The 57,671-nt window shown below is 38.8% G+C and carries 58 protein-coding genes and 1 other RNA gene (2 of these 59 cut by a window edge); 37 read left to right on the top strand and 22 right to left on the bottom strand.

The genetic code is table 11. The features are described from left to right. On the top strand, positions 1-412 hold the 3' portion of the coding sequence (locus tag J2Z32_RS12895) for a beta-glucoside-specific PTS transporter subunit IIABC (RefSeq protein WP_210089572.1). 1,487 nt of this gene lie to the left of the window's left edge; 412 of the gene's 1,899 nt are visible here — the last part of the coding sequence; its start codon lies off the left edge, out of view; the stop codon is at positions 410-412. 161 nt (positions 413-573) lie between these two features. Here the strand turns inward: J2Z32_RS12895 and J2Z32_RS12890 are convergent, their stop codons facing one another. Next, positions 574-882 carry a hypothetical protein gene (locus J2Z32_RS12890; protein ID WP_210089571.1) on the bottom strand — a complete coding sequence of 103 codons (309 nt, stop codon included), beginning with the start codon at positions 880-882 and terminating at the stop codon, positions 574-576. A gap of 225 nt (positions 883-1,107) precedes the next feature. On the opposite strand from J2Z32_RS12890, the gene J2Z32_RS12885 reads away from it, so the two are divergent. The 7 genes from J2Z32_RS12885 to J2Z32_RS12855 all read left to right on the top strand — a co-directional run bounded on the left by J2Z32_RS12885 (position 1,108) and on the right by J2Z32_RS12855 (position 5,829). Continuing rightward, positions 1,108-1,395, top strand: coding sequence for a Dabb family protein (locus J2Z32_RS12885; protein WP_210089570.1), 288 nt, complete (start codon positions 1,108-1,110; stop codon positions 1,393-1,395). Positions 1,396-1,572: 177 nt separating this feature from the next. Then, a complete protein-coding gene (locus J2Z32_RS12880; RefSeq protein WP_210089569.1) occupies positions 1,573-2,022 on the top strand; it encodes a YtxH domain-containing protein in 450 nt (149 codons plus the stop codon). A 169-nt stretch (positions 2,023-2,191) separates the two neighbouring features. Beyond that, positions 2,192-3,007, top strand: coding sequence for a glutamate racemase (gene racE, locus J2Z32_RS12875; RefSeq protein ID WP_210089606.1), 816 nt, complete (start codon positions 2,192-2,194; stop codon positions 3,005-3,007). A gap of 245 nt (positions 3,008-3,252) precedes the next feature. After that, a complete protein-coding gene (locus J2Z32_RS12870) occupies positions 3,253-3,879 on the top strand; it encodes a TraX family protein (RefSeq protein WP_210089568.1) in 627 nt (208 codons plus the stop codon). A gap of 295 nt (positions 3,880-4,174) precedes the next feature. Further along, positions 4,175-5,137: a M14 family metallopeptidase gene (locus J2Z32_RS12865; RefSeq protein ID WP_245251429.1), complete on the top strand. Its 963-nt coding sequence runs from the start codon at positions 4,175-4,177 to the stop codon at positions 5,135-5,137. Between the two features lie 107 nt (positions 5,138-5,244). Further along, a complete protein-coding gene (locus J2Z32_RS12860) occupies positions 5,245-5,547 on the top strand; it encodes a HesB/IscA family protein (RefSeq protein WP_210089567.1) in 303 nt (100 codons plus the stop codon). 27 nt (positions 5,548-5,574) lie between these two features. After that, a complete protein-coding gene (locus J2Z32_RS12855; RefSeq protein WP_210089566.1) occupies positions 5,575-5,829 on the top strand; it encodes a YuzB family protein in 255 nt (84 codons plus the stop codon). 102 nt (positions 5,830-5,931) lie between these two features. Here the strand turns inward: J2Z32_RS12855 and J2Z32_RS12850 are convergent, their stop codons facing one another. After that, the gene (locus J2Z32_RS12850) at positions 5,932-7,077 is read right to left on the bottom strand and encodes a THUMP domain-containing class I SAM-dependent RNA methyltransferase (RefSeq protein ID WP_210089565.1); all 1,146 of its coding nucleotides are present in this window, start codon (positions 7,075-7,077) and stop codon (positions 5,932-5,934) included. A 103-nt stretch (positions 7,078-7,180) separates the two neighbouring features. On the opposite strand from J2Z32_RS12850, the gene J2Z32_RS12845 reads away from it, so the two are divergent. Further along, complete coding sequence (locus tag J2Z32_RS12845; protein ID WP_210089564.1) at positions 7,181-7,810, top strand: O-methyltransferase; 630 nt, start codon at positions 7,181-7,183, stop codon at positions 7,808-7,810. 151 nt (positions 7,811-7,961) lie between these two features. Here the strand turns inward: J2Z32_RS12845 and J2Z32_RS12840 are convergent, their stop codons facing one another. Next, positions 7,962-9,173 carry an MFS transporter gene (locus J2Z32_RS12840; RefSeq protein WP_210089563.1) on the bottom strand — a complete coding sequence of 404 codons (1,212 nt, stop codon included), beginning with the start codon at positions 9,171-9,173 and terminating at the stop codon, positions 7,962-7,964. 130 nt (positions 9,174-9,303) lie between these two features. Here J2Z32_RS12840 and hemE point away from each other — a divergent pair, with 130 nt between their 5' ends. From hemE to J2Z32_RS12800, 8 genes are all read left to right on the top strand, one after another. Then, positions 9,304-10,350, top strand: coding sequence for a uroporphyrinogen decarboxylase (hemE, locus tag J2Z32_RS12835; protein ID WP_210089604.1), 1,047 nt, complete (start codon positions 9,304-9,306; stop codon positions 10,348-10,350). A 95-nt stretch (positions 10,351-10,445) separates the two neighbouring features. Further along, complete coding sequence (hemH, locus tag J2Z32_RS12830; RefSeq protein WP_280921144.1) at positions 10,446-11,402, top strand: ferrochelatase; 957 nt, start codon at positions 10,446-10,448, stop codon at positions 11,400-11,402. 3 nt (positions 11,403-11,405) lie between these two features. After that, positions 11,406-12,827 carry a protoporphyrinogen oxidase gene (gene hemY, locus J2Z32_RS12825; protein ID WP_210089562.1) on the top strand — a complete coding sequence of 474 codons (1,422 nt, stop codon included), beginning with the start codon at positions 11,406-11,408 and terminating at the stop codon, positions 12,825-12,827. Positions 12,828-13,013: 186 nt separating this feature from the next. Next, positions 13,014-14,375, top strand: a complete 1,362-nt coding sequence (locus J2Z32_RS12820) for a CapA family protein (RefSeq protein WP_210089561.1) — start codon at positions 13,014-13,016, stop codon at positions 14,373-14,375. A 41-nt stretch (positions 14,376-14,416) separates the two neighbouring features. Continuing rightward, entirely contained in the window at positions 14,417-15,145 is a 729-nt protein-coding gene (locus J2Z32_RS12815) for a glycerophosphodiester phosphodiesterase (RefSeq protein ID WP_210089560.1), read from the top strand. 38 nt (positions 15,146-15,183) lie between these two features. After that, entirely contained in the window at positions 15,184-15,822 is a 639-nt protein-coding gene (locus tag J2Z32_RS12810; RefSeq protein ID WP_210089559.1) for a fumarylacetoacetate hydrolase family protein, read from the top strand. Next, entirely contained in the window at positions 15,819-16,646 is an 828-nt protein-coding gene (locus J2Z32_RS12805; protein WP_210089558.1) for a DUF92 domain-containing protein, read from the top strand. The genes J2Z32_RS12810 and J2Z32_RS12805 overlap by 4 nt, the downstream gene beginning before the upstream one ends. A 99-nt stretch (positions 16,647-16,745) precedes the next feature. Beyond that, positions 16,746-18,677, top strand: a complete 1,932-nt coding sequence (locus J2Z32_RS12800; RefSeq protein WP_210089557.1) for an ABC-F family ATP-binding cassette domain-containing protein — start codon at positions 16,746-16,748, stop codon at positions 18,675-18,677. A gap of 151 nt (positions 18,678-18,828) precedes the next feature. On the opposite strand, the gene J2Z32_RS12795 is transcribed toward J2Z32_RS12800, so the two are convergent. The 11 genes from J2Z32_RS12795 to J2Z32_RS12745 form a co-directional block, all read right to left on the bottom strand. Next, on the bottom strand, positions 18,829-21,291 hold the full coding sequence (locus J2Z32_RS12795; protein WP_210089556.1) for a PEP/pyruvate-binding domain-containing protein: 2,463 nt from the start codon (positions 21,289-21,291) through the stop codon (positions 18,829-18,831). Positions 21,292-21,320: 29 nt separating this feature from the next. Further along, positions 21,321-22,619: an MFS transporter gene (locus J2Z32_RS12790; protein ID WP_210089555.1), complete on the bottom strand. Its 1,299-nt coding sequence runs from the start codon at positions 22,617-22,619 to the stop codon at positions 21,321-21,323. 78 nt (positions 22,620-22,697) lie between these two features. Further along, complete coding sequence (locus J2Z32_RS12785; protein WP_210089554.1) at positions 22,698-23,273, bottom strand: TetR/AcrR family transcriptional regulator; 576 nt, start codon at positions 23,271-23,273, stop codon at positions 22,698-22,700. A 122-nt stretch (positions 23,274-23,395) separates the two neighbouring features. Then, entirely contained in the window at positions 23,396-24,787 is a 1,392-nt protein-coding gene (locus J2Z32_RS12780; RefSeq protein ID WP_210089553.1) for an aldehyde dehydrogenase, read from the bottom strand. 33 nt (positions 24,788-24,820) lie between these two features. After that, positions 24,821-25,123: an ArsR/SmtB family transcription factor gene (locus J2Z32_RS12775; RefSeq protein WP_210089552.1), complete on the bottom strand. Its 303-nt coding sequence runs from the start codon at positions 25,121-25,123 to the stop codon at positions 24,821-24,823. Positions 25,124-25,298: 175 nt separating this feature from the next. After that, positions 25,299-26,573, bottom strand: a complete 1,275-nt coding sequence (gene serS / locus J2Z32_RS12770) for a serine--tRNA ligase (protein ID WP_210089551.1) — start codon at positions 26,571-26,573, stop codon at positions 25,299-25,301. 412 nt (positions 26,574-26,985) lie between these two features. After that, on the bottom strand, positions 26,986-28,023 hold the full coding sequence (locus J2Z32_RS12765) for a M42 family metallopeptidase (protein WP_210089550.1): 1,038 nt from the start codon (positions 28,021-28,023) through the stop codon (positions 26,986-26,988). Between the two features lie 33 nt (positions 28,024-28,056). Next, complete coding sequence (locus J2Z32_RS12760; protein ID WP_210089549.1) at positions 28,057-28,386, bottom strand: LapA family protein; 330 nt, start codon at positions 28,384-28,386, stop codon at positions 28,057-28,059. Between the two features lie 87 nt (positions 28,387-28,473). Further along, positions 28,474-30,261 (bottom strand): oligoendopeptidase F, encoded by a 1,788-nt coding sequence (pepF, locus tag J2Z32_RS12755; protein WP_210089548.1) that lies wholly within the window; start codon positions 30,259-30,261, stop codon positions 28,474-28,476. A gap of 228 nt (positions 30,262-30,489) precedes the next feature. Next, positions 30,490-30,663 carry a hypothetical protein gene (locus J2Z32_RS12750; RefSeq protein ID WP_210089547.1) on the bottom strand — a complete coding sequence of 58 codons (174 nt, stop codon included), beginning with the start codon at positions 30,661-30,663 and terminating at the stop codon, positions 30,490-30,492. A 10-nt stretch (positions 30,664-30,673) separates the two neighbouring features. Further along, complete coding sequence (locus J2Z32_RS12745; RefSeq protein ID WP_210089546.1) at positions 30,674-30,907, bottom strand: hypothetical protein; 234 nt, start codon at positions 30,905-30,907, stop codon at positions 30,674-30,676. A 242-nt stretch (positions 30,908-31,149) separates the two neighbouring features. On the opposite strand from J2Z32_RS12745, the gene J2Z32_RS12740 reads away from it, so the two are divergent. From J2Z32_RS12740 to pfkA, 4 genes are all read left to right on the top strand, one after another. After that, on the top strand, positions 31,150-31,347 hold the full coding sequence (locus J2Z32_RS12740; protein WP_210089545.1) for a cold-shock protein: 198 nt from the start codon (positions 31,150-31,152) through the stop codon (positions 31,345-31,347). A 138-nt stretch (positions 31,348-31,485) separates the two neighbouring features. Further along, the gene (locus tag J2Z32_RS12735) at positions 31,486-32,559 is read left to right on the top strand and encodes a DNA glycosylase AlkZ-like family protein (protein WP_210089544.1); all 1,074 of its coding nucleotides are present in this window, start codon (positions 31,486-31,488) and stop codon (positions 32,557-32,559) included. 156 nt (positions 32,560-32,715) lie between these two features. Continuing rightward, the gene (locus J2Z32_RS12730) at positions 32,716-33,741 is read left to right on the top strand and encodes a tetraprenyl-beta-curcumene synthase family protein (RefSeq protein WP_210089602.1); all 1,026 of its coding nucleotides are present in this window, start codon (positions 32,716-32,718) and stop codon (positions 33,739-33,741) included. A 48-nt stretch (positions 33,742-33,789) separates the two neighbouring features. Next, positions 33,790-34,761, top strand: coding sequence for a 6-phosphofructokinase (gene pfkA / locus J2Z32_RS12725; protein ID WP_210089543.1), 972 nt, complete (start codon positions 33,790-33,792; stop codon positions 34,759-34,761). A gap of 145 nt (positions 34,762-34,906) precedes the next feature. On the opposite strand, the gene J2Z32_RS12720 is transcribed toward pfkA, so the two are convergent. From J2Z32_RS12720 to J2Z32_RS12710, 3 genes are all read right to left on the bottom strand, one after another. Continuing rightward, positions 34,907-36,268 (bottom strand): MATE family efflux transporter, encoded by a 1,362-nt coding sequence (locus tag J2Z32_RS12720; protein ID WP_210089542.1) that lies wholly within the window; start codon positions 36,266-36,268, stop codon positions 34,907-34,909. A gap of 92 nt (positions 36,269-36,360) precedes the next feature. After that, on the bottom strand, positions 36,361-36,555 hold the full coding sequence (locus J2Z32_RS12715) for a hypothetical protein (RefSeq protein ID WP_210089541.1): 195 nt from the start codon (positions 36,553-36,555) through the stop codon (positions 36,361-36,363). Positions 36,556-36,721: 166 nt separating this feature from the next. After that, positions 36,722-37,549 carry a YitT family protein gene (locus J2Z32_RS12710; RefSeq protein WP_210089540.1) on the bottom strand — a complete coding sequence of 276 codons (828 nt, stop codon included), beginning with the start codon at positions 37,547-37,549 and terminating at the stop codon, positions 36,722-36,724. 287 nt (positions 37,550-37,836) lie between these two features. Here J2Z32_RS12710 and cshA point away from each other — a divergent pair, with 287 nt between their 5' ends. From cshA to J2Z32_RS12690, 4 genes are all read left to right on the top strand, one after another. After that, a complete protein-coding gene (gene cshA / locus J2Z32_RS12705) occupies positions 37,837-39,450 on the top strand; it encodes a degradosome RNA helicase CshA (RefSeq protein WP_210089539.1) in 1,614 nt (537 codons plus the stop codon). 212 nt (positions 39,451-39,662) lie between these two features. Next, entirely contained in the window at positions 39,663-40,436 is a 774-nt protein-coding gene (locus tag J2Z32_RS12700) for a YesL family protein (protein WP_210089538.1), read from the top strand. A 35-nt stretch (positions 40,437-40,471) separates the two neighbouring features. Further along, positions 40,472-40,662: non-coding RNA, 6S RNA (gene ssrS, locus J2Z32_RS12695), on the top strand. A 177-nt stretch (positions 40,663-40,839) separates the two neighbouring features. Continuing rightward, positions 40,840-41,229 carry a DUF1499 domain-containing protein gene (locus J2Z32_RS12690; protein WP_210089537.1) on the top strand — a complete coding sequence of 130 codons (390 nt, stop codon included), beginning with the start codon at positions 40,840-40,842 and terminating at the stop codon, positions 41,227-41,229. A gap of 126 nt (positions 41,230-41,355) precedes the next feature. Here the strand turns inward: J2Z32_RS12690 and tpx are convergent, their stop codons facing one another. After that, complete coding sequence (tpx, locus tag J2Z32_RS12685) at positions 41,356-41,868, bottom strand: thiol peroxidase (protein WP_210089536.1); 513 nt, start codon at positions 41,866-41,868, stop codon at positions 41,356-41,358. Positions 41,869-41,974: 106 nt separating this feature from the next. Here tpx and J2Z32_RS12680 point away from each other — a divergent pair, with 106 nt between their 5' ends. After that, positions 41,975-42,592 (top strand): rhomboid family intramembrane serine protease, encoded by a 618-nt coding sequence (locus J2Z32_RS12680; RefSeq protein WP_210089535.1) that lies wholly within the window; start codon positions 41,975-41,977, stop codon positions 42,590-42,592. A 788-nt stretch (positions 42,593-43,380) separates the two neighbouring features. Further along, positions 43,381-43,914 (top strand): GNAT family N-acetyltransferase, encoded by a 534-nt coding sequence (locus tag J2Z32_RS12675; protein WP_210089534.1) that lies wholly within the window; start codon positions 43,381-43,383, stop codon positions 43,912-43,914. Between the two features lie 14 nt (positions 43,915-43,928). On the opposite strand, the gene J2Z32_RS12670 is transcribed toward J2Z32_RS12675, so the two are convergent. Beyond that, on the bottom strand, positions 43,929-45,020 hold the full coding sequence (locus tag J2Z32_RS12670; protein WP_210089601.1) for a GntR family transcriptional regulator: 1,092 nt from the start codon (positions 45,018-45,020) through the stop codon (positions 43,929-43,931). Positions 45,021-45,343: 323 nt separating this feature from the next. On the opposite strand from J2Z32_RS12670, the gene J2Z32_RS12665 reads away from it, so the two are divergent. The 3 genes from J2Z32_RS12665 to araA all read left to right on the top strand — a co-directional run bounded on the left by J2Z32_RS12665 (position 45,344) and on the right by araA (position 49,330). Continuing rightward, positions 45,344-46,960, top strand: coding sequence for a xylulokinase (locus J2Z32_RS12665; RefSeq protein WP_210089600.1), 1,617 nt, complete (start codon positions 45,344-45,346; stop codon positions 46,958-46,960). Between the two features lie 3 nt (positions 46,961-46,963). Continuing rightward, positions 46,964-47,659 (top strand): L-ribulose-5-phosphate 4-epimerase, encoded by a 696-nt coding sequence (locus tag J2Z32_RS12660; RefSeq protein WP_210089533.1) that lies wholly within the window; start codon positions 46,964-46,966, stop codon positions 47,657-47,659. A 249-nt stretch (positions 47,660-47,908) separates the two neighbouring features. Next, positions 47,909-49,330 (top strand): L-arabinose isomerase, encoded by a 1,422-nt coding sequence (gene araA / locus J2Z32_RS12655; RefSeq protein ID WP_210089532.1) that lies wholly within the window; start codon positions 47,909-47,911, stop codon positions 49,328-49,330. Positions 49,331-49,667: 337 nt separating this feature from the next. On the opposite strand, the gene J2Z32_RS12650 is transcribed toward araA, so the two are convergent. From J2Z32_RS12650 to J2Z32_RS12640, 3 genes are all read right to left on the bottom strand, one after another. Further along, positions 49,668-50,150 (bottom strand): GyrI-like domain-containing protein, encoded by a 483-nt coding sequence (locus J2Z32_RS12650; protein ID WP_210089599.1) that lies wholly within the window; start codon positions 50,148-50,150, stop codon positions 49,668-49,670. A 162-nt stretch (positions 50,151-50,312) separates the two neighbouring features. Further along, positions 50,313-50,993, bottom strand: coding sequence for a zinc metallopeptidase (locus J2Z32_RS12645; RefSeq protein ID WP_210089531.1), 681 nt, complete (start codon positions 50,991-50,993; stop codon positions 50,313-50,315). 248 nt (positions 50,994-51,241) lie between these two features. Continuing rightward, positions 51,242-51,676 (bottom strand): MerR family transcriptional regulator, encoded by a 435-nt coding sequence (locus tag J2Z32_RS12640; protein ID WP_210089530.1) that lies wholly within the window; start codon positions 51,674-51,676, stop codon positions 51,242-51,244. 496 nt (positions 51,677-52,172) lie between these two features. Between J2Z32_RS12640 and J2Z32_RS12635 the strand changes: the two genes are divergently transcribed. The 7 genes from J2Z32_RS12635 to J2Z32_RS12605 all read left to right on the top strand — a co-directional run. Then, complete coding sequence (locus tag J2Z32_RS12635) at positions 52,173-53,585, top strand: ammonium transporter (RefSeq protein WP_210089529.1); 1,413 nt, start codon at positions 52,173-52,175, stop codon at positions 53,583-53,585. 56 nt (positions 53,586-53,641) lie between these two features. Then, positions 53,642-54,706, top strand: a complete 1,065-nt coding sequence (locus J2Z32_RS12630) for a DUF294 nucleotidyltransferase-like domain-containing protein (RefSeq protein ID WP_210089528.1) — start codon at positions 53,642-53,644, stop codon at positions 54,704-54,706. Then, positions 54,703-55,434 carry an exonuclease domain-containing protein gene (locus J2Z32_RS12625; RefSeq protein ID WP_210089527.1) on the top strand — a complete coding sequence of 244 codons (732 nt, stop codon included), beginning with the start codon at positions 54,703-54,705 and terminating at the stop codon, positions 55,432-55,434. The genes J2Z32_RS12630 and J2Z32_RS12625 overlap by 4 nt, the downstream gene beginning before the upstream one ends. Before the next feature lie 202 nt (positions 55,435-55,636). Beyond that, the gene (locus J2Z32_RS12620) at positions 55,637-56,050 is read left to right on the top strand and encodes a hypothetical protein (RefSeq protein ID WP_210089526.1); all 414 of its coding nucleotides are present in this window, start codon (positions 55,637-55,639) and stop codon (positions 56,048-56,050) included. 216 nt (positions 56,051-56,266) lie between these two features. Continuing rightward, the gene (locus J2Z32_RS12615; protein WP_210089525.1) at positions 56,267-56,851 is read left to right on the top strand and encodes a hypothetical protein; all 585 of its coding nucleotides are present in this window, start codon (positions 56,267-56,269) and stop codon (positions 56,849-56,851) included. A gap of 19 nt (positions 56,852-56,870) precedes the next feature. Beyond that, a complete protein-coding gene (locus tag J2Z32_RS12610; RefSeq protein ID WP_210089524.1) occupies positions 56,871-57,266 on the top strand; it encodes a BlaI/MecI/CopY family transcriptional regulator in 396 nt (131 codons plus the stop codon). A gap of 4 nt (positions 57,267-57,270) precedes the next feature. Continuing rightward, positions 57,271-57,671 carry the beginning of a M56 family metallopeptidase gene (locus tag J2Z32_RS12605; protein WP_210089523.1) on the top strand. Its footprint extends 1,099 nt past the window's final position, so only the first 401 of its 1,500 coding nucleotides appear in the window; the start codon lies at positions 57,271-57,273; its stop codon lies off the right edge, out of view.

Genomic DNA, 57,671 nt, shown 5'->3' with positions numbered 1-57,671 from the left:
ATTAAGTGCAGTTCCCGATCCAGCATTTTCTGAGGAAATTATGGGGAAAGGTGTTGCGATTGAACCAAGCGAAGGTCGTGTTGTAGCCCCAGTAAATGGTACAGTGTTCTCCGTATCTAAAAGTGGTCATGCCATTGGTATCGTTAGTGATAAAGGTGCAGAAATGCTAATCCATATCGGTATCGATACAGTAAAATTAAAGGGACAACACTTTACTCCACATGTTAAAGCAGGGGCACAAGTTGTGGTTGGAGATTTACTTATGGAGTTTGATCATATCGCCATTAAACAGGCTGGTTATGAAATTATTACACCTGTCATCATTACAAATATTGATCAATATAGTGCGTTAGAGCAAAATCAGGTCATTGAAGTAAAACAAGGCGAACCTTTGTACAGCCTAAAAGCATAAGGCTTTAGTGGAATGATAACGTTCTAATCAGTCAGGTGGCTATGGAGAGATTTTGATCTGTAGCTATCTGACTTTGTGTTTTTAAAGTGCTAAGGCGTTATTTTTTTATAAAGTAAGAAGAAGCCCAGCAAAGAAATACGCTGGACCTTGTTTGCAAAAATTTATTGATGGAACGAGCAAATTTTAGTAAATGGGATAATAATACGTTGAGCTTTATCATCTGCAATTTCAAGTGAGCTGTTGTGGACTGCAATAAGTGTACCCTCAAATTTATATTCCTTCGTCTGAACTGTAATAAATTGATTTACCGCTCCTAGCAATTTTTGCCTAGTTTCATAGTCGGGGAAATGGGTGGAAGCTAGTTTTTTTTCAAGATGGTCAACACGTAATTTTAAAATTTCAAATGAGGTTTGAAGAATTCTAATTCGTATACGAATAGGTGAATTCAATAAAAAACGAAATAAACCCATTGTAAATCCCCCCTTTATTTAGTATTGTCCTAGAAAAAAAGGACTTAATATATTATATGTTGGTAGATTGATAGAAAATTGTATAAACATCATTATTTATAATTTAGGGCATCCTTACAGTGTAGTCCCTTCAATTGAGTTGCTGTTTGCTTCTAGTTCTTGCAATATGATAGTATTTGTGTATGGTGCTTGAGTATCATTTTAATAGGGAAGGGAGGACTTACATTGATAAAACACGTTGTGTTTTTTAAGCTAAAGGATGACTCAGCTGATAGTATTGAACGTACAGCAGCTGTTCTAAGAGGGCTTGAGGATAAAATTGAGCAACTGCGCAGCTTAGAGATTGGTCAAGATATACTTCGAACTGAGCGCTCTTATGATATTGCGCTTATTGCTGTTTTTGAATCTTTAGAAGATTTACAAGCCTACCAAGTGCACCCAGAGCATCAAAAGGTGATCACTTATATGAATGATGTACGTGAAAGCTCCATTGCGGTTGATTTTGAATTTTAATTTGCTGGACAGGGGCTTGTTGCTAGAGTAAAGCTACATAGGACTTTTCGCATATCTTATAGGAAAAAAATAGTTTATCTTTTATAGTGTCGAGACAAGCACGACTTGCTTATAATACATTAACGATATAGGCGTTAGCCCTGATAAGGGATAATGTCAACTAGGGAGAGATGAGACATGAGTCAAGAAAATCAAGAAGTTCAAGTAAACGCTGAAGTAGAACAAAAAACAAAAAGAAGTAAAGGCTGGGTTTGGGGAGCAGCAATAGGAACTGTTGTTGGCTCTGTAACGGCATTACTGCTAGCGCCTAAGGCTGGTAAAGAAGTTCGTAAGGATATTGCCGTTGGTGCACGTAAAGCAGGGGAAAAAACTACTGAGGTTGCACATAAGGTAGGAGAGCAAACGGTACAGATTGCAGGTAAAGTAAAAAATACGGCAGACGGTCTTGTGCAGGACTTCCAAAACTGGCGTTCTGGCAAAGAGGAAGAGGCACCTGTTGTTACTGTATCCTCAGACAGCACTGAAGCTGCCCAGCCAGTTATGTTAGGCATTGCAGATGAAGCTGCACCTACAATTGAAGATGTTGTTGTTGTGGAAAGTGTAGAAGAAACAAAAGAAGAAAAATAATAATGCTAAATAAATAATTTATATGGGGGAGACCTGAAATACGGGTCTTCTTCGTTATGTTTATAAAGAAGGGGTTACTATAGGTACATTTTAGCTTGTACACACATATAGTAACACAATGAATCATTTGCGCAGACTCGGATTCAACTTTATGTATAAAGGAAGCGGTATGTTCGTGGAGCAAGCAATTGCGGTATTAGACTCGGGGGTAGGGGGCCTTACAGTTGCCAAAGAGGTCATGAGACAGCTTCCTCGTGAAAAAATTATATATTTTGGTGATTCTGCTAGAGCACCTTATGGACCTCGCTCGTCACAAGAAGTAGCACTATTTACAGAGCAAATTGTTGATTATTTAGTCCAATACAATCCTAAAATGATCGTTATTGCTTGTAATACGGCTACGGCAGCAGCATTAAATATTATTAAGGCTAAGCTAGATGTACCTGTCATTGGCGTCATTCACCCCGGTGCCAGAGCTGCAATTAGCACAACGAAGACTGGCAAAATTGGTGTGATTGGTACGATTGGGACAATTATTAGTGATGCCTATTCTATAGCACTAAAGGAAATCAATCCAGCTATTGAAGTGTACAGCCAAGCTTGTCCAGCTTTTGTACCTTTAGTTGAAAAAGGTTTATCAGATTCCCGTCAGGCATTAAAAATTGTAGAGGAATCTTTAGTACAAATGCAGGGAAATCCGATTGATTGTTTAATTCTAGGATGTACACATTATCCCTTTTTAAAGTCAAAAATTAAACAAGTGATGGGGGCAAAGGTAACATTAATTAGCTCTGCGGATGAAACAGCGAGGGAGATTAGCGTGGTTCTCCATCAAAAAGGACAATTAGCATCAGGCGATCATATCCCAGTTCATCAGTTCTTTTGTAGTGGAGATGCAGAATTATTTAAGAAAATTGCTATCTCGTGGCTTGGTGATCAGATCAAAATTACGCCAGTTGTATGGCAAGTGCCGGAATGTTTATAGCTGTAATTAAATAAGGATCGTAACCTTTGAAGTATATCTTCAGAGGTTTTTTTCATTTATTATAAATAGTGAGCTTTTTTAGGCTCAACATAGTAATCAGTGCTTGACAATGTTTGGGGTGGGAGGCTACGTAGCAGAGAGTGGTTTCAACCGTTTGCCTATTGTCAAACACTGATTTTAAGGTTGAGCCCTTTTTTATAGATTAAGATTGTAGGATGAACTTTGTTTACTTTGGAGGTATATAAATGCAATGGATCGCGATGCTTACGATGTTAATTGATCATGTTGGCGCCATTTTTTTTCCTGGACAAGCGGGGTTAAGAATAATTGGTAGAATTGCTTTCCCTATTTACGCATATGCATTAGTTCAAGGCTATCAATACACCTCCTCTCGTCCCAAGTATATACTGAGATTGATTGGACTCGCGCTTGTTGCCCAGCTCCCATTTCAGCTTGCCTTAGGTATTAGAGGCTTAAATGTTATTGTGACATTGTGTTTGAGTTGTGTTTTGCTACACCTTTTGGATAAGTTTAAAAGCACCACGCTTGCTATGGGAGTCACTGTTGCTTTTGCTATCGTGATGGAATGGATACCGATGGATTATGGCGCCTACGGCTTATTTCTTGTACTTATATTTCGTTATTTAAAATCATGGGAGATGGTTTTGGCACATTTGGTACTGAATTTGATCTTTTGGTGGTCTCATGGCTGGTTTATTCAGCTAGCAAGCATCGCTCCAACGATCGTTATCGCCTATGGGTCGTTGCTGTGGCATAAGCTGGAACAAAGGACGACACCTCGCTGGTTATGGAGGGGGTTTTATCCTGCACATTTGTTGGTCTTGGCGATGATTTCATATTTCTTGCGGTAAGTAGGAACTAGAAAATAAGAACTTGACAACATAAGAGGGATAGTTGCTGCGTTCCAGCGAGTTCTTACGACCGTGTTAAAACCAAATTCCCTTGATTGGAATATTAATATTGGTGGAATTTGGTTTTAAAAGACGCTCTTCAGAATCTCTCTGTCTCTCCGCTCATGCGGGTGTTGTTGTCAATTACTTATTTTAATTAGAGCTACTTACTTAAGCAATTCATGAAATAATTCATTCATGCTTAAGAATGAGAAAAATATGTCAGGATAAAAAAGGGGGAAGGGAGAATAAGTAATTGAAATCTGCGAGGGCAGAGGCTGCGTTCCAGCGAGTTCTTACTATTCATGCTCAGGAAGGGGATAAATGTGTCATGAATAAAAATAGGGTAGTGGAAGTAAAGGATGGATATCGCTATCAGGATTTAATTACTCATATTGAGCAATTAACAAAGCTATATCCTTGTTTACACTTAACGTGGATTGGTCACAGTGTACTTGGAAAAAGAATTCCTGCATTACAATTAGGGACTGGAGCTGAGCAGGTACACATTAATAGTGCGGTGCATGCTAATGAGTGGATTACAACCCCGCTTTTGCTAAAATTTATGGAGGATCTAGCTAGAGCGTGGTGTGACGGAAAACCAGTGAGCCTAGCCTTACTTTCTCGAATTTCGATTTGTGCAGTTCCTATGGTGAATCCTGATGGTGTGGATTTGTCCCAAGATGGCTGGAATGAGGATACAACTGATTTGCCACTAACTAAATGGAACCAAGGAAAAAAAGACTTTTCGCATTGGAAAGCAAACATTCGTGGTGTTGATCTTAACGATCAGTTTCCTGCCTATTGGGATGAGGAGGTTGCCCGAAGAGGAGTTCATGCTCCTGCCTCTCAGGATTACGCTGGAAAACATGCACTTAGTGAGCCAGAGGCGGTTGCATTAGCCAGATTAACGATAGAAAAGAACTTTGCTAGGGTATTATCAATGCACACACAGGGCAAAGAGCTTTATTGGAACTATAGAGGCTTAGAGCCAGCCTATAGTAGTGAGTTTGCAGAGCGAATGGCTGAAGCTGGGGGCTATAAGGCAGTTGCTTTAGCAGGAAGTGACGCAGGTTATAAGGACTGGTTTATTGCTAAATTTAAACGTCCAGGCTTTACGCTTGAAGCAGGAGAAGGCGTTAACCCCTTACCATTGACACAATTTGATCACATTTATGAAGAAATTGAACCTATTTTGCTGACATTTGTACAGGGCTAGTTGTGGCAAACATGGGTCAAAGGTTGGATAAGTATTGCAGGATAGGACACGTTTCTTTACAATAGTAATGATAGCTAGCCCAACTTTTGTGATAGGAGAGAAACGTGATGAGTATAAAAATTACCCGCAATGCGGCAAAGGTTATAAAAAAAGAATTAGATAAGGAAGAAAATAAAGGTCTAGTGCTTAAAGTGTTTATCACTCATGCTCATGGGGATCATGCCCATTATGGTATGGACCTAGTGAAGCCAACTGATAAGGATCATGTCGTTTCAACAGATAAAGAGATTGATGTTATTTATGATCCAACACAAGATTTGCTTGAAGGTGTAAAAATAGACTATTTGTATTTCCCAGAAGAGGGTTTTGTGATTACGAATCCTTCTAAAGGAAACCATGGCGATCATTAAAGCCTTGGCAAAAAGAAGGGATTAATAATGGCAAACGATATACGTATATGTGATAAATGCAATTTTATCCGTTTAAAAACGATGGTTCCTAAGCTGCAAAAAATGGCGCCTGATGCTGAGATTAAAATCGGATGCAAATCCTATTGTGGACCTTGTGGAAAACGCGCTTTTGTATATATAAATGGAAGATATGTTAGTGCACCTACAGAGGACGAAGTTATTGAGAAGGCAGCGCCATTTGTGAAGAAACCAAAACCTTTTAACCCTTTAAAGGATGAATAAAAAGGTAACATATAGAAGATGAACTATAAACAGAGGTATCCCCATATTGGCCATAGAAATGGTTGTAGTGGGATACCTTTTATTTTGGTGTAAAGTTCTTATTTAATGACGTGGGGGCAGTGGACCTAAAAATTGTAGGTACTGACACTCGATACGACCATTAAACAATTTACGTCTTTTGTCTGCCTTGCGATTAAAAATCTTTTCAAAATGCTCTGTAGGTGTAATCGCAAAGAAAGACCAAGTTGGTAATTCAGCAGTTAATCTGCCTAATTGTGTAATGAGCTTGCGTACCTCCCGATCATCACCAATACGTTCTCCATATGGAGGGTTGGTAATAAAGCAGCCATAGTCCCCTTCAGGTTGGACTTGGATGGCTGGAATGTTCAAGAATTTGATTTCCTTACCGAATCCAGCACTTTTTGCAGAAGCTTGAGCGATTTCAATCGCTGCTGGATCAATATCGCTGCCTGTAATGTTAAGTGGAATATCATCTTTAACAAGATCAAACGCTTCTTCGCGTGCTTGCTGCCATAGCTGTTCAGGAATGACAGACCATTGCTCAGCATTAAAGGTACGACGCAAGCCAGGAGCGATATTCCATGCAATCATGGCAGCTTCGATTGGGAGTGTCCCTGATCCACAGCATGGATCATAAAAAGGACGTGCAGGGTTTTGATTCCAACGGCTTAGCATAATAAGTGCCGCCGCCATCGTTTCTTTTAATGGTGCCTCTAAAGCATGTTTACGGTAACCACGCTTATGTAGAGAAGGACCTGTTGTGTCCAGCGTAATGAGTGCCTGATCCTTGAGTAAATTCACCTCAATGACATATCTTGAGCCAGTTTCGTCAAACCAATCGACATGGTGTGCAAGCTTTAGCTTCTCAACTACGGCTTTCTTTACGATCCCTTGACAAGCAGGAACACTGCTTAGCTGAGATTTAAGAGAACGGCCTTCTACTGGGAATTCTCCATCCTCAGGAATCCATTCCTCCCATGCAATCGCTTTGGTTCCTTCAAACAATTCATCAAAGGTTAAAGCCTGAAATTGGGCCATTTTAATCAAAATACGATCAGAGGTGCGTAGCCATAAATTACAACGACAAATGTCAATTAAGTCACCTGTAAAGTTTACGCGTCCATTTTCTACAGCAGTATCGTGATACCCTAAATCCTTTAGTTCACGTGCGACTACAGCTTCAAGTCCCATCGGACAAGTAGCAATTAAATTGTATTTTCCAGACATAATGATAGAATCAACTCCGTTTAACTTGTGGGAAAGACATAAAAACCATACAATTCAGTATAGGACAATGTTCACGTATATACAATCGAGAGGAGCAATATTTATGAAAACGCCAGAACAATATGGCGATGAATTATATAAAAAGGATGAGATGCTGGAGCAGGTGAGAGCCTCCATTGTTGAGCAAGGCATTAATGATGTATCGATCACAGCAAGCTATGGTCGATTGCTTACGATGCTTGTTCGAGCTAACTCTGCATCAGCCATTCTTGAAATTGGTGCGTTAGGTGGCTACAGTGGGATCTGCCTCGCTCGAGGACTTAAAACAGAAGGACAAATCGTGTCCCTAGAAATAAGTGCTGACAATGCTAAGCTTGCTCATAGCAACATGATTAAGGCGGGTTATGGAGACATTGTTACGTATCATATTGGCCCTGCTTTAGATAGCTTGGAGAAGTTAGCCCAACAAGGGAAAAAGTTTGACTTTTTCTTTATTGATGCAGATAAGCTCAACTACCCTAACTATTTGGAGTATGCAATCTCACTGGCTAACCCTGGTGCAATAATTGCAGGAGATAATACTTTACTACGTGGCAGAACCTTAAATGAGGATAAAAATGGTCCTGCTGTACTTGCCATGCGCAAGTTTAATGAAATGATCGCGCAAGATGAGCGGCTGATGAGTGCCTTCTTGCCAGCGTATGATGGGTTAGCCTTAGCTTTAGTTAAGTAGGATGAGGATGAGGGCGTATCGTTAACAAAAAAATCGTAAATTAAGGAATTGCAAAAAATTTTATTTACGAGATATAACTTGTTAACGATACCCCTTATAAGGAAGAGGGGATTAAAAAGAAAAGCAAAGCCTAATACACAGCCCTATCTTCCTAATGCATAGCCGCCTCATTATGCTTGCCGTAGAGCTTCATACGCGCCCATAACGTATTTCCAAGCAATAATATGCCTGAGATAATAAATATCCCTTCAATGCCAATGTATACCGCCAGAAAACCACCTACAAGTGAACCTAACATATTTCCTAGTGCCAACGTGCTGGCGTTAAAGCCAAATGCACGACTTTCCATGCCATCTGGGGTGTAATGCCGAATGAGTGCATTCACACTTGGCAACAAACCACCCATGAAAATTCCCATAATGAGTCTAATTAACAGCAGCTGCCACACGGTGTTCACAAATGCTTGAGGAATTAACGAGGCGGCGGCTCCAATCAAACATATAGTTAGAATGCGATGCGCACCAAGCTTATCGCTTACCTTACCAAGGAACGGAGAGGCAATCATGTTGGAAAGACCTGTAACAGCGACAGTAAAACCTGCCCATAAAGCCGCATTTTGATCAAGCCCATGAAGTTTTTCAACATATAAGGGGAGAATGGACATTGGACTAACCATAGCAAATTGAAGTAAAAAAGTGATCGTAAACAATACAATAAGTTGGGGTGTCTTATTAAGTTCACGAAAACCTGCAATCACACTGACCTGTGGTGTATGACTAGCTTCCTCACGATCAAAATTTTCTTTAACGAAAAATAAGGCGAGCAATGAAGCGATTAGGATTAACGCACCTGTAATATAAAATATAGGACGATAACCGATATAGCCGGCAAGTAATCCCCCAATAAGTGGACCAAGAATTGTACCCGCAACCGAACCAGACTGCACCGTTCCCATAGCAAAGCCCATACGATCTTCAGGTGCAGAGCTGGAAATTAGAGACACTGCCGCAGGATTAAAACCCGATATGACGCCATTTAAGAGTCTTAGCCCAAGTAAATGCCATGGTGCTGTAGCAAGACCCATTAATGAGGTGACAATTGCCATACCAAAGCCAGAGCGTAACAACATTACTTTGCGCCCATATTTATCTGATAGCTTGCCCCACAGTGGTTGGAAAATAAACGAGGTCGCAAAATTCGCCGCAAATATCGCACCTGCCCATCTTGTAATATCTTTTTCATTAAAAACGTTCAGGTCTTTAGCTAAATAGAGCGATAAAAAGGGGATAATCATCGTAATACCTGCATTAACGAGGAAAAGTCCAAGCCATATAATGGCCAAATTCAATTTCCATGTTTTCAAAATAATTCACTTCCTAGGTGTCATAGTTTTGTCATGTTCTCATTGTCAATGATGGTTGTTACTGTCTTTCAAAAAGGGCATAATATAAATTAGGCGAAATTATGAATATTGGAGGCCTTTTAGCATGTCAATGTCAACTCATAATCATTTTATTGCAGCATGTCATAAAGAGCAGGTTGATCAGATTCCAGTCTGGTATATGCGTCAGGCAGGCAGATACGATCCTGATTATCGTAAAATAAAAGAAAAGTACACATTACTTGAAATATGTAAACAGCCTGAGCTTGCGGCGGAAGTAACGATGATGCCTGTTAAAAAGCTTGGTGTAGATGCGGCAATTCTTTATTCAGATATTATGAATCCTGTTGCTTCTATCGGAATTGACTTCGATATTGTAAAGGACGTTGGTCCTGTTATACATAATCCGATACGCTCTAAGCAGGACGTTGATGCCTTAAAGCCAATTCAGGTGGAGAAGGATTTAGGACATATTTTAGAAACAATATCTATATTGGATCGTGAGCTTGATGTGCCTTTAATTACATTTGCTGGTGCACCGTTTACGATTGCAAGTTATTTAATTGAAGGACGTCCTTCTAAAAATTATATCCGAACAAAAACGATGATGTACAGTCAGCCACAAGTGTGGCATGCCTTAATGGACAAGCTTGGAAGTATGGTTGCCGAATATATGAAAGCCCAAGTTCGTAGTGGTGGTAAAGCGTTACAGCTATTTGATAGTTGGGTAGGTGCCTTATCGCCTCATGATTTTGAACTTTTTGTGTTACCAACAATCACTTCTATTTTTGCCGAACTTTCTGAGCTTGATGTACCTAAAATTTATTTTCCAGGAGTTAGCTCTGGTGAGCTACTACCCTCTTTAAGTCACTTGCAGGCAGATGTGATTGGACTTGATTGGCGAGTATCAATTTCTGAGGGGCGCCTTCGTACAGGCGGAGCGTTTGCAATGCAGGGGAATTTGGATCCGTATGTGCTAACTGCACCTATGGATGTAATAAAAGATTACGCAAAGCGTATTATTGATGATGGTATTAAGGAGCCTGGCTTTATTTTTAACTTAGGACATGGTTTGTTCCCAGAAGCGTCTTTGGATAAGTTAAGAGAGCTTACTGAGTTTGTTCATTCTTACTCTAGCAAAGTGTTAAAGGGGATATGATCCCAATCATAACGAAACAAATTAAGATATAACCTATCTGGTTGACGATGTATTTTTGTTGATTCATGAATAAAATGAAGCTTGGAGGAATGAATTTGAGTACAAAAAATAGCGAAAAAATAGGCGTTTTAGTGATGTCCTATGGGACTCCTGTTAGTATGGATGAGATTGAATCATATTACACACATATCCGCCGAGGGAATCCACCTACCCCAGAGCAGCTGCAAGATTTAACTGATCGATATAAGGCGATTGTAGGTGGTGTTTTCCCGCTAAGAAAAAATACTGATGATCAAGTCCAGGCATTACAGGATGCTTTAAATCAAAAAATGAGTGAAGCAGATATTTCATTTAAATGCTTTCAAGGTCTGAAGCATGCACCACCATTTATTGAAGATGGCATCAGTAACATGCATGCAGAGGGAATTACTCAAGCCGTTGGTATCGTATTAGCTCCGCATTACTCCATCATGAGTGTTGGAAGTTATATTAAGCGTGCTGAGGCACGGGCCAAAGAACTAGGCATCACGATGAGCTTCGTCCATAGCTATCATTTACATCCAAGCCTAATTGAGGCACTTGCTATACGTGTGGAAAGTAAGCTTGCTTTATTTGCAGAAGCAGGAGCATTACGGGATGATGTGAAGGTGCTGTTTGGTGCACATAGCTTGCCTGCAAGAATACTGGAAATGGGTGATCCGTACCAAGATCAGTTGCTTGAAACGTCAAAAGCTGTTGCTGAAAAGGTAGGTATTCATAATTGGCAATTTACTTGGCAAAGTGCAGGGCGTACAGCAGAGCCATGGTTAGGTCCTGATATCCTTGAGACACTTCAAGAATTAAGTACTGAGCAGGTTGAAGATGTGCTTGTTGCTCCAGTTGGTTTTGTTTCTGATCATTTAGAAGTACTTTATGACTTAGATATTGAAGCGAAAACTGTGGCTAAGGAGCTAGATATGCGTCTGATGCGAATTGATTCGCTTAATACAGACCCTTTATATATGGAGGCATTAAGCGATACCATAATAAAGATATGGGAGAAGGAATTATAAATAATGGGTACTGATAATGAGAGTCGCAATATAGTTATTATTGGTGGGGGATTAACAGGTCTTAGTACGGCATTTTATATTAAAAAAAGTTATCAAAATAAAGGGATTGTACCAAACATTACAATCGTGGAGGCATCTAATCGTTTAGGTGGCAAAATTGAGAGCTTACATAAGGATGGTTTTGTGATTGAAAAAGGTCCCGATTCCTTTCTTGCTCGAAAAACGGCAATGATTGAGCTAGCGAAGGAGCTAGAAATTGATCATGAGCTCGTTTCGATGAATCCAAATGCCAAAAAGACCTATATTGTTAAAGATAAAAAGCTTCACCCGATGCCAGCAGGACTTATTTTAGGCATTCCAACGCAGTTATCTGCTTTTTTAAGCACAGGGCTTATTTCTTGGCCAGGAAAGCTTAGAGCTTTGATGGATTTTGTCCTTCCACGTAAAAAGGGTACAGAAGACGAATCTTTAGGTGCTTTTATTTCTAGAAGACTAGGACCAGAAGTGTTGCAAAATTTAACAGAGCCATTATTAGCGGGCATTTATGCTGGAGATACCCACCATCTAAGCTTAAAGGCAACCTTTCCGCAATTTGGTGTTATGGAGCAGCAACATGGTAGCTTGATTAAGGGAATGTCTTCGGGGAAAAAGACCCCAACCCCTATGGAGACACATACGGGTACAAAACGGAGCATGTTTTTAACCTTCCGTCAAGGATTGCAAAGTCTCATTCATGCGCTCATTCATGATCTTGCGGATACAACTGTGAAGTTAGAAACCAAAGCAACAACGATCCATGAGTTAGAATCTGGATATCAGGTGGAAACCGATCAGGGTGAAATGTTACCTGCAGATGATGTTGTCATTACTACACCAGCGTTTGCGGCATCTTCTTTATTAAATCCATACATCGATGTTACAGTGCTAGATCAAATTAATTATGTTTCCGTGGCGAATGTTGTGTTAGCTTTTGATAAAAGTGATCTTCAAGGCTTATTTGATGGATCAGGTTTTCTTGTTCCACGAAAGGAAGGACTTGATATTACAGCTTGTACTTGGACAGGGGTAAAATGGCTGCATACTTCACCTGAGGATAAGATGTTATTGCGCTGTTATATTGGCCGATCCGGTCAGGAGCAAAATGTATTTTTGCCAGATGAGGAGTTAATTGCGCTTGTTCGTCGAGATTTAAAAGGTTTAATGAATATTACAGCAGAGCCACTATTCACTGAAATTACAAGATTACCAGAGTCTATGCCACAATACCCTGTAGGCCATGTGGAGAAAACAGCTCAGCTTAGAACACAATTGTCAGCACGATTGCCACATGTACACATTACTGGCGCTGCGTTTGACGGCGTGGGCTTACCCGACTGTATCCGCCAAGGAAAAGAACTGGCAGAGCAGATGGCTAATCAGCTATAAGCATAAGTAGAGTGAGTAGAGAATAGGTCATAGGCTGTTAGAACTAGAGAGGCAATTGGTAATGAACAATTATGTTCATTATTGATTGCCTTTATGCGTGAGAGTTCTACTTATGATCAAGAATTTGATATAATATAGACTCAGTCTTAAAACATGAAGTAATTTTAGGGTTAAAGGGGTAATCTGATGCAGACATCAAGAGCAGAACGAAATAAAAAGAAAAAGAAGATGGATAACTCTCTGCAAAATAAAATATGGGTCACACTTAATCTTTCTTTGATTACAGCAATTATGTTTCTTGTGACTTATTTTCTAGCTGGCGGAGAAATATTTGGGAAAACTAGAGCGGACTTTATCAATGGTACGAATTCTCAAAAAATAGAGCAACCACAAGCCAATGTACCTTCAAATACTTCCCAAAACAAATCATCAGGCAATAGTGATCTTAACTCAAACAATAAGACAGAAGAGACAGCTGTACCTGAACAAGAGGAAAAGAAGGAGGATCAGCTTTTATTTCATTTTGCTGGGGATACGATGTTTTCTGGACGTGTCGCTGAAAAGTTAAAAATTGAAGGCAACGATTTTCCTTTTCAGCATGTTAGCAGCCTTTTTCAAAATGACGATCTTAGCGTGTTAAATTTAGAATCACCAATTACAACAAGAGGGACAAATGCAGAAGATAAGCAATATGTTTTTGAATCCTCTCCAGACATTACACCTTATATGGCTAAAGCAGGCATTGATGTCGTGAATCTTGCTAATAATCATATATTAGATAAAGGGAAGGATGGCTTGCTAGACACCTTTTCACATCTGGATGACAACAAAATTTCTTATATTGGTGCGGGAAAAAATAAAAAAAGTGCGTATACACCGATTTATGTTGAACGTAAGGGAGTCAAAATTGCTTTGCTGGGCTTTAGTCGTGTGTTGCCTAAGATGGAATGGGCGGCAGGCACGTTTAGTGCTGGTGTAGCTGAAATGTACAATCCGAAGCTAGCCCTTGAAGCAGTGGAAGAAGCGCGCAAGGAAGCGAATCTTGTTATTGTGGTTGCCCACTGGGGACGTGAGCGTGTAACGAAGCTTGAAGATCATCAAAAGGATCTTGCTCATGCTTTAGTGGATGCGGGCGCTGACCTTGTTGTTGGCAGTCATCCGCACGTGTTACAAGGGATTGAGCAATATAAGGGGAAATGGATTGCATATAGCTTAGGTAACTTTATATTTACGAAAAGCAAGACCGTGGAGACGTGGGAAACTGCTGTGCTACAAGTAAAGGCAAATAAGGACGCAATTGTTTCAACGAAGCTGATTCCTTATGTAACGGGAATTGGGCAACCTATTCCAATGGAAGCAGAACAAGCGCAAAAGATGTTTAAACGAGTAGAGGGCCTATCACCGGGCGTTACTATTAATAATGATGGTGATGTGCAATCCACCTCTGGAGGAAACAATCAAGCTGATAGCAATACGAATAATGATAATACAACTAACACGATTGATAACTTTGACATCACACCAGATGACTCTACAGATTCAGATTGATTGGAAATAGATAAAACCATTCATTTTGGAGGTGTTTGCTAATGAACAACCTGTGTGTGGCACATCGAGGTTATTCAAGCTTAGCTCCTGAAAATACAGCGGCGGCGATTTCACTAGCCATGTCATTTCCTTATGTACAATGGGTTGAGGTAGATGTACAATGCAGTATTGATGGTGTACCTTTTCTCATTCATGATTATACCCTTGGACGCACTACTAATGGGCGTGGAGAGGTAAAGGACAAGACATGGGCAGAATTACAGCAACTAGATGCAGGGAGCTGGAAGGGAAAAGCCTATCAAAATGAACGGTTGATTTCTCTTGATCAATTTTTGGACTTAATCTGTGGACGACTACAAGCAAATATTGAAATTAAGACGCATAATAACTTATATCCTGGAATTGAAGTCAAAGTGATCGACGCTATAAAAAAGAGACAGATGGAGCACGATGTAGTATTAACTTCATTTGATGCAGACAGCTTGTCTAGAGTAAAAGAAATTGATCCCTATATGCCAACGGGATTAATTATAGATAGTAATCCTAACGATTTGTTGTTACGACTACAGCTTTTAAAATGTTCGTTTTTGTCTATTAACTATCGCCATGTTGACGTAGCCCTTATTGAAAGTATGAGAAGTGCAGGCATAACTATAATGGCATGGACGATTGATGATAAAAAAAGCATGATACAGATGAAGGATTTAAGTCCCGATATTATGATTTGTACAAATGAGGTAGCACTATGGGGAGAGGTTTTTCAAAACTAATATTGATTACTTAAACTTTAAATGGGAAGTGACGACAATTGAGTTCAACAATTGCAAATGTATATTGTGTTGGAAGAAATTATGCACTACATGCACAGGAATTAGGAAATGACATCCCTCAGGAGCCGATGATTTTCTTAAAGCCGTCCCATGCGATTGCCTCAATGAAGGGGAATGTGGTGCAGCTCCCTCATGGCGTAGGTGACATTCATTATGAGGCAGAGTTAGTAATAAAAATTGCTCGTCCTTATGAAAAAGGGATGACGGTCAATGAGCTTGTTGATGTAATGGCGTTAGGAATTGACTTTACCTTACGTGACGTACAATCTGGGCTGAAGCAAAAGGGACATCCTTGGTTAAAAGCTAAAGGATTCCTACAGGCAGCACCAATGACTCATTACATTGCTTTTGATGGTGTGGAAGATGTGAAGAAGCAGGATTTTAAGCTACAAAAAAATGGAATACTTGTGCAGCAAGGAAATATTTCAAATATGATTTTTTCTTTACAGGACATTGTTGATTATATTGGTACAAATTACGGCTTAGGTGTCGGCGATCACATTTTTACAGGTACACCAGCAGGCGTAGGTGCGGTTCAACATGGTGACCATTTAGAATTAATATACGGTGATAACTCCTTAGGAGATTGCCATATTTCAATTGAGCAAAAGTTATGATCCTTAAGTTTGTTGTTGGTGCACTTGGGGCTATTTTTATTTCAGTTTTGGCATTTTGGAAAGGATCCTTATCCTTTTCAGGTATGCTTGCTGCGATAGTGATGGGCACTATTTATTATGGAGCTGGTAACAGCTTTTGGTTTGGGCTTTTGTTGTTATTTTTTATTACGTCGAGTCTTTTCTCTAAATTTAGAGGTGAACGTAAAGAAGAATTAGAAAAGTCCTATGCCAAGAGTAGCCAAAGAGATGCCATTCAGGTATTTGCCAATGGTGGTTTAGGGATGGTAGCTTGTCTAGCCTATGCCATTTACCCTCTTGATTTCTTTATTTTGTTTTTTGTGGGGAGCATGGCTGCGGTTACCGCAGATACTTGGGCAACGGAGTGGGGAGGACTAAGCCGCTCACAGCCGATCTCCATTGTAACGTTCCGTAAAGTACCTGCAGGTACTTCTGGAGGGGTTTCTCGATTAGGAACGTTAGCAACGTTTGTTGCTGCTACGATGATTGGTATAGCTGGTTACTTGCTGTTGTTATGGACAAACATGAATTTATCTAGTTTATCAGAGCTATCTGTGCTGCAATGGCTGTTGATCGTTGTTATTTCAGGTGTTATTGGTGCTTTTGTGGATTCATGGTTAGGTGGAACGGTTCAATTCATGCAACAATGTACTGTTTGTCATAAGGAAGTAGAGGTAGAAGTCCACTGTGATACTGCAACGGTACATCTGCGGGGTTGGCGGTGGCTTAACAATGATGTCGTTAATTTAATAAGTGCAGCAATCGCCGGTGTAGTTGCTTGGGTACTGTACTATATCGTAAGCTAGTTACTACTAGCTAATACATTGAATCGCTTTAAGCTTGCATATTGGTTGATCCAAAATTTAAGAAGAGTCTAAGTCTGTTGTACAGAGTAGGAGATTAATGTGAATATATTAACAATTGAGCAGGTTAGCAAAAGTTATGGGGAAAAGGTGTTATTTGGAGATGTTTCCTTTGGAATGGATGAAAACGATAAAATAGGTGTCATTGGGGTAAATGGTACAGGTAAATCGACTTTTTTACGTGTTATCGCAGGTTTAGATGAACCTGATTCGGGTACTATTTCCATTAATAACGATGTGCGTATTAATTTCCTTCGGCAAAACCCAGACTTTGATCCTGAATCTACAGTATTGAAGGCTGTTTTTGAAGGTGGAGATCATTCGTTGCAGGTTGTGGCATCCTATATGGAGACGATGGAGAAGCTTAAGCTTAATCCCGATGATGCACAGCTACAAAAGGATATGACAACCTATAGCACACAAATGGATGCTTTACAGGCTTGGGGATTAGAAAGTGAAGCTAAAAGTATTTTGTCCAAGCTAGGTATCCAAGATTTCACGCAAAAGATGGGGAGCTTGTCAGGTGGACAGCGAAAAAGAATAGCCCTTGCTTCTGCACTTATTTTACCGTCGGAATTGCTCATTTTAGATGAGCCTACCAACCATATTGATAATGCCTCGGTTTCGTGGCTTGAGAACGTATTGTCGCGTCGTAAGGGCGCCTTGCTTTTAATTACGCATGATCGTTATTTTTTAGATCGTGTATGTAACGTCATGTTAGAAATGGATCAAGGCAGACTATTCCGTTATGAAGCAAATTATAGCCGTTTTTTAGAGCTGAAAAGTGAACGAGAGGAACGGGAGGCTTCTTCTGAGCAGAAGCGTAAAAATCTATTTCGTACTGAGCTTGCTTGGATTCGTCGAGGTGCTAAAGCTAGAACCACCAAGCAAAAGGCGAGAATTGATCGTTTTGAGAAATTAAAAAATGAAAAACATGAGTTTAAGACAGATCAGTTAGATATTTCTGTTGCTTCTACAAGACTTGGCAAACAAATTATCGAGATTCATGACTTACATAAGGAAATCGCAGGTAAAATCCTTATAAATGGATTAACGTATATTGCTGTTCCAGGGGATCGAGTTGGCATCGTTGGACCAAATGGTAGTGGCAAATCTACGTTGTTAAATATGATTGCAGAACGTATTAAACCTGATGCAGGTGAAATTATTACAGGTAGCACTGTGAAGCTAGGTTATTTCACACAAGAGCATCAAGAGATGGATGGAAAGCAACGTGTGATTGAATACATTAAGGATGAAGCTGAGGTAGTGACCACTGCAGATGGCTCTAAAATTACGGCTGCACAAATGCTGGAGCGCTTCTTGTTTTCACCCACAATGCAATGGACCCCGATTGAGAAGCTGTCAGGTGGGGAGAGACGAAGATTATATTTATTACGTGTGTTAATGTCTTCGCCTAACGTATTGTTGCTTGATGAGCCAACAAATGACCTTGATATTGGGACGCTTACTGTATTAGAGTCCTATTTGGATGAATTTCCTGGTGTAGTGTTTGTTGTGTCTCATGATCGTTATTTCTTAGATCGTACCGTAGATAAAATTATGGCGTTTGAGGGTAAAGGTAACATTGCGGTGCATGTCGGGGACTATTCTGATTATGAAGAACGTATACAATCGTCTGTAAAGGAAAAGGAAGCTACACAAAAAGCGGAAGCATCCACCAAGACACCAAAAGCAGATACTTCCCCATCTAGTGGCACATCAACAGTAAAATTAAAATTTAGCTTTAATGAGCAACGTGAATATGAGCTTATCGATGAGCAGATTGAGCAAGCTGAGCAAAAGATCGCGCTTATTGGGCAAAATATGGAGCTTGCCGCAAGTGATGCGATGGAGTTGTCTCGCCTGATGGGAGAGCTATCCCAAGCAGAAGCAGAGCTAGAGCATCTGATGGAGCGTTGGACTTATTTAAATGAGTTGGCAGAGCAAATTGAGCAACAGAAAAAGCAATAGCTTAGCTACAAATAGTTGATTAATTTAAAGGTTGAGTATTGTGAAATTTTCAAAAAAGATGACAAACAGGTGTCATCTTTTTTGTTGCATAATTACAAGCTCATTAAAGAAGCGGCACAATTAATACTTAATTTTAATTTAATAGATACCTTTATATTTTATGAACCTTGCCTGTATCACCATCAACGATTATTTTATCACCATCCTGCAATAATTCGGTTGCATTTCCACAACCTAAAACCGCCGGAATATTGTATTCCCTTGCTACAATGGCACTATGGGATAATGGGCCTCCTGTATCGGATACAACAGCTCCTGCCAAAACAAATAAGGGAGTCCATGATGGATCAGTATAACGACAGACTAGAATATCTCCCTGCTGCATTTTATCAAATTGTTGTATCGATAAAATTTTCTTCACTTGTCCTTGTGTAATTCCTCGATTACCAGATATGCCTGTCAATGTATTTTCATCCTCAAGCTTTCTGCAATAAGATAGGCTGTTCCACAATGTTTCATTTTGAGGGCGGTTTGTTTTTCTGAGCTGGATGGTTTGTTTAATTTTATGAACGTAATTATTGTTCTGACTGTTATTAATGTTGTTACTTTTGTTTTCATTGTGAATGTTGCTAGGCAATGCATATACCTCCGCCAACGTTAAAAACAATATATGGTTAGGTTGTTCAAAAATATGAGGAAGTAAGGTGGTTAGTCGGAAAACCATTTTACGTGCTAGTCCATAACACATTTCGATTAAATAAAGACTTTGTTCTCGATGAATATGGTATGCTCTTATGGTTTCTATTTTTTTTAATAGCTTAGCGGATTTTTTTGTAGAATAGCGTTTTTCAATCATTGATACAATTTCGTTGTACTTGTTGTTGCTTGATACATATTTGTCAGACTGCATAACAATTTTTGTTAATGAGAAAAGGGAGGTTATATCCTCGTTCCATGACACCGAGCTAAAGGCATAATAACTACCATTTGATTTCCATCCGAATTCATGAAGAAATTGCTGTAGTTGTACCCAGAATGAAGGATAACTGATTTGGATTGCTGTTATATGTTCATTTTCTATTACTTCCTGATTGGTTATGAAAGCCTCTAATTCAGCGTTATCTTGAATGTAACTAGTAAGCTTACTTAAAGCCGCATTCATTTCCCATGTTTTATATTGTAAATTACTTAATAGATCATATTCATTTAGGTTTTTGTCTATTTTATGTAACGTTCTCTGTAGTAGCTTAGAAACAACAACAGAAGGGAAGATGTTGTAACGAAACCGTATATAAGCTATTTTCTCTGATAACATCATAATGTGCTGTAGTTGCTCCACCAATGCTGTGATCGATAGTTGAGTAATGTCAGTGGAGGCTATGCTTTCTAATTCGTTTGTGATATTTTGGAATTCGTTATTTGTAATCGAGGAATTAATATTGTAATTGATAAAGCTATGAAGCAAAAAAGGTATTTTAACAATTTTAAATCTCAGATGTACCCTATCAGTGGAAAATGAAATAATACCTTCGTCATTCATTCTTAATCCACCATCAATTGAAATTCCTAGATCTTGCAAAACTTTAGATTTTGCTTTATCAACAATATCGCAAGGCTCTACATCTAGAGGATAAAGTGGAGTAGGGAAATGCTCAATCCAATTGTTTAATACTGCCATTTGTGATTTAGTTAGTATAGAGGGTTGTGGTTTGGTTGAATTTAAGGTTGTAATTGGACGTGATTGCAATATATATAATGTGTCTTTACAAATGGCCCATTCAATATCCTGAGGAAATCCATAATATTTTTCTATTTTTAAGCCCAACTCAAAAAGTTCATTTGCTTGCTTTTGTGTGAGACAAAATTGTTTTTTTTGCTCTGTTGTTGTAGTAATCTCCTGAATGCCTGACTTGCCATAAACGATCAAAAGCTCTTTCTTACCTAATGTTTTACTACTTAGGCGATGCTTACGTTTATTATAAATATAAATATCTGGCGTTACTTTTCCTGAAACTATTGCTTCACCAAGTCCCCAAGCTGCATTAAGCATCATTTGATCCCTATTTTGATTGATAGGATCAGCAGTAAATAGAACACCAGAGACTTCACTTTCAACCATTTCTTGAATAACTACTGCTAACAAAACATTTGCTGTATCAAAATTAGTTTGTTTTCGGTATGAAACAGCACGGATTGAATAGAGGGAAGCAAAGCATTTTTTAATCGCGATAAAAAGTTCTGTTTCACCAAGTACATTAAGGTAAGTTTCTTGTTGACCGGCAAAGCTGGCTTCAGGTAAATCCTCAGCAGTGGCAGAGGAACGCACGGCAACTCTTTTTTTTTGTCCAAGTGAGGCATAACATTGAGCAATTTCTTGTTCAAGCTCAGGTGGTAACTGTCCAGATATTATCTTTGCTTGAAGCTCATCGCCTCTTAACTTTAGATGGTCAAGGCTGTTATGTTTCATAAATAGATCAAATGCATTTACTGTTAGGCAAAAGCCATTTGGAACTGGGAAACTCGCCTTTAGCATTTCACCAAGGTTAGCTCCTTTACCTCCAACGCTAGAAATATCCCCCTTACTAATGTCCTGAAGCATTTTGATATATTTCATAATTTAACCTCCTACTAAGATAGATTTATTTATGATTCCGATTTTAGTGCAGTCTGCTTAAAGCGAAGGACGAGAGCAGATGTAATGATGCCTCCCAAGGAGAGGACAATCATGCCAACAATGAAATATCCTAGAGAATAATTTAGTGAATATTGAAATGAAATAGTTCCGATGCTCCCACCAAAATTGCGAATTAAATGAGCGGTGCTATTAACGCCAGCTGCATCTTCCTGTGTACAGAATGCGATATAGCCTAACAAAACTGACATTAAAATGCCAGAGCCAAGGCCTAATAATAAGACAGCTAATGAGAAAATAATGCCTATAAAGGAGCATCCTGCAAAGCAGATTAACCAGCTAATTAATATGACAATACGGTTAGGAGTCTTAATTAAACCACCTAATCCGCTCCCAACTCCCATGAAAACAACAAATATTTCCAGATAATTGCCAGAGCTATTTGCATTTAAGTTCAAAGAAAACTGCATAAAGCTAGGCAGATAGACAAGACACACATTATAAAATGCGCCTAATAAAAATGCTTGAAGGCATAAGTTTTTTAATAAAGAATCAGTCATAAACTGTTTCGGAAGTAGTGTGACGTTCATTTTTTTTGGTTTCCTTAATAAAAAGAGAAGAGAGAGAATCCCAAAGGTAAGCCATAAAAATCGTTGATGGTAAGCTTGCTCAATACCTACAGCAGTCAAGAGTACTGCAATGATCATTATCAAATGCTGTCTAATTGGGAAGGGAATTGAGGGTAGGTTAGTAATGTGTTTTGGAAGATTTCTAAATACAAATAAGAAGCTAAGTAATTGGATGGGAATTAGAAAATAAAAAATAGCTTGCCACGAGAAAGCTTGGGGTAAATAGCCTCCGGCTAAGCTGCCTAATCCACTAAATATGATTTGTACAATAGCAAAGGACGCAAAAATAGAGGTATATTTATCCTTTTCAAAATATTCATTGATGATTCCGTAAGTCGCAGGAACTACAGCTCCAGCGCCTATACCCATAATGATTCTTGCGATGACAAGCTGGAGCATGGACGTACTGAACAGGGCAACTAGTGTACCTATACCGAATAACAGAGATCCGATGCTAAAGTTTTTTAAGTACCCAAATTTATGACACAATCCACTAGAAAGGATAATAACAGAGGAGGACGCTAATATATAGCTACCATGAATCCATGAATAAAAATCAATGGATCGAAATGTGGTGCTGATGACAGGTAATGCACTGCTAAAATACGTTTGCAAGATGGTTGAAACTCCCATGCATAACAGTAAGCCAATAATAATTTGATATTTTCTGGAACTATTCAACGCAAAACACCTCTTTCCAGAACAGTATATCACTATCTGTGAAAAAGTTAAATATTTTTCATAGCATAATTAAAAAAATTATAAATATTCTAAAAGCATCTTTTCAACCAATGCATACCAATAATCAAAACCTACACCAATTTTATCTTTATGTGCACATAATACGGCTAACATCGCGACTGCGGATGCTAATTGTTCATCAGTTGAGGAGAGAGAGGTACCTTGTTTTGTCCATATGGTACGTAATTGCTGGATGAAATCTAAATTGTCCTCAGCAGTTACAGGATCATCATTCCAAACCAGCGTTTCTAATAAGCCTGTGTGTGAGTCAGTATAAAACTTGTTTGAAGCTAGTTTCCTTAAAATTACATTAGCCAGATCTGTAAAAAAAATCTTTGGAGATTGTTGCTCAGTTTCGATTATCATTATAATTTTTTGACGAATTCGATTTTTTTCATCACGTAAAATTTCTTCATATAGCGATTCTTTATCCTTATAAAATGTATAAAAACCACCCAATGAAATGCCAACTTGCTTCGTTAATTGTTGTATTCTAAAATTTTTAAAGCCTTGTTCTCGGAACATCTGCATGGCTATTGTCTTTATTTTTTGTTTTAGCTCTTTACGCTCATTTTCGGTATATGGACGGCCCAAAAAATCAACTCCCGCTTAATTATAGCTATAACATCATCTTGAGCTATGATACCTTTTGAATACTAGCACGTCAACTTTATATTTACAACACTAGTTCACGATCGGGTTCCTTCTGTGCAAAGTTATTTTAAAAGTTTTTTTATTAGTTTAAGCTTATTTCCGTAAGGCGGAAAAGTAACTCTAATGTCAAAACGTGTGCTTTTTTTCAAAATACTTTTGGAGTGTGTAAAAAGTTCAAAACTATATTTCCCATGATAAGCGCCCATACCTGAATGCCCAACACCACCAAAAGGCATATGATGATTTGCAATATGTGAAATCGTGTCATTGACACAGCCACCGCCAAAGGAAACTTGGTTTAGTACTTGTTTCTCTATGTTTTTATCCTCCGTAAATAAATATAAGGATAGTGGTTTAGGATGCTCCCGAATCATTTGAATTGCATCACTCATTTTGTCATATGGCATAATGGGAAGTAGGGGTCCAAACAATTCATCTTGCATAGCTTTGTTCTCCCAGGAAGAAGCTTTTATTAAGGTGGGTTCTATAAACAAAGAATCCTTCTGAGAATGTCCACCGTATAAAATATGATCTTGCTCCTGCTCAATAATCGAAACTAATCGATTAAACTGACGCTCATTCACAATTTTTCCATAATCTTTACTGTCCGCCGCAGAGTTATTATAAAATTGATTAATCACAACTTTTATTTTTTTAACAAGTTCATCATATATGCTACTGTCTACTAATATATAGTCGGGTGCGATGCAGGTTTGTCCCGCATTAAGAAATTTTCCCCAGACGATACGTTTTGCAGCCAAATCAAGATTGGCAGAGGAGTCGACAATGGCGGGGCTTTTTCCGCCTAATTCTAAAGTGACAGGAACCAAGTTTTTTGCGGCGGCTTCCATTACAATTTTCCCTACTGGAACGCTCCCTGTAAAAAAGATATAGTCAACGGGCGCATGGATGAGTAAAGAAGTTTCATCTCGCCCACCTTGAATTACGCAAATATATTCTTTTGGAAAGGTTTCTAGTATAAGTTGTTCAATAACGGCAGATACATGTGGTGTGTTTTCAGAAGGCTTCAGAATGACACAATTTCCGCCAGCGATAGCCCCAAGTAGAGGTTCAATTAACAACTGGAGGGGGTAGTTAAACGCCCCTATGATTAGAACTGTTCCATAAGGCTCCTTAATAATAAAGCTTTTAGATGGTTGAAGATGGAGGGGGGTTTTTACTTTTTGTGGTTTTGCCCACTTTTTAAGGTTTTTTATTAAAAAGCGAATACTGTGATAAACAAATCCAATTTCTGTGACATAAGCTTCAAATTCGCTTTTTCCTAAATCCTGATATAATGCATTCATGATTTTATTTTCGTAACGATGAAGCACATCATTGAGCTTTTTTAGCTGTTCTATCCGAAATGAGACACTTTGGGTAGATCCTGTATAATAGTAATCTTTTTGTAGCTTTAAAAGACGATTTAGGTTTTGTTCATTTAACTGTTCCATTTTTTCTCCTTTCGTGAACGGGTGGATTTAGACTTAAATACAGTCACGCTCCAGAAGTTCTGTCAGTTGTTTAAGTAACTCTACAGCAGGTTTTAAGGACAAGGAATAGAATCGCTCTGTTCCACGTTTCTCCATATGAACCAAGTCTTGCTCCCGTAAAAGCTTGAGATGATGGGAAACGGCGGGTCTGGATAATACGGACTGTTCTGTAATCTCGCCCACGGTTAAAGCGTCATGCTTGCTAAGTAGTAATAAAATATCTTGACGATGTGTATCTGCCAAAACTTGAAAAACTGGAATACACTTACGGAAATGTTCTAACGCTTCTTTAGCCATAACAACCTACCCTTCTAAATGTTTAAACATTTAAACGTATTGATATTATAGTAAATTATCTCTTGCTCATAGTCAATACTTAAGAGTTGAATTAAGCATTTTTGAAAAATTATCTGACCATAAAGAAAAAAGCCTGCACAGTAGTAGTGCAAGCTAATGGTGAAAGCTAATAGTACTATTTGATATACTCTAATCCCTGTAAATAGGGTCTTAACGCTTTAGGAATATAAATGGATCCGTCCTGCTGTTGGTGATTTTCTAGCAAAGGGATTAAAATTCTTGGTGTTGCTACAGCGGTATTGTTTAACGTATGACAGTATTTAGGTTTACCATCTGTATCTAAATAGGCGATATTTGCTCTACGAGCTTGAAATTGTAGCAAGTTGGATGAAGAGTGGGTTTCGCCATAAGCTTGACGGCTTGGCATCCAGGTTTCAATGTCATATTGCTTATATGTTTTTTGCGACATATCTCCACTACAAACGGCCATCACGCGATAAGGTAGCTCTAACAACTGTAATAGCTCCTCAGCATTCTCGGTAATTTCCTCATGTAACTGCTGAGATAACGTTATATCATCCTCACAAATAACAACCTGCTCCACCTTATTAAATTGATGTACACGATATAGCCCACTCGTATCTCTGCCTGCTGAGCCCACTTCACTACGGAAGCAGGTAGAAACTGCAGCGACCTTGATTGGTTGTGTTACATCTAGCTTTTTACCACTAAAGTAGCTAATTAAGGGGACTTCTGATGTCCCGACTAACCAATAATCTTCACCCTCCAAGTGATAGGATTGATCTTGTCCTAAAGGGAAAAATCCAGTATTCACCATCGCTTCAGTTTTGACCATCAGTGGGACTTCCATAAATTCAAAGCCTTTATTCATAAGCAGATCAATCGCTAACTGTTGGACAGCACGATGTAATCTAAAGCCCATTCCCGTTAAATAATATTGCCGACTGCCGCTTGTTTTGGTCCCACTTTGGATGTCAATCATTTGGTGTATTTCGCCAAGCTCAACATGGTCTCTAGCTGGAAAATCGAAAGCAGTAGGTTCTAAGTAATGTCGAAGCTCCACGTTATCCTTATCTGATTCTCCATTTGGGGAGTCTACTGAAATGATATTAGGGACTAGCAGCATTAAAGCTTCATATTGCTGGTTTGCTTCTTGCCAACGGACTTGTGCGTGCTCCAATGCTTGCTTGTTTTGCTTCATCGTGTGTTTAAGCTGCTCCGCTTGGTGATTGTCTCCACCTTGAATGGCTTGATGAATTTCATTCGTGAGCCTATTACGTGTTGCTCTTAGCTGCTCTAGCTGTTGTAAATGAGCAATTCGGTGTTGATTTGTCTTGATTAATTCTTTTACAGATAGCATAATTCCTTTTGCGTTAGCACTATGTTGTACTTCCTCCGCATGTGCTTCAATCCATTTGATGTCTAACATGTAGCAACACTCCTCAAGTTAATTTGGTCCTAAAAAAACACAAAAAACGCCCTCGTCTTTATGGGACGAGGAGCGCTTAACTCGCGGTGCCACCCAATTTGGTCTATTTTAGATTTAAAATAAACCCGCTTTGGTCTGCGATAACGGGCAGTACCGGTTAACTTGGAGGAAACTTATACAAAAGGTGTAACTAAGCCTTCCCTTAACGAAAACGCCTCAGAGTTGGATGCTCTTCAGTGGCATAATGAAGATATGTTTAAATTATTATTTGCTATAATATCAGAACTAATTCAAATATGCAATATTGACTATAATTATGATTCAATTTTAAAATTAGTACTTGGCACTAACAAACACTAGCGTAGGGCTTCCATAAGTGCCAAGCACTCATTTGGTTTTGAGTCGTAATTACCTAGCCTTCAACATAAGCAGCAAGCAATTTAGTTGTGTTAAAAATCGCTTCCTTATGTGTACGCTCCATTGCATGTGAAGCATGGACGCCTGGGCCAATGAGAGCAGCACGGATGTTGTGACCGCCATGTAATGCAGCTGTTGCATCTGAGCTGTATCTTGGATAAATATCGACGACATAAGGGATTTCAAGCTGTTTTGCTAGCTCGATTAGCTTGCTAGTCATCTCATAATCGTAAGGACCACCAGAATCCTTGGCACAAATTGAAACATCAGTTTCCTTACAACTTAAATTGTCACCAATCGCGCCCATATCTACTGCAATCATTTCATGTATGCCTTCGGGAATCCATGCTGTACCATGACCAACCTCTTCATAATTAGAGATAAGGAAGAGAAGATCATGCTGAGGAACCCATCCCTCACGTTTGCTCGCTTCAAGTAAACCAAACAATGCAGCTACGCTTGCTTTATCGTCTAAATGACGAGATTTAACATAACCGCTTGATGTAAATACAGGTCTAGCTTCAAAGCTGATGTAATCACCTACACTAATTCCAAGTGAAATTACATCCTCCTTGTTATGAACCAACTCATCGATCCGAATCTCCAGATTTTCTTCATCACGTTTGTATTCACGTGCATCAGTATAGACGTGAACAGAAGGATGCTTAGACAAGATGGTTCCTGTATATACACGGCCATCACGGGTATGGATTTGGCAATATTCATTTTCAATGCTATTCATCATAAAGCCACCCACAGAGGTTAACGATAATGTGCCATGTGGTGTAATCGCTCTAACCATTGCGCCTAATGTATCAACATGAGCACTAAGTGCAATTTTGCGTGAGGAACTTTTCCCTTTTAAGCTAAGGATAGCGCCACCCTTTTCATTTTGAGAAAAAGATATACCAAGCTGATCTGCTTCCGCCTTAATTTTTTTCATAATATCATGGGTAAATCCGCTTGGGCTTGGAGTATCTAGTAGTACCTTTAAAAAATCAAGAATATATTGCTCATTGATTGTTATAGCCATAATAAGAACAAACCTCCTAAGATAAAAAAAGAATTATTGAACAGGCTGATCGTCTTTTGGTTCTTGTTCAGTAGGGGGAGTTTCCTCTTGCACTGGTAATGTATACCCAGTTACCTCTTGAATATGTACTAATTGACTTTTCAGCGATTTTACTTCTTTTTGCAAACGATAACCCCAATAAATACCAAAAGAACCAACAATAATACCGCCTAATAAAGTACAACCCAAAATAAGCAAAATAAGAGGGAGGGATACGGTTCCAAAAAATAAATTTACGTTAACAGGATTCACGTTCATCACAGCAAAAATAGCTGTAATTAGCGCAAAGATAAGCGCAAAAATCAAAGACCATTGAATTTTCATAAATGTCACCGCCTATTGGTGTATGTGTAAAGGATAACCGCTGATCAGTACATGATGAACATGTTAGATCAGCGGTTGGTTGTTTCATTACTTGCTTAATTGCTCCATTTGATCTAGCAACTCTTCAAACACACTCATTGCTTCACGAATTGGCTCAGGAGAGGACATGTCTACGCCTGCTTTTTTCAAAATGTTGATAGAGAAGTCACTGCCACCACTCTTTAGGAAGCCTAAATAACGATCAACAGCTGGTGTGCCTTCTTCTAAGATTTGCTTCGAGAAGCTAGTTGCTGCTGAGAAGCCAGTTGCATATTTGTATACGTAAAAGCTGGTGTAGAAATGAGGGATACGTGCCCATTCCATTTCGATGTCCTGATCTACAACCATGTCTGAACCATAGTACTTCACATTAAGGTCATAGTAGATTGAAGATAATGCTTGTGGTGTTAAGGATTCACCCGATTCTGCACGCTCATGAATCAGCTTTTCAAATTCTGCAAACATCGTTTGACGGAAAATCGTAGTCCGGAATTGATCAGCATAATACGTTAACAAATACATTTTTTGCTTCGGATCCGTTGATTTTTTGAGCAAATAATCCATGAGCAAGGCTTCATTGGTTGTCGAAGCTACTTCCGCTAAGAAAATCGTATATTGTGCATCACGATACTTTAAATTTTCATCAGAGAAATAGGAGTGAAGCGCATGACCCATTTCGTGGGCAAGTGTAAACATGCTATTTAAGTTATTCTTGTGATTAAGCAAAACATAAGGGTGTGTGCCATACGCGCCCCAGCTATAAGCCCCAGTACGTTTCCCTTCATTTTCATATACGTCAATCCAGCGCTTATTAAATCCATCACGAAGCACCTTCAAATAGTTTTCACCTAATGGCTTTAAGCCTTCTTCAATCATGCCTTTAGCTTCTTCATAAGTAATATCCCATTTATATTCCTCAACTAATGGCGCAAACAAGTCATACATGTGCAATTCATCCACACCAAGTAGCTTCTTGCGCAATTTCATGTAACGGTGCATCAATGGCAGGCTTTCATGAATCGTGTCAATGAGGTTGGTATATACCTCTTTAGAAATATTGTCACCGTAAAGGGACATTTCTAAGACAGAAGGGTACTTGCGTACTTTAGAATAAAACATATTTTTATTTACATTTGCACTTAACGTTGCTGCAATTGTATTTTTTTGCTTCGCATACGTTGCATATACAGCTTTAAACGCGCGCTCACGTACTTCACGATGAGGGCTCTCTAAAAATTGAATGTAGCTACCATGAGTCAATTCAACCTCTTTGCCATTTTCATCTTTGATTTTAGGGAATTTGAGATCCGCATTGTTAATCATGCCAAAAATGCTTTGAGGTGCTTGAGATAAGTTGCCAACCTGTGCAAGCAAGGCTTCTTCTGTTTTGGTTAAGATGTGAGCCTTTTCACGTTTAATTTCTTCTAATGTAAATTTATAATCTGCTAACTCTGGATTTTGAATAAAGGCGTCTAGCTCATTTTCGGGCAAGGATAAAATTTCTGGTGTAATAAAGGATAATGCTTCGCTAATTTCCACGCTTAATTTTTTCGCTTTTTCTACGAGTGCCTGATATGTAGGGTTGGTTGTGTCCTCGTCATGATGAAGGTGAGCATACACATATAAGCGCTCAATTTGTAGTGATAACTCATCCTCTAATTCAAATACTGCTTTTAAATTTCCAGCATTGTTTAGTTTTCCCTCATACTTAGAAGCATCAGAGTAAGCTTTTTTTAATTCGTTGTAGCTTTGATCCCAAGCTTGTTGATTTTCAAATAGATCCTCTAGTTTCCATGTGTTCTCTTGTTTAACCTCAGAACGTTTTAAAGTACTCATTGTCGTCCTCCTTTGTTTAGGTAGCTTATTTTGAGACATTGTAGCGCTAGATGTCATTGCTGTAGGTAGACTAGGCATCGAAGATGTTAGCACACTGCAACTAAGCATTAAAGCTATAATAGCTACGTTATTCATTACTAGGAGCTCCTTTTAGCTAAATTAGCCCTAGTTTGTCCTTTTATTGTACATAATATTTCTGTAGAGGTAAAAGTTTCTTCTCGTTTTGTTTTACAAGGTGAATAGTGTATATATAACCATAATAAATGCAGCGGCAATCATAAATACTGCCGCAGTTGCTAGTCCTCTTTTAAATTTAGGGTGAACGCTATTTTTAGTCATCAGCAATATAGCCCCTAATGCAAAAGAGGAAATTGTAAATATTACAAGATTAGAGCTGTCCATATTTCACCTCTTAAATATTTTTAAAGGCTTCCATAATTTCTTCCCATTCTGCTTCACGTTCTATGTAATGTTCTTTAGGGAAACGATTTTTAGCCCATTCCATCATGGCAGGGCGGCTTAGGAAATTGTGGGTTTCCTCGCCCCATTGTTCAGAAATTTCTCTTAATACGATGTATCTGCCCTGAACCTCTACTGTCATCATATTCCACTTATCTTTTTTATATATTTGATGTTTTTTCATCATCGCGTACGCCAACCTTCTTCATTATATTGTGTTGTCTTTTTTAAGAGTACAATCTTAAGAAATGATACCTTAGCCATGACGGGAAAGCAAATAAAACCTTAGGTTTGTCCATTAAAAGTTCAGGTCTATGGAACTGATTAAAAATAAAAAGAGAGAAAAATGTCACATTGCATTGTCCAAAGTCATAGAGTATAATATGGTTATTCACCAATGATGGTGATTATTTTTAGGAGGTTGTTCATTTGAAAGGTACAGTTAAATGGTTTAACGCAGAAAAAGGTTACGGTTTTATTCAAGTTGAAGGCGGCGAAGATGTATTTGTACACTTCTCAGCTATTCAAGACGAAGGCTTCAAGACATTAGACGAAGGTCAAGCCGTAGAATTCGAAATTACTGAAGGTAACCGTGGTCAACAAGCTGCTAACGTAATCAAATTATAAGATTATTTCCTGACTAAGGATGACTTATAAAATTTGGTTCTAAGCATGATATGAAAGACACAGCCAGGAGGCTGTGTCTTTTTTTGAGATATATGTGATTTTGTTATCATAACACGCCGTAGAAGAAGGGGATAAGGAATGAACTGGACAATCGATCAGGTTATAAGACTAAGAATGGCTCGCCAAGGACTGTTACACCCTTTAACAGAGGTTACTAACGAGGAAGCTTATCTCTCTATGTTTAAATCACTTCAGCCTGTTGCACCCGTTTTTTTTGGCCGACCTGGTGAGCCACCTTCCCTCGTGCATCGTACAGTTTTTAATGATTCCAATATCGCTTTCTATTTGCGTGAGAAGCATGTGATTGTAAAGTCAAGATTTCAAGATGGACGAGTGGCCTACGTAACGGAGGATGATTTACAGTTGTATGCCACTGCATTTCGAAAAGTGCCAGCACAGATGAGTCAGGTTCACGAGCAAGTGTATAAAGCTGTTAAACAGTCTGGAGGCTTGACTAAGGATCAGTTAAAGGAAATATTACCTTATACGGCAAAAGAAATTGGTGCAGCACTACAGACTTTACAACAAGCCTTTTTACTTGTGGAAGAACAGGTTGACAGTGAATGGGAAACGGGATGGCTTGATTTCACTGAGCAATGGTTTGAAATTCCAACAGATGAGATAAGTCGTCTTAAAGCGATCGAAGAGGTTTTACTCCGCTTTGTTGAAGTGATGGTTTTTACGGATATGGAGCAATTTAAAAGCTGGAGTGGGTTTACAGCTAAAACGATAAAGATAGTCGTTGACAGTGCACTTCAGACGGGAAAGCTTATGGCAACCGAGGTAGAGGGAATAGGAGAAGGGTGGATGTGCGCCACGGATTTTGAACGATCTAGTAAGGACATTGCGCAATCGCCACTTCACAGTGTAATTATGCTGGACAAGTCTGACTTTTTAGTTCGAGCTCATTTATCACAATTAAAGAAACGGTATAGCGGGAAAGAAGTATTACAATATTTATTGATTGATGGGCAGTTTCAAGGCGCTGCGTTAGGACATTGGCGGATTGGACCTCATGATGTAGAAGATATTATCGTTGATCTTCCTCTGGAGGAAGCAGCGTCCCGAAAAAATGAAATTATCAATGCAGTTACATATGGATACCCTCCTGAATTTAGCAAAATTAAAGCGTATAATGGAGTTGTGATTTAGTTTATTTGTGCAAAAAGTTAGATCATATTATAATATAAGCGCTGATGTCTGTTTATGGACATTTAGATTATATTGTTAACTACACCTTGGAGGCGTGCCCTAGTGTTTGAATTTGAGCAAAGCCACAATAAAATACCTCGTGAACCTTTTCGGCTGATGAGTCGGGTGTACAAGTTTATTTTACCGGATGTTCGCAAGGAACTAGATTACTGGAAGCATAATGCTGCACAAATTCCTGATCCCGAATTAAGAAAGCAAGCGTTAGCTAGCATTGCTACTAAGGAGTTTCATTGCCAAGGAGGCAGTGTGTATGCAGCCGCAAATTTGGCGAAACGTCATGTTTTGATTCCTTTAATCGTTGCTTTTCAAAGCATTAGTGATTACTTAGACAATTTATGTGATCGCAGTACTTCAATGGACCCTGATGATTTTCGATTATTACATCAAAGTATGCTAGATGCGGTAGACCCTAACAGAGAGCCACAAGATTATTATGCTTTACGTGAGGAAAAAGAAGATGGGGCTTATTTGCTATCTTTAGTTGAAGCTTGTCGGCTAAAAATTGCTGAGCTACCTAGCTATGAGACAGTTAAGCCTTATATTGTTGAATTAGTATCGCTATATAGCGATCTTCAAGTGTATAAGCACATTCATCCTAATGAACGTGAAGCTGCTCTGTTGAAATGGTGGGAAGATAATAAATACCGTACACCTCATTTACAATGGAATGAGTTTGCAGCAGCGACAGGTTCGACATTAGGTGTCTTTATGTTGTTTTTAGCTGCGAGCAGTAAGACATTACTTGACACAGACGCTAAAAAAATATTTGATAGTTATTTTCCTCATGTATGTGGATTACATATTATGCTTGATTATTTAATTGATCAAGAGGAAGATGAGATTGGCGGCGACCTCAATTTTTGTAGTTATTACGATTCACGAGAATTGATGATACAACGAATTACGATGATCATTGAAAACGCTAGACGTGATGTTGTTGCTTTACCAGCCTCGTCATTTCATGTCATGATTATAGAGGGCCTTGTTGCTCTATATCTATCAGATCCAAAGGTAAGTCAACAAAAAGAAATACGCGACGCCTCAAGAAAGTTAATGAGAAAAAGTCCGCTTATGCGTTTGTTTTTTTTCGTTAACAGTCGTTGGATTCGCAAACATATATAAATGCTATAGGTTTTAAAGGTTACAGCTTAAATTTTAGGAGGAATTCATATGTCACAAATTAAAAAAATCGCAGTACTTACAAGCGGTGGAGATTCTCAAGGGATGAACGCAGCTGTACGTGCTGTAGTGCGTAGCGGATTATATTATGGCTTAGAAGTTTTTGGTATTCAACGTGGATATCAAGGCTTGCTTAATGAAGATATTTTCTCTATGGACATTCGTAGCGTGGGTGACATTATCCAACGTGGAGGTACAATTCTTCAATCTGCGCGTTGCCTTGAATTCAAAACACCAGAAGGACAAGCTAAAGGTGCACAAATTTTACGTGATCGTGGGATTGACGGTTTAGTTGTTATTGGTGGGGACGGTTCATATCATGGTGCAGAAAAGCTAAGTAAGCTAGGAATTAAAACGATGGGTCTTCCAGGTACAATTGATAATGATATTTCATGTACAGATTATACAATTGGTTTCGATACTGCGGTTAGCATCGTAGTAGATGCAGTCAATAAGCTACGTGATACAATGTCATCACATGAGCGTGCTTCTGTAGTTGAAGTTATGGGTCGTCATGCAGGAGATATTGCTTTACATGCTGGACTTGCTTCTGGCGCTGAAACGATTCTTGTACCTGAGATGCCTTATGATTTAAATGAGGTAGCTGATCGGATGAGACAAAACTTTGATAAAGGTAAACGACATAGCATTGTTATTGTTGCAGAAGGTGTATGCTCAGGGGAAGAGGTGGTTAAGGCGATTAAATCCCGTCAACCATCCTTGGAGCCGCGTGCGACTGTATTAGGACATATTCAACGTGGTGGATCACCAACTCCATTTGATCGTAACTTAGCAAGCCGTCTAGGAGATTTTGCTGTACGTAGCTTAATTGCAGGCGAGTCTAATAAAGCTTGTGGTATGATTGGCGGACAAATGATTTTGACGGATATCGAAAAAGTGGTATCTACGAAAAAAGAATTTGATGTAGAGCTATACGAATTGGCTTCACGTCTTTCTCAATAATGATTCATTTCTAAGCGTATTACTAGATTAAAAATAAAACAGGCAGTCACTTTTGAACTGAATCCCATTTGTTGTTAGTGTATAACAATTAGGGTATGCAGTACTGTGAATGCCTGTTTTTTGTTGATTTTTATTTTGTTAAAAGTTAAGAAGGAGCATTCTCTGTTTCGGTTCTACGTTGAATTTTCTTCAAACGATATAATAGGAAAACTGCGGCGATTGCTAGACCTGTAATGAGGCCAATCCAGTAACCGTAAGGGCCATTTGACGTATAGTTTGCTAATACATAACCTAGAGGTAATCCAATAATCCAATACGCTACTAATGTAATCCAAAACGTGCTGTTGACATCTTGATAACCACGCAGCACACCTTGTGTTGGGGTTGCGATGGCATCTGAAATTTGAAAAAAGATCGCATAAATTAAAAAGTGTTGAATGAGGTCGATCACATCAAGCTCTGTGGAATAGATCGAAGCAACCTCATAATTAAAAGTAAGTAAAATAAGTGCAGCGACGAGTGAGAATCCAATAGCTGTAAATATACCTAATTTAGCATATTGCTTCGCATCTTTATGACGTGATGCGCCTACCTCATATCCAACCAAAATCGTTAAGCTGAGACAAATACTTAGCGGGAACATATATAATGTACCAGAAAAATTGTTGGCGGCTTGATTGGCTGCGATCGTTGCAGTATCAAATTGACTCATAAGTAACGTGATCGCGGCAAAGATTGCTGTTTCAAAAAAGATGGCAAAGCCCATAGGCACGCCTATTTTCATAATTTCTTTACATTTTGTCAGTGACAGCTTATAAAATTTATGAAATACACCGTAGCTTGAGCAAGCAGGATGCTTATGGACGATAACAATTGCAATGATGAAAATACACCAGTAGGTAAATGCGGTTGCTACGCCAGATCCAATCCCACCTAACCTAGGGAAACCTAAATGTCCAAAAATCAAGACGTAACCTGCGCCAACATTTAGTGGTAAAGTTAATAAAGTGATCGCCATAGAAATCTTCGTTTGCCCAAGTGCATCAATAAAGGAGCGGAGTACAGTGTAACCAAACAAAGGAAATATACCAAAAGCAAGTGCAGTTAAAAAATAATAAGCGATATGATGTACCTTTGGATCTAATCCCATATAATTTAGGATGGGACTTACTGTAAATATTCCAACGAGTAATACGCTTAAGCTTACTCCAACCGCTAACCATAAAGCCTGAAAAACAGAATAACCAACTTTTTCCCTTTGCTTCGCGCCAATATAACCTGCAACGATTGGGGTAATTCCCATTAAAATTCCACTGATGCCAGTTTGTATTGGTAACCACAAGCTAGATCCAATTGCCGCCCCAGCCATATCCTCTTTACTGACATGACCTGACATACTGGTATCAATAAAAGCCATTAACGAAAGCGCTGTTTGTGTAATAAAGATCGGAATCATAATATGTAGAAATTGTATGTACTTTTGCTTTAACGTATAAGTTTGCCTCATTGTAAAACGCTCCATTTCTTATCCATATAAACAGCCGCCCCCTTCAAGAAATAAAGGAAGCGGCTTTAAAGCAAAAACATTTGTTCTTCGTATTAATGTAAAAAGCTACTGCTTTGATGTCTGCAAATACTAAAATGAATAATTTCAAGTGCGTCATCTGGTTCTAAAATCGTAAGACCATCACGCAAGATGATTTTGGAGTTTAGCTCATCTTCGTTCAAGAAGGGTAACATATCAGGGAACCATTTCATGACAATTTGGTGCAGTTTAACAGTCTCTACCTCCATATAAACCACCCTTTCCACCTTAGAATCATTCACATCTAGAATCATTCTTGCAGAGAGATAGCTGATGAGTAGGGTAAAGCATAAATTGCATAAGGCTATTATAACATATGAAATGTAAATTGAAATGGTTGTTTCACTGATTTATACAATGTAAAAAATGTATTATTTATCCTTTTCGGAAAGAACCCATAATTCCCACGGTTTCCACAATGTTAACAAAAGCCTTTGGATCACTTTTAGTGATGATTTCTTTTAACTCTGCTAATTCATATCGGGTCGTTACTGTCATAAGCATATCCTTTTCCTTATGGGAAAAAGCACCCTCTGTTTTAATTAGAGTAACACCACGTGGAATTTTTAACAGGTGTGATAACATTTCCTCAGTCTGGTCTGTCACAATAAACACCGTGATTTTAATATGACTGATGTGGATGAGATCGATGACCTTTCCCGTTAAATAAATGGATACCATAGAGGCTAATGCTGTATTCCAGTTTCCTTCAAGATACCCCGCTGCCAAAATGACAGACGCATTTAATGCAACCAGCACATTGCCTATTGGGAAATCACGATATCTTGTAATAATGGAGCCAATAATATCGAAGCCCCCTGTAGATCCACCCACTCGAAATGAAATTCCTGCCCCAAGTCCTACCAGGACTCCACCAAATACAGCTGACAAAAAGGTATCGTTCGTTAATAAGTTGTCAGGAGTAGGAATGATCGCAATGAACCAAGTTACGGTCGCGACAGATAAAATGGTTAGTCCAATAAATCTTTTGCCAAGAAAAATAATACCTGCAATCAACAACGGAACATTATATAGCAAATATAATAAGCTTAAATCAATGGGAGTAAAATAATTGGTTAACATCGATAAACCGGAAACCCCACCACTAAGCAAATGATGCGGAACTAAAAATAAGTTAAAGCCTGCAGCTATAAATGCTGCCCCTAAAATTATCGTAATGATTTTCCTAATTTCTTTGATCAATTGTGATTCACCTCACAGAAAAATTTAAAAGTAGACGCTTATGTTTGCTGGTGTTCCTTGATTGTTATGTGCTATAATGTTTTAGATATTCTTGAGTACGTGAAATTTTGACAAAATATAGTACCGCTAATTACAGCGGAATGAAATATTGGAATTTGATAAAGGAAATCAAATGCCCTATGTAAACTTTATAGGCTATTTGGATAGTCTATAAACATTCCAAGCGCTACTTAAGAATACATTCAAGAAAGTGGAATGTCCACTACGATAGAAGGAGTATGAAAAATTTGAACACATTTGCAGAATTCGGCCTAGAGCCAAAGGTGCTACAAGCAGTTACAGAGCTAGGATTTGAGGAGGCAACTCCAATCCAGGCGAAATCAATCCCGTTTGCGATGAAGGGACATGATTTGATCGGACAAGCTCAGACTGGTACAGGTAAAACTGCAGCATTTGGTCTACCTCTGATTAACAAAATTGCAAAAGAGGAAGATAAGATTGTTGCTTTAATTATGACACCAACACGTGAGCTAGCGATTCAGGTCGCTGAAGAGATTGGAAAGCTTTCTCGCTTCAAAGGAATTCGTTCGCTTCCGATTTATGGTGGACAAGATATCGTCCGTCAGATTCGTGCTTTGAAGAAGAAACCTCAGATCATTATCGGTACACCAGGACGCTTGCTTGACCATATTAATCGTAAAACGATTAAACTAGAAGATGTACAAACTGTTGTCTTAGATGAAGCAGATGAAATGTTGGATATGGGCTTCATGGAAGATATTCAGTCCATCTTGAAGCAAGTTCCTGAAGAACGTCAAACGATGTTATTCTCCGCAACGATGCCAGCAAACATTCGAAAATTGGCAGACCAATTTTTGAAAAACCCAGAGCATGTCTCCGTTATTCCTAAACAAGTCAGTGCACCACTGATTGACCAGGCATACATTGAAGTACATGAACGTCAAAAATTTGATGCGTTATCTCGTTTGCTTGATATGGAATCACCAGATCTAGCGATTGTTTTTGGTCGCACAAAACGTCGTGTGGATGAGCTAGCAGAGGCATTACAAAAACGTGGTTACTCCGCAGATGGCTTGCATGGTGACTTGTCTCAAAATCAACGTGATAACGTAATGCGTAAATTCCGTGATGGCAGCATTGATGTTTTGGTAGCTACAGACGTGGCTGCGCGTGGTCTAGACGTATCAGGTGTAACGCATGTTGTTAACTTTGACTTGCCACAAGATCCTGAGAGTTATGTACACCGTATCGGCCGTACAGGTCGTGCAGGTAAAGAAGGAGCAGCTTGGTCCTTTGTTACTCCAAGAGAAATTGATCATTTACACTTTATCGAAAGAATTACCCGTCACAAAATTACGCGTAAACCACTTCCTAGTATTGCGGAAGCGATTGAAGGGAAGCAACGTATTACGGCAGAACGTATTCTTGAGCTTGTTGAAGTTGGTGAGCTTGGTGAATACAAAGGTATGGCGATTCAGCTCCTTGAGCAATATGATTCTGTTAATTTACTTGCAGCTGCATTTAAGCTAATTACAGGTGATAAAAACGAAAAGGCAAATATCGAGCTAACACCAGAAGAGCCAATTCGTGTGAAACGTCGTAACCCAGATATCCGCTCCAGCGGACGTAAGCCAAGTGGCTATGGTAATAACCGTGGAGGTAGCTACCGTCGTGACAATCGTGAAGGTGGAAGCCGTGGTGGTTATGGTAGTGGTAAAGGCGGATACAATCGCGATAATCGTGAAGGCGGACGTGATAACCGTGATAATCGTGAGGGTGGACGTGAATATCGCTCATCTGATCGTAAGCCTCGTACAAGCGGAAATAGTAATGGTGGAGAACGTAGACCACAAAAACGTTCAGAAAATACACCTAAGTAATTGTGCATAGAAGCTTAAACTTACATTGTAAGCTTGAGCTTTAAATAACGATAGAAAGAAGACGCAAGTAGAGGTGCTTGTGTCTTCTTTCTTATGATTTAATTAGCATCATTTTAGTAAAAAAATGACTAAAATAGTTGGTGGATGATTGTTGATTCATGTATAGTAGTATAGTAGAGATATATAAATATCTGTGAGGGGAGAAATTGTACTTGGAACCTAAAGGAATGATGGGTGGATTTTATAAAATCACCGAATGGATTATGAGAATATCGGGCAGTAACCTACTTTGGCTTATTTGTTCATCTCCGTTTTTATTTTTCCCGATAACATGGTTGTTTGCTCCAACTGCGGATAAAGAGATTTTAGGCAGCCAAACTTTATTTTTTATGGCAATTTTGGCACCGTTTACACTATTCCCAGCTACCGCTGCTTTGTTTTCAGTTACTCGGAAATGGGTGATGGGTGAAGGGGATGTTGGTGTTACCAAAACTTATTTTAAAGGGTACAAGGAAAACTATAAGCAAAGCTTTTTAGGCGGTATTTTTTATACATTGCTAATCGTAATCATGATTATTGATTATCGTGTATATATGAATCAATTTAAAAATTTACAGCTTCTTGGTATGATTATGCTCGTTTTTTTAATTGTATTATTTGTGTCCTTATTTAACTTTTTTGGTTTGGTAGCGCATTACCATTTAAAAGTATCTATTTTACTTAAAAATTCAATTTTGTTAACGATTATTAATCCATTTCGCGTACTTTCCACGGTGTTATGTACAGTGCTGTTAGGTTTTCTAACCTATCGCTTTCCATGGTTGATTTTGTTTGGATTTGTAAGCTTAACCGCATTTGTTGCTTTTTATAATTTTTATCTTGGCCATAACAAGCTACAAGAAAAGGTCCAAAAAATGCGTGAAGCTGAGGAAGAAAAAGCAGAGACTAATGAAACAGAAAATTCGGATATTGAAGAAAACAAGTAAGTTTACATTTAGTTAACAAAGTTCTATAATAGATTTACGTCCTGCGATGTACGTTTCGGTTTTATGTTATTTTGAACCAATGACTTTATCTCGGGAGACTTATATTGCAATAAATGACGAAAGGCCCTATCTATATGATGAGGGGACTTCGAAGCTTGTTGCCGCGGTCACCCACCTGCTATGCAGGTTCGAGATAATATAACTGGACGGCATAGGCGGGTCCTATTATGTAATTAAAAGCAACACTTTGTGGGCTCAAGTGATGGGCGTATGGGGTGTTGTTTTTTATATTTTAAATGGTAACTAGTGTTTTGCTTTTGTTTGTTTGAAGATAATGGTAGACTATATAATTATAAAATATATTCTTCAAATTAGTGTAAGGTGACGAAGGAGGAAGAACGGGTTGTCATTTAAGAGAGTATTAACTGGCATTATTCGGAGTCAGGAGGGAACAAGCGACCGCGCTAAGGTTCCAGAATTAAAAACAAGATATTATCAAATGAGTAGAGATCGAATGTGGGAGGAAGTTACTTCTGTTTTGAAAAAAATCCCAGGCTATAAGGTTACACATGAGGTTGAGTCTGTGGGGGAAATTATTTTAGAGAAAAAAACGAAGTTAGGAAGAACGATGGATGTTACCGTATCTATCATTTCGACAGGTCCAACACGCACTGCCATTGATATTTATTCAGCAACCCGAGGTTCTTTTGGTGATATGGGTTCAAATTACCGCGTTATTTTACACTTATTTAGAGTTTTAGATAAGAAGTTTTCATCCTACAAAGTGTCTTAAGTGATCATTGTTATAAACAAAGCGAGTAGGGATTTGTTCTCTACTCGCTTTCGTCTTTGATCTTAAATTTAAATTTCTTTAATGATTATTTAGGGCTGCTTGGTTTTGGTTTTTGAGTAATTAAGTTTAAGCTAACAGCTTTTTAACCACATGAATTGGCTCATCATAATTAGGATGGTCAGCCATTTCCTTTAAGTATTCTACATATTGAATTTTGTTATGTTGGTCGATAACAAAAACAGCTCTATGGTCTAACTTGAATTCATCAATTAGTACACCATAGGCTTTGCCAAATTCATTATCTTTATAATCAGAAAGTGTGATCACAGATTCAATACCTGCTGCGCCACACCAACGAGCTTGAGCGAATGGCAAGTCAACACTAACGGTTAGGATAACAACTTCCTCACCAAGATCAGCTGCTGCTTGATTGAAACGACGTGTTTGAGCATCGCATACGCCTGTATCGAGAGAAGGCACGACACTGATTAATTTGATTTTTCCTTCATAGTCTTTCAGGGAAACTTCAGTTACGAGGTCTTTGTTAAGCTTGAAATCTGGTGCTGTATCCCCAACCTTTAATTCTGGTCCAATAAGTGTAATCGGATTTCCCTTAAATGTTGCTCGAGCTTGTGTCATTTTTATTCTCCTCCTAAGCGTTGTATAATAAATTTGATACAATTTTAATTATAAGCTTTTTAAAATGGACTTGTCCAATGATTGACTTACAGAAAGGATAGATTACATGATTTTTATTCGGTACGAAAATTGGAAAAGCTATATCAAATATTACCCAATTACATGTATATTGTTACTTGCCAATGTGTTGGCGTTTATTTTTTTGACGATGAAAGGTGGATCAACTGATCCATACGTATTGCTGCAATATGGTGCGCTGACGAATATTCCCCCAGCAGATCAGGAATGGTGGCGTTTGATCTCAGCAATATTTTTGCACCAAGGATTTCAGCATTTATTTTCAAATAGCTTTTCGATCTTAGTTTTTGCCCCACCATTAGAGCGATTAATGGGAAGCTTTAGATATTTGTTGCTTTATTTAGGTAGTGGTGTGGTGGGGAATATAATCACCTTAATGTATTATCAAACATTAGACAGAGCTGCGTTGTCTACTGGGGCTTCAGGCGCAGTATTTGGGGTTTATGGCGCGTTTTTATTTATCGCCTTATTCCAGGGGATGAAAATGGATGAAACCTCACGCAAGACATTATACAGCCTTTTGATCTTTGGTATTGTTTTTTCATTTATTATGCCAAATGTAAACTGGATGGCGCATTTAGGTGGGTTGGCTGGTGGATTCCTTATTTATGGATTGTTTAGTAAGCGAATTGCTGGGAGGTTTTAAATTAGTAGCTGACAATGAAGGGTGGAAGCTGCGAGACAGAGGGTTCTTTCGATCGTTGTTAAAACCAGCTTCCTTTTAGTATAAGGTAGAAGTTAGAAGCTGGTTTTAAAGACGAACGTTTCACTTCTCCAGAATCCCTCTGTCCCTCCGCTAATGTGGGTTGGTTGTCAACTACTAATTTAAGGGATGAAACATATAAAATAAAAAAACGTACACATGTAGAGCTAGCCTCATCTCCTTATATGGTGTACGTTTTTTTTATGTGCAAAATACAATTCGATTGATGTAGTAGTTGGCAATAGGGGGTGGAAGCTACGAGATAGAGGGTTCTTTCGATCGTTGTTAGAACCAGCTTCTTTTGATTGTAAGTTAGGGGTAAGAGGCTGGTTTTAAATACGAACGTTCCACTTCTCCAGAATCCCTCTGTTCCTTCGCTAGTGTGGGCTGATTGTCAACTACTAATTTAAGGGATGAAACATATAAAATAAAAAAAACGTACACCATGTAGAGCTAGCCTCATCACCTTATATGGTGTACGTTTTTTTTATGTGCAAAATACATTCGATTGATGTAGTAGTTGGCAATAGGGGGTGGAAGCTACGAGATAGAGGGTTCTTTCGATCGTTGTTAAAACCAGCTTCTTTTAATTGTAAGTTAGGGGTAAGAAGCTGGTTTTAAAGACGAACGTTTCACTTCTCCAGAATCCCTCTGTCTCTTCGCTAATGTGGGTTGGTTGTCAACTACTAATTTAAGGGATGAAACATATTTATCTATCATGGAGGTAACTGATGTCCAAAGTAATGTATAGGAAGTTAATGGTTGAAGATTGTGAACTAATAAATGATATGAATCCATCGCAATTTATAAAAAGAGCATGGAGAGAAGTAGATGGAAAACGCAAGTTAGTGGACATAAATTATCAAGATTCTGATTGGGCTAATGGTTACAAACACCATTTTAATAATTTGAAAGCAACTGTTTTGAGTGATGGCGAAGCTATAGGCGCTTTTGATGAAAGCAACAAATTAATAGGATTCGCAACAATAAACCGTGAGTTCTTTGGTGAAAAGTATAACTACGTTTTATTAGACCAGTTATTTATATCATTAGAGCATAGAAATAAAGGAATAGGAAAAAAATTGTTCTTAAAAATTGCAGAAGTAGCCAGAGAATGGAAAGCAGATAAAATATATATTTGTGCTGGTTCTGCTGAAGAAACAATTGCATTTTATTTTGCGATTGGTTGTAAAGAGGCGATAGAAATAAAAAAAGAACTATATGAGAGTGACCCAAGAGATTTTCAATTGGAGTTTTCCTTATAATTCTTTAAATACTACTACTCAACTTCAATTTCCTTTACCGTTTCCCCTGCAATGAGCATAGGCTGATAATAGGTTTGATTAGGCAAGTCTTTTTTGCCTTGAAGGCTTTTAATAATCCAGTCTGCGGCATCACGACCCATCTGCTCCTGCGGATGGGTTAAGGTCGTTAGCTTGGTGCTTGCATTTTTAGCAATGTAGGAATTGTCTTGACCGATAATGGACAGCTCATCTGGAATGGAAATGTTGAGGCTCCTACATACATTTACGACTTCTAACCCCACCTCATCGTTATAGCAGACAAGAGCAGTTAGCTCATCACGCTGATCACTTAAGAAGATTTCTAAATTTTTAGACAAATCCAGCTTAGAGGCAGTGTCAAAAGAAAGCACATGCTCTGGTAGAAAACGTAATTTTGCCTCGCCAAGCGCTTTAATGTAACCCTTCATACGATATTTACCTTGCATATCATCCATTTTAGCAATAATTCCGATTTGAGTATGACCTTTTCGAATCAGCTCTTTGGTGGCTAAATAACTAGACTGCACATCATCTAGGCAAAAGAAAGGAACATCTAGCTCCTCGTAGTAAGCATTAATCATAACAAAAGGAACATCTTGCTCCTTAAAGGACAAGTAGTAAGCAATGTTGGGATTATACAAATTACTTTTTGTAGGCTCAATAATTAAACCATCCACACCATAAGAGAGCATCATCTCTAGTGCTTTTTTTTCCTGAGCCATATCGTTATTGGTACTAGCTAACAGTAATGAATAGTTATCTTCGTTTAAACGCCCCTCAATCCCACGAATAATCGACGGGAAAATATAATCGGAAATATAGGTGGTAATGACACCAATCGTTTTTTTGCTCCCGCCCCCATTTGCTTTAGAGCGATATTGATGGCTTACATAAGTACCAGAGCCTTTTTCACTTCGCAAGAATCCCTCGTTAGACAATTCCAAAATTGCCTTACGTACCGTTTGCCGACTAACATTATAGCTTTCTTGTAGGGCTAACTCCGTGGGGATCTGTTCACCTACTTTATAGGTTCCTGATAAAATATTGCTTTTTATATCATCAATAATGACTTGATATTTCGGTTTCATGTCATTCATCATTCTCATCCTTGTTCCTTTAAAATTTGTACGTACATATCTTAACATGAATTGCAAGCAATGAAAACGTTGGGGCCCTTTGATAATAAAACTAATTTTTGCACATAGACATATTTTTAATTCGTTTTATGTATGTATAACTACTACTTTATATTGACAAATGTACGTACAAAAAATATACTATTGCTGAGCATAAGAAAGCGTATTCTTTTATTGTTTGTATAATTAAGGACAAAAGATTAACTAGTATCGCCCTCATTTTTTACTGTATCGTTTATGTACAAACTATGCACAGAGAGGAGGCATACATGATTATGAATCATGTAGGCTTAAAGGAAGCGATAGCTAAGGGAGAAACAGCCTTAGGTATCGAATTTGGATCTACTCGGATTAAAGCAGTGCTGATGGATGACCAATTTGTGACGATTGCATCAGGAAGCTATGAATGGGAAAATTTGTTGAAGGATGGATATTGGACCTACAATCAGGAGGACATTATTACAGGACTTCAAACTGCGTACCGTGAAATGAAGCAAGAGGTTAGTGAAAAATATGGCCTTACTCTGCAAACTGTAGGCGCAATTGGTTTTTCTGCAATGATGCATGGTTATATGGCATTTGACCAGACAGGCAAGCTGCTTGTCCCGTTCCGCACATGGCGTAATGCAACAACAGGTGTGGCGGCAAAGGCGCTAACAGAAAGATTTCAATTTAATATTCCGGAGCGCTGGAGTATCGCTCATTTATATCAAGCAATTTTAAATCAAGAGGAGCATGTGCCACAGATTGATTTTGTTACAACGTTAGCAGGTTACATCCATTGGTTGTTAACAGGCAATAAGGCAATCGGAATTGGTGATGCTTCAGGTGTTTTTCCTATAGATGAAGGTACACATAACTACCATCAAGGAATGGTAGAGCAGTTTGAAGCTCTGATCGCTGATCGTAATTATCCATGGCGTCTACAAGGTATTCTTCCAAAGGTATATCTTGCGGGTGAAGATGCAGGGGCATTAACGGAAGCAGGCGCACGCGTTTTAGACCCATCTGGAGACTTGCAGGGCGGGATTCCGCTGTGTCCGCCAGAAGGTGATGCAGGCACAGGTATGGTCGCGACAAATAGTGTGAAAAAACGGACAGGGAATGTGTCTGTAGGGACATCTGTGTTTGCCATGATCGTGTTAGAAAAGGAATTATCTAAGGTGTACCCAGAAATTGATATGGTGACAACGCCTAATGGACATCCTGTTGGGATGGTTCACGCCAATAACTGCTCTAGTGATTTAAATGCTTGGATCGGCTTGTTCCGTCAATTTGCTGAAAGTATGGGCTACGAAGTAGATGCTGGTAAATTGTATAGCGTCTTATTTAATAAAGCGTTAGAGGGTGACCCTGACGGTGGTGGCTTGCTTAGCTATGGTTATTTATCTGGTGAAAATATTACAGGTATTGACCAAGGTAGACCGTTATTTGTTCGTTCTCCTGAAAGTAATTTCAATTTAGCTAATTTTATGCGAACTCATTTATTTACTGCATTTGGTGCTCTAAAGCTAGGTATGGACATTTTAACTCATAATGAGCATGTGGCGATTGATAGTATTTTGGCGCATGGTGGTTTGTTCAAAACTCCAATTGTGGGACAAAAAATTGTTGCGGCTGCTTTAAATGTTCCTATTTCTGTCATGTCTACCGCAGGTGAAGGTGGTGCGTGGGGGATGGCGCTGTTAGCATCGTTTATGAAAAATAAGGAGCAATCCCAAACGCTAGAGGATTTCCTTGAACATAAAGTGTTTAAAGATGTAGAAGGACAAGAAATTTCACCAGACCCTACTGATGTGAAGGGCTTTGAAGTATTTATGGAGCGTTATCAAGGTGGTCTAGCGATTGAGCAAGCCGCTGTAGATCATTTGCTAGAGAATGGGAGGGAATAAGAAATGCTAGAGCAGCTTAAAGAAGAAGTTTTTCAAGCCAATCTAGATTTGCCGAAGCATGGGCTTGTTAAGTTCACATGGGGAAATGCAAGTGCGGTTGATCGTGAACATGAGTTGTTTGTAATTAAGCCAAGTGGGGTCAGCTATGATACCATGAAACCTAGCGATATGGTTGTTGTTGATTTTGACGGCAACGTGGTAGAGGGGGAGTTAAGACCTTCGTCAGATACACCAACTCATGCTGTGCTATACAAGCATTATGCGGAGATTGGAGGCATTGTTCACACTCACTCCACGTGGGCAACAATATGGGCGCAAGCTGGCCTTGATGTACCTGTGATGGGCACAACCCATGCAGACACTTTTTATGGTGCTGTTCCTTGCGCACGCTTTTTGAATCAAGAAGAAATTGATCGTGGTTATGAGGCGGAAACTGGAAATGTCATCATTGAAACGTTCCAGCAACGTGGACTTGATGTAATGGCGATTCCTGCCGTGTTATTGCATGGTCACGCACCGTTTACTTGGGGGAAGGATGTGAAATCCGCGGTTGTAAACAGTGTTGTACTCGAAGAGGTTTGTAAAATGAATTTGTATGCGCGTGAATTAAACCATTTTGCAAAGGAATTGCCACAAAATATTTTGGATAAGCACTATCTTCGTAAGCATGGAAAAGATGCTTATTACGGTCAGAAATAATTAATATTCAACTTGAAAATCAGGAAGTGACAATAAGCTAACTTAGCGGAGGAGCAGGGAGATGGTGGAAAAGCGAGAGCGTCCGCCTTTAAGGTCGCAATTTCATCATTTCAATATATGTTTTAAAAGAAAATGGGACCTTAACAGCGGTTGAAACCACTCTCTGCTACGTAGCCTCTTACTTCATAGATTGTCAAACCATGATTATTATTAAAAAATAATTTATTAGGGAAAAGAGGATGATTGTTTATGACAGCAGTAGCTAAACAATTTTGGTTTGTTGTAGGTTCTCAAAATTTATATGGTCCTGAAGCGTTAGCAGAAGTAAAAGCAAATGCACAAAAATTGGTAGATTCATTAAACCAAAGTGGTAAATTACCTTATCCGTTAGTATTGCAAGATTTAGCGATTAGTGCTGATAAAATTACGAGCATGATGAAGGAGATTAACTATCGTGATGAGGTAGCAGGTGTAGTAACTTGGATGCACACGTTCTCTCCTGCAAAAATGTGGATTCGTGGTACAAAGCTATTGCAAAAACCATTACTTCATTTAGCAACACAATTTAATGAAAGTATTCCTTGGTCCACCATTGATATGGACTTTATGAACTTAAACCAAGCGGCACATGGCGACCGTGAATATGGCTTTATTAATGCTCGTCTTGGCAAGCAAAATAAAATTGTTGTTGGCTATTGGGAACGTCCTGAGGTACAACAGCAAATCGCAGATTGGATGGACGTAGCGGTTGCTTATAATGAAAGCTTCAACATTAAAGTAGCTCGCTTTGGCGATAACATGCGTAATGTTGCTGTAACAGATGGCGATAAAATTGAAGCGCAAATTCAATTGGGTTGGACGGTAGACTATTATGGCATCGGTGACCTTGTTCAATACGTAAATGCAGTGACAGAGCAAGAAATTGATGATTTGATGAAAGAATATGCTGAAGCTTATGAGTTTGATTATGGAACTAATTCCAAAGAAGCTTGGGAAGCTAGTGTAAGAATCCAAGCAAGCTATGAAATTGCAATAAAGCGTTTCTTGGATGAAAAAGGCTACAATGCCTTCACTTCCAACTTTGAAGACTTACATGGCATGAAGCAGCTTCCAGGTCTTGCAGTGCAACGCTTAATGGCACAAGGGTATGGCTTTGCAGGTGAAGGCGACTGGAAAACAGCAGCGCTTGATCGCTTGTTAAAGGTAATGAGTCATAACCAAAACACAGGTTTTATGGAGGATTACACTTATGAACTAGCTGCTGGACAAGAAGCGATCCTGCAATCACATATGTTAGAGGTAGACCCAACATTAGCCGCCAATAAACCTAAAATTATCGTGTCTCCATTAGGCATTGGCGATCGTGAGGACCCAGCTCGCCTTGTGTTTGATGGTAAAGCAGGTGAAGGTGTAGTTGTTTCTATGGCTGACTTTGGTACACATTTCAAGCTGTTAATTAACGAGGTTTCAGCATTTGAACCAACTGTCCCAGCACCTAAGCTACCTGTAGCACGTGTAATGTGGAAAGTGAAGCCAAACTTCCAAGACGGAGTACAGGCTTGGATTCAAAACGGTGGTGGTCACCACACTGTTGTGTCATTAAACCTAACAACAGATCAAATTATTACGTATGCAAAGCTAGTTAACTTGGAGTACGTTGTAATTAAATAGGTTCAGTTTATTATCAGTACTTGACAGCACCTGGAAGGTGGAAGCTACGATACAGAGAGTTCATACGATCGTTGTTAAAATCAGATCCCTAGATTATATGAAGTTTATAGTTAGAATCTGATTTTAAATACAACCGCTACCGCTTCTCCAGATTCTCTCTGTCTCTTCGCTAGTTCGGGCTGGCTGTCAAGTTCTGATCTAAAGCTTAATCTCCTATCCATTTATAATAGACTAATAATATAAAGTGAGTATCCTAAGTAATCATTATTTTAGGGTACTCACTTTTTTATAATATAAATGTATACAATCAGTCTATTTATAATCCAGGGCACACAGGTTATAACTTCTCAATAGGGAATAATAAAGATAGCTCACCATTTTGGTCTTGAGGTTGATAAAATTCTTGTACTGCTCCTGCTAATGTATATTCGTGATGAGGGAAATAGGCTTCGAGGATATGATTAAAGATTTCTTTATAGGAAGCTTGGTTACATTTGACCACAATGTATTTAAACGAAGGGATAACCCATTTCACCCACCCATCAGGCGCCTCTGCATCATCTAAAACCTCACATCCTGCTAAATATTTACCTTCAGTAGCCCATCTTTCGAACTTTTCATTCACATCACTCATCGCACCCCAAATTCCAGCAATAAGTCCTTCTGAAGTCATTTTTGCAAGATGGCTTATTTCAGAAAATCGACTGTTGGCTTCTTGCCATAATGGTGGTATCCAAATAGCACTGTTACTGGCAAGTCCCTGACCCATTTGTCCAATGACTGTGAACTGCGGTTTAACGATAATATCAATCTTAACCATCACTTGTTTTCCCCCTCAAATTAAGAAATCAAACAAGAACATTTGTTCTATTTTATTTTACTATATAGCGTAGATAATACAAGCATTTTGTAGGTCAGAAATAAAAAAAGAACCGATCCAATAACGAATCGATTCTTTGTGTTTAAATTATAAAAATTTAGATTAATCCCTGTTGTTTACAAAAATTAAGATCAAGCGTAATAGTTCAAGTAAGGACACTAGTGCGGCAGCAACATACGTTAATGCAGCAGCATTTAACACCTTACCTACACCACGCTCATCTTGGTTGGTTGCCAAGCCGTTGCTTAACATAATACGGCGTGCGCGGTTACTTGCATCAAATTCTACTGGCAATGTGACAAGCTGGAACAAGACAGCACAGGAGAAAAATAAAATGCCTAGTCCAATTAATCCTGTAAAGTTAAAAATAAAACCTAAGATTAACATAAATGGTGCAATTCCTGAAGCGAAGTTCACAACAGGGAACATCCGATGACGTGCTACAAGCATTGGATAGGCTTCCTTGTGCTGAATTGCATGACCTACCTCGTGACAAGCAACTGCAATCGCTGACACGGAACGCTCATGATATACTGGCTCAGACAATCTGACAACACGAGCGATCGGATCGTAGTGGTCAGTTAAGCTGCCTTGGATAGGCTCGATAGGCACATCATACAGTCCGTTGGCATCTAACATTTGGCGTGCTGCATCATAACCTGTAAGACCATATTGGTTAGGTACTTCAGAGTATTTGTTAAATGTTCCTTTAACTCTAAATTGAGCCCATAAGGATAAACCAAAAGCTAAAATGATTGGAATATACATTAAGTTAATATACATCTAGGTATCCCCCCATAATTTGTATGAAATTTTAAAGCTATTTTGGATCAATATTAGATTAATAACTGACAAATCAACAATAACAAGCGGAGGGGCAGAGGATGGTGGAAAAGCTTGCGTCCGCCTTTAAGGTTGAATTTTCATCAAATAAATATTCATTCAAGAAAATCGAGCGGTTGAAACCACTCTCTGCACCGAAGCCTCATGCTTCAAAATTGTCAGGCATTAATTATTTATTGAGCCTAGCTTTAGCTAAACGGATTACTATTATTTAATAAAAATTGTAATGCCTCAATACATGCAACACTTTGTGGTGTCAGGTGAGAAAAAGCGCGTTTTGCTTGGTTTGGCTTTAAATTAGAAATTAAAGGCTCCAGTTCCTTCACTTCCTTCTCTAATTGCTGCATGTGAAGCTCAAGCGAGGTTAATTTCTCATTGATTTGCTCCTCAGGGCTCACTTGATTCCATTTAAGTAGCTTTTCCTTAATTTCCTCTAACGTATACTTTTGGGCCTTCATTTGATGAATACGTTTAAGTCGTTTTAAGGTTTCAGAATGATACAGACGATAGTTTTTTTGAGTGCGCTTCTCTGGCGAAATTAGCCCTAATTTCGTGTAATAATCAATCGTCCGCTGACTAATTCCTGCAACTTTTGACAATTCTCCGATTCGATACAATTTCATAACTCCAATATGTTCACCTCATTTTATCCTATATTAGGATAGAATTACGGCTCAATCTTGAAATTAGTTCTTGACCACTAATCCAAACTAACGAAGAGACAGGGCGATTCTGAAGATGGTCTCTTAAAATCAAATTCCATCCATAAATAGACTTCAATAAAAGGAATATGATTTTAACAACAATCGCAAGAACGCTCTGGATCGTAGCACTTCTAACGTTGGCAAGTACTAATTTCTAGATAGAGCCAGAATTATTTTTAAAAATTTAATTTATGTACTTAATCATACTGTAATTATAACTGTACAGTCAAACGTCATACTTTATAAAAAATAGTGGCTTTCTAAAATGTGTGACTATATGTTACATATAATGTTACACAAAGTGCAAATTTACGATTTTTTTTCAAAAACCTATTGTGTTATTGGATATTTTGGTCTTATAATCACCTTATAAATTTTATTGTGTAAGGAAACATGACATTAAGGAGTGGGGTAAATGAGAAAAAAGGTGCTTTTAAGTCTATTTGGTGGTTTAGCAATGTTAGCTTTTCCAATTTCAGCTTTTGCAGCAGAAGGAGAAGTTAACAATACGGTATTAGAAGTTGGCTTGAATTCTTTGTTTGTTTTCCTTGCAGCGATGTTAGTTTTCTTCATGCAAGCTGGTTTTGCTTTATTAGAAGCAGGAACAGTACGAATGAAAAATGCGGGACACGTTGCAGGTAAAACAGTATTGACGTTAGGAATTACCGTAATTGCGTGGTGGGCATTAGGTTTTGGTTTTGCATTTGGCGATGGAAACTCCTTTTGGGGAACAACCGGTTTTATGTTTGGCGGGGCAGGGGATATTGGTTCATTTAGTGTATTTGCCGAAACGTCTGTACCTTTAATTTTAATGTTTTTGTTTCAAATGGCTTTTGCGGCAGTTTCACTCGCAATTGCTTGTGGTGGTATGGCAGAACGTGCAAAGCTAAGTGTTTATATTATTTTTGGAATTATTTTTACTATCGTAATTTATCCGATCGTTGCTCACTGGGTATGGGGTGGTGGTTGGTTAGGTAACCTTGGTATGCAAGATTACGCTGGATCCACAGTTGTTCACTTAACAGGTGCAACAGCGGCGTTAGCAGCAACTATATTGTTAAAGCCACGTCTTGGTAAATATAACAAGGATGGCAAGCCAAACAGTATTCCAGGACACAACCAAGTATTAACGGTGTTAGGGGTTATCATTTTATGGATTGGTTGGTTTGGCTTTAACCCAGGTAGTGCATTAACACCGCTTGGCGATGGATTTTTTGGATATGTGTTGATGACGACCAACTTAGCTGCTGCTGCTGGTGCGGTTGCTGCATTGTTAATCTCTTGGGCTGTAATGGGGAAATCAGACATTCCGAGTATGTTAAATGGTGTGCTTGCTGCACTTGTAGCGATTACTGGAGCATGTGCGTTCGTAGAAGCTTGGGCAGCAGTTGTCATTGGTGCAGTTGCAGGCGTGTTAACCTTCTTCACCTCAAGATGGTTTGATCGTGCAGGGCTTGATGATCCAATCTATGCATTTTCAGTACATGGGATTGCAGGGGTATGGGGCGCGATTTCAACAGGACTATTTGCAACACCGGAGCTTGCTGAGACAACAGGAGTAGGCAAAGCAGGGCTATTTTATGGCGGTGGCTTTGAGCAAGTTGGTGTGCAAGCACTTGGTGTTATCGGTACCTTTGCTTTTGTATTCGTCTTATCTTATGGGATTTTACTAGCGATGAAATACTTTATGGGTCTACGTGTAACTGAAGAGGAAGAAATGATGGGGTTAGACATTAGTGAGCATGGTACGTATGGCTATCCAGAGCAAATGAGCCTTCTTAATTCTCAAATCGTCAGTGGTAACAAAAATCCTGATGTTGGTGCATAAACTATAATAGACTGACATGGAAAAGTGACGGTCCTAGCGAGAAAGGGAGTGCTGTAATGAGTCATTCTATTGCCTCGGCTACTTCTCCCGCCATGCTGAGGATAGCCCGAATGGAAGAACAAGAAAAATTGTATGAGTTATATAAAGAAACACCAATTCAACGGTGGAATCGAAATGTCTCAGATCTGCATGATGCTGTGATGCGAAGAGCTGTCATGTTATGCGAGGAAAAAATGGTACAGGAGGGCTTTGGCCCTCCGCCAGCACCGTATGCCTTTATCGCATTTGGTAGCGCAGGGCGAGAAGAGCAGACTTTGTGGAGTGATCAGGACAATGGATTGGTAATTGGGGACGGGGAAGAAGAGGACCAAGTACGTGATTATTTTCAAGCCTTTGGTGATAGATTAGTACAGATCTTAACGGAAGCGGGATATCCACCTTGTCCCGGCAATGTCATGGTCTCTAATCCAATATGGAGAAAATGCTTAAAGGATTGGGAGAAGCAACTCTGGTATTGGAGTGGGCTACGTGGCTGGGAGCAGGTGAGATATTTAATGATTGCTGCCGATATGCGTTATATTGCGGGGAGTCAGGAGCTTGCGGCGAAGCTAAGCATGGCATTTGCGAAAGTCATTGATCAAGGAGACGAATACGGGGAAGATTTGTCTGCGGCAATTTTACGTAATACACTCAGACACAAAGCGGCCTTAAATGTATTGGGGCAGCTCATTACTGAGCCGGTTGGAGATCATGCAGGTGATTTTGATCTTAAATATGGGTTATATATTCCGCTTGTGAATGCAATCAGATACTTAAGTTTGCAATATGGCATACATGCTTCCTCAACATGGGAAAGAATATTGCAGCTCCATCAATTAGAAGCTGTTCCGATTCGCTGGCTGGAATCGTGCCGTGAGGCCTTTGACACAGCAATAAAGCTTAGATCGATTTCACCTATTCGTCGTGCTGATGGCTCACTGGATGGGACTAATTATTTACCTCAAGTTGTAATTAAGCAAAAGGAAGTACGCTCAGAGCTACGTAACGCACTCGGAACGGTACGGTTAATGTATCGCACGCTACAACGTCAGCACCGCTATGCGGAAAGGAAATGGCTATGAAGGATCAAATGAAGGGGAATGGAGGGTTTTGGGAGGCGTTAAAAGGCGGAGGTTTATCTCCAAAAATTGCTTCTATGTTAGGAGCGCCTAGCGCTCAGCAAATTGCCTTTGTTCGGTCCTTGACGAAGGGTCAACGAAAGCCAGAGACGTTACATGTCCCACTGTTAGAACTGAAGACGGTTGTATTTGATTTGGAAACAACAGGTTTTCATTATCATTATGGGGATGAAATTCTTTCCTTTGGTGCGGTAAAGGTGCAAGGGGAGTTAGAAAGTAATGAACAATTTTATTCTTTAGTTAAGCCTACTTGTACGATTCCTGAACGGATTAGTGAATTGACTGGGATTACAGCAGAATTGGCAGGGGAGGCTCCAAGCTTACTTGAGGCATTAAGAGAATTTATGGCGTTTGTGGATGATCGTGTGCTTATTGCACATGGCAGTGCGCATGATAAAGCCTTTCTAGATGTTGCCCTATGGAAAACAACCAAAGCCCATTTAGGACATCGGGTATTAGATACAATGATGATTGCACGCAAGCTTAATCCCGATTACAGCATTGCTAGCTTAGATGAATGGCTGGATGCCTATCACATTACGATTACAAGGCGTCATCATGCATTAGAGGATGCTAAAATGACGGCAGAGCTTTGGAAGATGTTAATATTACAGCTTCGGGATCGTGGTGTGATTACGTTAGGAGATTTATATGCATATTTGAGTAAATGAGTCAGCTAAAAATATGAACTAGGAAACTTTTTTTCACTTTCAGTCGTCTATTTAACAAATTGCTAAATAAAGGTGAGATTAGATGCTGAAAGTGTTGAAAGTGAGAGTAACCTTCTTGATGATAGTCTTTATTTCTTTGCTCACTGCGTGTGAAGGAGAAGTAAACTTAAGAGTTGCTCCAGTTCATACGCAAAATGACGAAATGGACAGAACTAATTCTAGATACAAAACTTCTAACAATGAAGATTTTAAAGCGGAAATAGCTTTTGACATCGATTCCTATGAGAAGCAATTAGAAGTAAATGAACGTGAAGCGCTGAACGTAGTAAAAAACAACTTAACTGCGTTAGTCACACACGATCAAAAGCTTTATCAAGCAGACTTTGTAAATGAAAAGCTAGCTGATGCCATGAAATATTATTACGGAGAACAATTTCAGTATAAATTTACAGGGATTGATAGTATAGAACGAAATACTAAATATCACATTCAACTGCGTATCACTCTTGTTGGAGAGCGATTGAATCAAGCAACAAATACTTTAGAAGATGTCAAAATGATGTATGCAATTAGTAAAAATAAGCAAGGGGATTGGAAAATTGATACGATTGATTAAATCGCTATCACTAGGTAAAGCAGCTCTTAAAATGAGGAGATTTCCTTATTAGAGGGTTGCTTTTTACTTTTTTTAAAATAGACTATAAATATAATCTTTATTCTACCGATAATAATTAATAGTGTAATATTACAATAGCTCAAAAGTCAGTTAATGCTATTTTTAAAAGGACTATTATTATAGTCCAATTAAAATTTTATGAATGAGGTGGAGTAGATGACAGGGCTAGTAACTCAAGGTATTCATCGTTATGTAGATGAGGTTCAATTGAATATGAAGCGCCGCAATGCTGGGATAATGCAATGGGAGAAGCGATTGACTGGTGAGGAGAATGTGGATTGGAATCAGAAGTTAAGTGGAGTAGATGAACTGGATAAAAACAACTATCTAACTCTTCCTGAGCGCCCTACTTTTAGCAATACGTTGGCGCAGATTCATGCACAACCAAGTTCTAATCGCAAATTGAGTACTCAAGTAGAAGGTGAAACCACAAAAAAAATTAAGAAAGCAGAGATTCAAGCTCCAGTACAAGCCGTTGCAAAAAATAAAAATGAGGCGTTAACTAAAGCTATATTATCCAGAAACTTTATAAGTTCTAATGCCTCAGAGTCAATAGCGTCAAATTCAACTATGTTAGATGTTTTGCGATTACAAAATATGATGACAGGTGTAAATGGTGCGTTTTCAGCATTTCCAGCATATCCGTACACCCTCAATTATGATAATTCTCTTTTTAATCATTATTTAAATGGTTATTCTCCTTTTTACACTGTTGCTCCCTCCCTAGATAAGCTATATTAACTATAGTGGAGGGAAGCTTATGAATAAAGACTATCGAATACCACCATCAGAGCTAGCAGTAATGAAGGTGATATGGAATAAGCAACAATGTACAGCAGCACAAATTGTAGATGAAATATCTAAAAGCTCTAAATGGCATTTTCGTACCATTAAGACGCTACTCAGAAATCTCGTAAATAAGCAATTGGTTGGTTACAGTGTCGATATCAAGGATAGTCGAATCTATCACTACTATCCTTTAATTCAAGAAGAGGATTATTTAAAGCAGGAACGAGAACAATTTTTAGAATTATATTATGAGGGCGATGTTGGTACAATGCTCGTCGGTTTTTTAAAGGACAAAGGAATTTCAAGCAGTGAAGCCAAACGTTTAACGGATTTGCTAAAGCTCAAGGAGAATAGTTCGGAGGAATAGCTCTATGTCAGCTGTTTTGCAAATTATATTTTTTAACCTATTTGAAATATCCCTAACAGCATCCATCATCGTGGTGCTTTTAATCTTCTTACGTAGATGGGGGCGAAAGTGGATTACACCTACGGTAATGTCATGGCTATGGCTAATCCTTGTGGTGAAGTTAATTTTGCCCATCCCTGTTCCAACACCCTTCAATGTTGAAAGCTTTAGTGACCCATTTTTGTTTGATAAGCCATATATTAACGAGGCACTAAGTAATGTGGCTGAATCGTGGTATAAACTTGAAACAAGCTGGAGATTAAATACAATCACCTCATTAAGTGACCAAGCCAACCTTGATCCAAGCTCCTTAGACATGGTGGCTAAGATGAAGGCGCGCAATCAAGTAATTAATGGTATCGGGTT

Source organism: Paenibacillus turicensis (assembly GCF_017873435.1).
Taxonomy (GTDB): domain Bacteria; phylum Bacillota; class Bacilli; order Paenibacillales; family Paenibacillaceae; genus Fontibacillus; species Fontibacillus turicensis.
Note: the sequence above shows the minus strand (reverse complement) of the source record. Positions and strands in the feature narration are given on the sequence as shown.

Bases quoted from the DNA above. Each gene is read 5' to 3' on its own strand.
- J2Z32_RS12890 (WP_210089571.1), bottom strand. From the start codon at position 882: ATGGGTTTATTTCGTTTTTTATTGAATTCACCTATTCGTATACGAATT.
- J2Z32_RS12880 (WP_210089569.1), top strand. From the start codon at position 1,573: ATGAGTCAAGAAAATCAAGAAGTTCAAGTAAACGCTGAAGTAGAACAA.
- racE (WP_210089606.1), top strand. From the start codon at position 2,192: ATGTTCGTGGAGCAAGCAATTGCGGTATTAGACTCGGGGGTAGGGGGC.
- J2Z32_RS12870 (WP_210089568.1), top strand. From the start codon at position 3,253: ATGCAATGGATCGCGATGCTTACGATGTTAATTGATCATGTTGGCGCC.
- J2Z32_RS12860 (WP_210089567.1), top strand. From the start codon at position 5,245: ATGAGTATAAAAATTACCCGCAATGCGGCAAAGGTTATAAAAAAAGAA.
- J2Z32_RS12855 (WP_210089566.1), top strand. From the start codon at position 5,575: ATGGCAAACGATATACGTATATGTGATAAATGCAATTTTATCCGTTTA.
- J2Z32_RS12850 (WP_210089565.1), bottom strand. From the start codon at position 7,077: ATGTCTGGAAAATACAATTTAATTGCTACTTGTCCGATGGGACTTGAA.
- J2Z32_RS12845 (WP_210089564.1), top strand. From the start codon at position 7,181: ATGAAAACGCCAGAACAATATGGCGATGAATTATATAAAAAGGATGAG.
- hemE (WP_210089604.1), top strand. From the start codon at position 9,304: ATGTCAACTCATAATCATTTTATTGCAGCATGTCATAAAGAGCAGGTT.
- hemY (WP_210089562.1), top strand. From the start codon at position 11,406: ATGGGTACTGATAATGAGAGTCGCAATATAGTTATTATTGGTGGGGGA.
- J2Z32_RS12820 (WP_210089561.1), top strand. From the start codon at position 13,014: ATGCAGACATCAAGAGCAGAACGAAATAAAAAGAAAAAGAAGATGGAT.
- J2Z32_RS12815 (WP_210089560.1), top strand. From the start codon at position 14,417: ATGAACAACCTGTGTGTGGCACATCGAGGTTATTCAAGCTTAGCTCCT.
- J2Z32_RS12805 (WP_210089558.1), top strand. From the start codon at position 15,819: ATGATCCTTAAGTTTGTTGTTGGTGCACTTGGGGCTATTTTTATTTCA.
- J2Z32_RS12795 (WP_210089556.1), bottom strand. From the start codon at position 21,291: ATGAAATATATCAAAATGCTTCAGGACATTAGTAAGGGGGATATTTCT.
- J2Z32_RS12780 (WP_210089553.1), bottom strand. From the start codon at position 24,787: ATGGAACAGTTAAATGAACAAAACCTAAATCGTCTTTTAAAGCTACAA.
- J2Z32_RS12775 (WP_210089552.1), bottom strand. From the start codon at position 25,123: ATGGCTAAAGAAGCGTTAGAACATTTCCGTAAGTGTATTCCAGTTTTT.
- serS (WP_210089551.1), bottom strand. From the start codon at position 26,573: ATGTTAGACATCAAATGGATTGAAGCACATGCGGAGGAAGTACAACAT.
- J2Z32_RS12765 (WP_210089550.1), bottom strand. From the start codon at position 28,023: ATGGCTATAACAATCAATGAGCAATATATTCTTGATTTTTTAAAGGTA.
- J2Z32_RS12760 (WP_210089549.1), bottom strand. From the start codon at position 28,386: ATGAAAATTCAATGGTCTTTGATTTTTGCGCTTATCTTTGCGCTAATT.
- pepF (WP_210089548.1), bottom strand. From the start codon at position 30,261: ATGAGTACTTTAAAACGTTCTGAGGTTAAACAAGAGAACACATGGAAA.
- J2Z32_RS12750 (WP_210089547.1), bottom strand. From the start codon at position 30,663: ATGGACAGCTCTAATCTTGTAATATTTACAATTTCCTCTTTTGCATTA.
- J2Z32_RS12745 (WP_210089546.1), bottom strand. From the start codon at position 30,907: ATGATGAAAAAACATCAAATATATAAAAAAGATAAGTGGAATATGATG.
- J2Z32_RS12735 (WP_210089544.1), top strand. From the start codon at position 31,486: ATGAACTGGACAATCGATCAGGTTATAAGACTAAGAATGGCTCGCCAA.
- J2Z32_RS12730 (WP_210089602.1), top strand. From the start codon at position 32,716: ATGAGTCGGGTGTACAAGTTTATTTTACCGGATGTTCGCAAGGAACTA.
- pfkA (WP_210089543.1), top strand. From the start codon at position 33,790: ATGTCACAAATTAAAAAAATCGCAGTACTTACAAGCGGTGGAGATTCT.
- J2Z32_RS12720 (WP_210089542.1), bottom strand. From the start codon at position 36,268: ATGAGGCAAACTTATACGTTAAAGCAAAAGTACATACAATTTCTACAT.
- J2Z32_RS12715 (WP_210089541.1), bottom strand. From the start codon at position 36,555: ATGGAGGTAGAGACTGTTAAACTGCACCAAATTGTCATGAAATGGTTC.
- tpx (WP_210089536.1), bottom strand. From the start codon at position 41,868: ATGACACAAGCTCGAGCAACATTTAAGGGAAATCCGATTACACTTATT.
- J2Z32_RS12680 (WP_210089535.1), top strand. From the start codon at position 41,975: ATGATTTTTATTCGGTACGAAAATTGGAAAAGCTATATCAAATATTAC.
- J2Z32_RS12675 (WP_210089534.1), top strand. From the start codon at position 43,381: ATGTCCAAAGTAATGTATAGGAAGTTAATGGTTGAAGATTGTGAACTA.
- J2Z32_RS12670 (WP_210089601.1), bottom strand. From the start codon at position 45,020: ATGAAACCGAAATATCAAGTCATTATTGATGATATAAAAAGCAATATT.
- J2Z32_RS12665 (WP_210089600.1), top strand. From the start codon at position 45,344: ATGAATCATGTAGGCTTAAAGGAAGCGATAGCTAAGGGAGAAACAGCC.
- J2Z32_RS12660 (WP_210089533.1), top strand. From the start codon at position 46,964: ATGCTAGAGCAGCTTAAAGAAGAAGTTTTTCAAGCCAATCTAGATTTG.
- araA (WP_210089532.1), top strand. From the start codon at position 47,909: ATGACAGCAGTAGCTAAACAATTTTGGTTTGTTGTAGGTTCTCAAAAT.
- J2Z32_RS12650 (WP_210089599.1), bottom strand. From the start codon at position 50,150: ATGGTTAAGATTGATATTATCGTTAAACCGCAGTTCACAGTCATTGGA.
- J2Z32_RS12645 (WP_210089531.1), bottom strand. From the start codon at position 50,993: ATGTATATTAACTTAATGTATATTCCAATCATTTTAGCTTTTGGTTTA.
- J2Z32_RS12640 (WP_210089530.1), bottom strand. From the start codon at position 51,676: ATGAAATTGTATCGAATCGGAGAATTGTCAAAAGTTGCAGGAATTAGT.
- J2Z32_RS12635 (WP_210089529.1), top strand. From the start codon at position 52,173: ATGAGAAAAAAGGTGCTTTTAAGTCTATTTGGTGGTTTAGCAATGTTA.
- J2Z32_RS12630 (WP_210089528.1), top strand. From the start codon at position 53,642: ATGAGTCATTCTATTGCCTCGGCTACTTCTCCCGCCATGCTGAGGATA.
- J2Z32_RS12625 (WP_210089527.1), top strand. From the start codon at position 54,703: ATGAAGGATCAAATGAAGGGGAATGGAGGGTTTTGGGAGGCGTTAAAA.
- J2Z32_RS12620 (WP_210089526.1), top strand. From the start codon at position 55,637: ATGGACAGAACTAATTCTAGATACAAAACTTCTAACAATGAAGATTTT.
- J2Z32_RS12615 (WP_210089525.1), top strand. From the start codon at position 56,267: ATGACAGGGCTAGTAACTCAAGGTATTCATCGTTATGTAGATGAGGTT.
- J2Z32_RS12610 (WP_210089524.1), top strand. From the start codon at position 56,871: ATGAATAAAGACTATCGAATACCACCATCAGAGCTAGCAGTAATGAAG.